51 protein-coding genes and 1 pseudogene are annotated in these 52,517 nt (G+C 53.9%); 30 read left to right on the forward strand and 22 right to left on the reverse strand.

What is annotated here, in order from left to right; translation table 11 throughout:
* Positions 1-9: 9 nt before the first annotated feature.
* Positions 10-2,346: a Tex family protein gene (locus FDW95_RS15990; RefSeq protein ID WP_137363546.1), complete on the reverse strand. Its 2,337-nt coding sequence runs from the start codon at positions 2,344-2,346 to the stop codon at positions 10-12.
* A 96-nt stretch (positions 2,347-2,442) separates the two neighbouring features.
* Entirely contained in the window at positions 2,443-2,916 is a 474-nt protein-coding gene (greB, locus tag FDW95_RS15995) for a transcription elongation factor GreB (RefSeq protein ID WP_115257298.1), read from the reverse strand.
* A 226-nt stretch (positions 2,917-3,142) separates the two neighbouring features.
* On the opposite strand from greB, the gene ompR reads away from it, so the two are divergent.
* Entirely contained in the window at positions 3,143-3,862 is a 720-nt protein-coding gene (gene ompR / locus FDW95_RS16000) for a two-component system response regulator OmpR (RefSeq protein WP_001157751.1), read from the forward strand.
* Entirely contained in the window at positions 3,859-5,211 is a 1,353-nt protein-coding gene (gene envZ / locus FDW95_RS16005; RefSeq protein WP_096759268.1) for a two-component system sensor histidine kinase EnvZ, read from the forward strand. The genes ompR and envZ overlap by 4 nt, the downstream gene beginning before the upstream one ends.
* Before the next feature lie 55 nt (positions 5,212-5,266).
* Here envZ and nadS read toward each other — a convergent pair whose 3' ends face one another.
* The 3 genes from nadS to pckA all read right to left on the reverse strand — a co-directional run bounded on the left by nadS (position 5,267) and on the right by pckA (position 7,679).
* On the reverse strand, positions 5,267-5,563 hold the full coding sequence (gene nadS, locus FDW95_RS16010) for a NadS family protein (protein ID WP_003837894.1): 297 nt from the start codon (positions 5,561-5,563) through the stop codon (positions 5,267-5,269).
* 52 nt (positions 5,564-5,615) lie between these two features.
* Complete coding sequence (locus FDW95_RS16015) at positions 5,616-5,933, reverse strand: type II toxin-antitoxin system RelE/ParE family toxin (protein ID WP_115257299.1); 318 nt, start codon at positions 5,931-5,933, stop codon at positions 5,616-5,618.
* A gap of 123 nt (positions 5,934-6,056) precedes the next feature.
* Entirely contained in the window at positions 6,057-7,679 is a 1,623-nt protein-coding gene (gene pckA / locus FDW95_RS16020; protein WP_115257300.1) for a phosphoenolpyruvate carboxykinase (ATP), read from the reverse strand.
* Between the two features lie 378 nt (positions 7,680-8,057).
* Between pckA and FDW95_RS16025 the strand changes: the two genes are divergently transcribed.
* The gene (locus FDW95_RS16025; RefSeq protein ID WP_115257301.1) at positions 8,058-9,776 is read left to right on the forward strand and encodes a DUF4153 domain-containing protein; all 1,719 of its coding nucleotides are present in this window, start codon (positions 8,058-8,060) and stop codon (positions 9,774-9,776) included.
* A 50-nt stretch (positions 9,777-9,826) separates the two neighbouring features.
* On the opposite strand, the gene hslO is transcribed toward FDW95_RS16025, so the two are convergent.
* The 4 genes from hslO to igaA are packed head-to-tail and all read right to left on the reverse strand — an operon-like array spanning position 9,827 to position 14,006.
* Positions 9,827-10,705, reverse strand: coding sequence for an Hsp33 family molecular chaperone HslO (hslO, locus tag FDW95_RS16030; protein ID WP_096759272.1), 879 nt, complete (start codon positions 10,703-10,705; stop codon positions 9,827-9,829).
* 24 nt (positions 10,706-10,729) lie between these two features.
* Entirely contained in the window at positions 10,730-11,131 is a 402-nt protein-coding gene (gene hslR / locus FDW95_RS16035; protein WP_115257302.1) for a ribosome-associated heat shock protein Hsp15, read from the reverse strand.
* A 10-nt stretch (positions 11,132-11,141) separates the two neighbouring features.
* Entirely contained in the window at positions 11,142-11,810 is a 669-nt protein-coding gene (yrfG, locus tag FDW95_RS16040; protein WP_096759274.1) for a GMP/IMP nucleotidase, read from the reverse strand.
* Between the two features lie 60 nt (positions 11,811-11,870).
* Positions 11,871-14,006 (reverse strand): intracellular growth attenuator protein IgaA, encoded by a 2,136-nt coding sequence (gene igaA / locus FDW95_RS16045; RefSeq protein ID WP_137363547.1) that lies wholly within the window; start codon positions 14,004-14,006, stop codon positions 11,871-11,873.
* 323 nt (positions 14,007-14,329) lie between these two features.
* Between igaA and nudE the strand changes: the two genes are divergently transcribed.
* The gene (gene nudE / locus FDW95_RS16050) at positions 14,330-14,890 is read left to right on the forward strand and encodes an ADP compounds hydrolase NudE (RefSeq protein WP_168246936.1); all 561 of its coding nucleotides are present in this window, start codon (positions 14,330-14,332) and stop codon (positions 14,888-14,890) included.
* A gap of 95 nt (positions 14,891-14,985) precedes the next feature.
* Here nudE and mrcA read toward each other — a convergent pair whose 3' ends face one another.
* Complete coding sequence (gene mrcA, locus FDW95_RS16055; RefSeq protein ID WP_161959014.1) at positions 14,986-17,538, reverse strand: peptidoglycan glycosyltransferase/peptidoglycan DD-transpeptidase MrcA; 2,553 nt, start codon at positions 17,536-17,538, stop codon at positions 14,986-14,988.
* Between the two features lie 120 nt (positions 17,539-17,658).
* Here mrcA and FDW95_RS16060 point away from each other — a divergent pair, with 120 nt between their 5' ends.
* The 13 genes from FDW95_RS16060 to trpS all read left to right on the forward strand — a co-directional run bounded on the left by FDW95_RS16060 (position 17,659) and on the right by trpS (position 27,848).
* Entirely contained in the window at positions 17,659-18,438 is a 780-nt protein-coding gene (locus FDW95_RS16060) for a DNA utilization protein HofM (RefSeq protein ID WP_115257306.1), read from the forward strand.
* Positions 18,438-18,641 (forward strand): hypothetical protein, encoded by a 204-nt coding sequence (locus FDW95_RS23955; protein WP_249359163.1) that lies wholly within the window; start codon positions 18,438-18,440, stop codon positions 18,639-18,641. The genes FDW95_RS16060 and FDW95_RS23955 overlap by 1 nt, the downstream gene beginning before the upstream one ends.
* 87 nt (positions 18,642-18,728) lie before the next feature.
* Positions 18,729-18,977, forward strand: coding sequence for a PilN domain-containing protein (locus tag FDW95_RS23960; RefSeq protein ID WP_249359167.1), 249 nt, complete (start codon positions 18,729-18,731; stop codon positions 18,975-18,977).
* Positions 18,961-19,431: a hypothetical protein gene (locus tag FDW95_RS16070; RefSeq protein WP_115257307.1), complete on the forward strand. Its 471-nt coding sequence runs from the start codon at positions 18,961-18,963 to the stop codon at positions 19,429-19,431. Before FDW95_RS23960 ends, FDW95_RS16070 begins: the two co-directional genes overlap by 17 nt.
* Complete coding sequence (locus tag FDW95_RS16075; RefSeq protein WP_115257308.1) at positions 19,421-19,825, forward strand: HofP DNA utilization family protein; 405 nt, start codon at positions 19,421-19,423, stop codon at positions 19,823-19,825. Before FDW95_RS16070 ends, FDW95_RS16075 begins: the two co-directional genes overlap by 11 nt.
* The gene (hofQ, locus tag FDW95_RS16080; protein WP_115257309.1) at positions 19,737-20,975 is read left to right on the forward strand and encodes a DNA uptake porin HofQ; all 1,239 of its coding nucleotides are present in this window, start codon (positions 19,737-19,739) and stop codon (positions 20,973-20,975) included. Before FDW95_RS16075 ends, hofQ begins: the two co-directional genes overlap by 89 nt.
* A gap of 403 nt (positions 20,976-21,378) precedes the next feature.
* Entirely contained in the window at positions 21,379-21,900 is a 522-nt protein-coding gene (gene aroK, locus FDW95_RS16085; RefSeq protein WP_003023552.1) for a shikimate kinase AroK, read from the forward strand.
* 55 nt (positions 21,901-21,955) lie between these two features.
* Positions 21,956-23,044, forward strand: coding sequence for a 3-dehydroquinate synthase (gene aroB, locus FDW95_RS16090; RefSeq protein WP_115257310.1), 1,089 nt, complete (start codon positions 21,956-21,958; stop codon positions 23,042-23,044).
* 96 nt (positions 23,045-23,140) lie between these two features.
* Positions 23,141-24,451: a cell division protein DamX gene (gene damX / locus FDW95_RS16095; protein WP_115257311.1), complete on the forward strand. Its 1,311-nt coding sequence runs from the start codon at positions 23,141-23,143 to the stop codon at positions 24,449-24,451.
* A gap of 117 nt (positions 24,452-24,568) precedes the next feature.
* Positions 24,569-25,405 (forward strand): adenine-specific DNA-methyltransferase, encoded by an 837-nt coding sequence (dam, locus tag FDW95_RS16100; RefSeq protein WP_115257312.1) that lies wholly within the window; start codon positions 24,569-24,571, stop codon positions 25,403-25,405.
* 17 nt (positions 25,406-25,422) lie between these two features.
* Positions 25,423-26,100, forward strand: coding sequence for a ribulose-phosphate 3-epimerase (gene rpe / locus FDW95_RS16105; protein WP_096759286.1), 678 nt, complete (start codon positions 25,423-25,425; stop codon positions 26,098-26,100).
* A complete protein-coding gene (gph, locus tag FDW95_RS16110) occupies positions 26,093-26,851 on the forward strand; it encodes a phosphoglycolate phosphatase (RefSeq protein ID WP_096759287.1) in 759 nt (252 codons plus the stop codon). The genes rpe and gph overlap by 8 nt, the downstream gene beginning before the upstream one ends.
* Positions 26,844-27,848, forward strand: a complete 1,005-nt coding sequence (gene trpS / locus FDW95_RS16115) for a tryptophan--tRNA ligase (protein ID WP_096759288.1) — start codon at positions 26,844-26,846, stop codon at positions 27,846-27,848. The genes gph and trpS overlap by 8 nt, the downstream gene beginning before the upstream one ends.
* 106 nt (positions 27,849-27,954) lie before the next feature.
* Here trpS and FDW95_RS16120 read toward each other — a convergent pair whose 3' ends face one another.
* From FDW95_RS16120 to tsgA, 6 genes are all read right to left on the reverse strand, one after another.
* Complete coding sequence (locus FDW95_RS16120) at positions 27,955-28,122, reverse strand: DUF4223 family protein (protein WP_096759289.1); 168 nt, start codon at positions 28,120-28,122, stop codon at positions 27,955-27,957.
* Between the two features lie 240 nt (positions 28,123-28,362).
* Positions 28,363-29,736 carry a siroheme synthase CysG gene (gene cysG / locus FDW95_RS16125; RefSeq protein WP_096759290.1) on the reverse strand — a complete coding sequence of 458 codons (1,374 nt, stop codon included), beginning with the start codon at positions 29,734-29,736 and terminating at the stop codon, positions 28,363-28,365.
* An 11-nt stretch (positions 29,737-29,747) separates the two neighbouring features.
* Positions 29,748-30,557 carry a nitrite transporter NirC gene (gene nirC, locus FDW95_RS16130; protein WP_115257313.1) on the reverse strand — a complete coding sequence of 270 codons (810 nt, stop codon included), beginning with the start codon at positions 30,555-30,557 and terminating at the stop codon, positions 29,748-29,750.
* 173 nt (positions 30,558-30,730) lie between these two features.
* Entirely contained in the window at positions 30,731-31,057 is a 327-nt protein-coding gene (nirD, locus tag FDW95_RS16135; protein WP_115257314.1) for a nitrite reductase small subunit NirD, read from the reverse strand.
* Positions 31,054-33,597, reverse strand: a complete 2,544-nt coding sequence (gene nirB, locus FDW95_RS16140; RefSeq protein ID WP_115257315.1) for an NADPH-nitrite reductase large subunit — start codon at positions 33,595-33,597, stop codon at positions 31,054-31,056. Before nirB ends, nirD begins: the two co-directional genes overlap by 4 nt.
* A 271-nt stretch (positions 33,598-33,868) precedes the next feature.
* Positions 33,869-35,050: an MFS transporter TsgA gene (gene tsgA, locus FDW95_RS16145; RefSeq protein WP_115257316.1), complete on the reverse strand. Its 1,182-nt coding sequence runs from the start codon at positions 35,048-35,050 to the stop codon at positions 33,869-33,871.
* 264 nt (positions 35,051-35,314) lie between these two features.
* Between tsgA and ppiA the strand changes: the two genes are divergently transcribed.
* The 5 genes and pseudogenes from ppiA (at position 35,315) to FDW95_RS16170 (ending at position 38,652) form a co-directional block, all read left to right on the forward strand.
* Positions 35,315-35,887 carry a peptidylprolyl isomerase A gene (gene ppiA, locus FDW95_RS16150; protein ID WP_096759295.1) on the forward strand — a complete coding sequence of 191 codons (573 nt, stop codon included), beginning with the start codon at positions 35,315-35,317 and terminating at the stop codon, positions 35,885-35,887.
* Positions 35,888-35,994: 107 nt separating this feature from the next.
* Positions 35,995-36,162 (forward strand): YhfG family protein, encoded by a 168-nt coding sequence (locus tag FDW95_RS16155; RefSeq protein WP_115257317.1) that lies wholly within the window; start codon positions 35,995-35,997, stop codon positions 36,160-36,162.
* Positions 36,152-36,754, forward strand: a pseudogene (locus tag FDW95_RS16160) (putative adenosine monophosphate-protein transferase Fic). Before FDW95_RS16155 ends, FDW95_RS16160 begins: the two are co-directional and overlap by 11 nt.
* A gap of 31 nt (positions 36,755-36,785) precedes the next feature.
* Positions 36,786-37,349 carry an aminodeoxychorismate synthase component 2 gene (gene pabA, locus FDW95_RS16165; RefSeq protein ID WP_115257318.1) on the forward strand — a complete coding sequence of 188 codons (564 nt, stop codon included), beginning with the start codon at positions 36,786-36,788 and terminating at the stop codon, positions 37,347-37,349.
* 85 nt (positions 37,350-37,434) lie between these two features.
* A complete protein-coding gene (locus FDW95_RS16170; RefSeq protein WP_115257319.1) occupies positions 37,435-38,652 on the forward strand; it encodes an aspartate aminotransferase family protein in 1,218 nt (405 codons plus the stop codon).
* 95 nt (positions 38,653-38,747) lie between these two features.
* Here FDW95_RS16170 and FDW95_RS16175 read toward each other — a convergent pair whose 3' ends face one another.
* Positions 38,748-40,835: a YccS/YhfK family putative transporter gene (locus tag FDW95_RS16175; protein WP_115257320.1), complete on the reverse strand. Its 2,088-nt coding sequence runs from the start codon at positions 40,833-40,835 to the stop codon at positions 38,748-38,750.
* A 51-nt stretch (positions 40,836-40,886) separates the two neighbouring features.
* Complete coding sequence (gene crp / locus FDW95_RS16180; protein ID WP_000242758.1) at positions 40,887-41,519, reverse strand: cAMP-activated global transcriptional regulator CRP; 633 nt, start codon at positions 41,517-41,519, stop codon at positions 40,887-40,889.
* Between the two features lie 309 nt (positions 41,520-41,828).
* On the opposite strand from crp, the gene FDW95_RS16185 reads away from it, so the two are divergent.
* Positions 41,829-42,233 (forward strand): OsmC family protein, encoded by a 405-nt coding sequence (locus FDW95_RS16185; protein ID WP_096759301.1) that lies wholly within the window; start codon positions 41,829-41,831, stop codon positions 42,231-42,233.
* A gap of 72 nt (positions 42,234-42,305) precedes the next feature.
* Here the strand turns inward: FDW95_RS16185 and FDW95_RS16190 are convergent, their stop codons facing one another.
* The 4 genes from FDW95_RS16190 to FDW95_RS16205 all read right to left on the reverse strand — a co-directional run bounded on the left by FDW95_RS16190 (position 42,306) and on the right by FDW95_RS16205 (position 45,266).
* A complete protein-coding gene (locus tag FDW95_RS16190; RefSeq protein WP_096759302.1) occupies positions 42,306-43,175 on the reverse strand; it encodes a phosphoribulokinase in 870 nt (289 codons plus the stop codon).
* A gap of 52 nt (positions 43,176-43,227) precedes the next feature.
* Positions 43,228-43,446 carry a YheU family protein gene (locus tag FDW95_RS16195; protein WP_096759303.1) on the reverse strand — a complete coding sequence of 73 codons (219 nt, stop codon included), beginning with the start codon at positions 43,444-43,446 and terminating at the stop codon, positions 43,228-43,230.
* A 2-nt stretch (positions 43,447-43,448) separates the two neighbouring features.
* Positions 43,449-44,465 carry a hydrolase gene (locus FDW95_RS16200; protein WP_115257321.1) on the reverse strand — a complete coding sequence of 339 codons (1,017 nt, stop codon included), beginning with the start codon at positions 44,463-44,465 and terminating at the stop codon, positions 43,449-43,451.
* 81 nt (positions 44,466-44,546) lie between these two features.
* Positions 44,547-45,266, reverse strand: coding sequence for an NUDIX domain-containing protein (locus tag FDW95_RS16205; protein WP_115257322.1), 720 nt, complete (start codon positions 45,264-45,266; stop codon positions 44,547-44,549).
* 192 nt (positions 45,267-45,458) lie between these two features.
* Here FDW95_RS16205 and prs point away from each other — a divergent pair, with 192 nt between their 5' ends.
* The 7 genes from prs to mdcE all read left to right on the forward strand — a co-directional run bounded on the left by prs (position 45,459) and on the right by mdcE (position 52,468).
* On the forward strand, positions 45,459-46,319 hold the full coding sequence (gene prs, locus FDW95_RS16210; RefSeq protein WP_115257323.1) for a ribose-phosphate diphosphokinase: 861 nt from the start codon (positions 45,459-45,461) through the stop codon (positions 46,317-46,319).
* Positions 46,320-46,333: 14 nt separating this feature from the next.
* Positions 46,334-47,824, forward strand: a complete 1,491-nt coding sequence (locus FDW95_RS16215) for a nicotinate phosphoribosyltransferase (protein ID WP_115257324.1) — start codon at positions 46,334-46,336, stop codon at positions 47,822-47,824.
* Positions 47,825-48,018: 194 nt separating this feature from the next.
* Positions 48,019-49,674 (forward strand): malonate decarboxylase subunit alpha, encoded by a 1,656-nt coding sequence (gene mdcA, locus FDW95_RS16220; RefSeq protein WP_062775702.1) that lies wholly within the window; start codon positions 48,019-48,021, stop codon positions 49,672-49,674.
* Positions 49,674-50,561, forward strand: a complete 888-nt coding sequence (locus FDW95_RS16225) for a triphosphoribosyl-dephospho-CoA synthase (RefSeq protein ID WP_115257325.1) — start codon at positions 49,674-49,676, stop codon at positions 50,559-50,561. Before mdcA ends, FDW95_RS16225 begins: the two co-directional genes overlap by 1 nt.
* On the forward strand, positions 50,543-50,842 hold the full coding sequence (gene mdcC / locus FDW95_RS16230) for a malonate decarboxylase acyl carrier protein (RefSeq protein ID WP_062775705.1): 300 nt from the start codon (positions 50,543-50,545) through the stop codon (positions 50,840-50,842). The genes FDW95_RS16225 and mdcC overlap by 19 nt, the downstream gene beginning before the upstream one ends.
* The gene (locus FDW95_RS16235) at positions 50,835-51,668 is read left to right on the forward strand and encodes a biotin-independent malonate decarboxylase subunit beta (protein WP_115257326.1); all 834 of its coding nucleotides are present in this window, start codon (positions 50,835-50,837) and stop codon (positions 51,666-51,668) included. Before mdcC ends, FDW95_RS16235 begins: the two co-directional genes overlap by 8 nt.
* The gene (gene mdcE, locus FDW95_RS16240) at positions 51,668-52,468 is read left to right on the forward strand and encodes a biotin-independent malonate decarboxylase subunit gamma (RefSeq protein ID WP_115257327.1); all 801 of its coding nucleotides are present in this window, start codon (positions 51,668-51,670) and stop codon (positions 52,466-52,468) included. Before FDW95_RS16235 ends, mdcE begins: the two co-directional genes overlap by 1 nt.
* Positions 52,469-52,517: the final 49 nt, after the last annotated feature.

Genomic DNA, 52,517 nt, shown 5'->3' on the forward strand with positions numbered 1-52,517 from the left:
CGCGTCACACTAGCGCTTTTTACCCATTGCCGCCGCCAGTGCATCCATCATCGCACTGTTACCGGCTGACTGCGCTTCACGACCACGGGGTTTTGCGGCTTTAGGCGCTGGGCGGTTACCCTGTGTGCGCTCGTTGTTGCCACCGCCGCCGCGACGGGCATTGGTTTCACCCGGCTGTTCGTCCAGACGCATGGTCAGGGCGATACGCTTACGCGGTAGATCAACCTCCAGCACTTTCACCTTCACAATGTCGCCGGCTTTTACCACGGTGTGCGGGTCTTCAACGAATTTGTTCGATAACGAGGAGATATGCACCAGACCGTCCTGATGAACGCCGATATCGACAAACGCACCAAAGTTGGTGACGTTGGTGACTGCGCCTTCCAGAATCATGCCCGGCAGCAGATCGTTCATGGTTTCTACGCCGTCAGCAAACTGTGCGGTTTTGAACTCAGGACGCGGGTCACGACCCGGTTTTTCCAGCTCTTTGATGATGTCGGTTACGGTCGGCACCCCGAAGCGCTCGTCGGTAAAGTCGGCTGCTTTCAGGTTACGCAATTCGGTGCTGTTGCCCATCAGGTCGCGCAGCGACTGCTCGGTGGCGGCCAGAATGCGTTCCACTATCGGATAGGCTTCCGGGTGAACGGTTGAGGCATCCAGCGGGTTATCGCCGTGGTTAATGCGCAGGAAGCCCGCGCACTGCTCAAAGGCTTTAGGCCCCAGACGGCTGACTTTTAGCAACTGTTGACGGTTCTGGAACTGACCGTTCTCATCACGCCAGGCAACAATGTTCTGCGCCATCATGCGGGTTAAACCGGCTACGCGAGTCAACAGCGGAACGGAGGCGGTATTCAGATCAACGCCGACGGCGTTTACGCAGTCCTCGACTACCGCATCCAATTTACGGGCAAGCTGGGTCTGGCTAACGTCGTGCTGGTACTGGCCGACACCGATCGATTTCGGGTCGATTTTCACCAGCTCGGCCAGCGGATCCTGCAGACGGCGGGCAATAGACACCGCACCGCGCAGGGAAACGTCGAGATCCGGGAACTCCAGTGCCGCCAGTTCAGAAGCAGAGTACACCGAGGCCCCGGCTTCGCTGACTATCACTTTTTGCGCGGTCACTTTCGGGAACTGTTTCTGCACGTCGAGGAAGAAGCGTTCGGTCTCACGCGATGCGGTACCGTTGCCAATCGCCACCAGCTCAACGTTGTATTTTTCGCACAGCGCGGCCACCGCAACGGCGGCTTTGGCTGCCTGTCCGGTATGCGGATAAATGGTGTCGGTCGCCACCAGCTTGCCGGTCCCGTCAACAACCGCGACCTTCACGCCGGTACGCAGACCAGGATCGAGACCCATAGTGGCACGCAACCCGGCCGGAGCGGCCATCAGCAGGTCGTGCAGGTTGCGGGCAAAGACGTTAATGGCCTCATCTTCCGCACGTTCGCGCACGGTGCCCATCAGTTCGGTTTCGAGGTGCATCAGCACTTTGATGCGCCATGTCCAGCTGACAACGCCTTTACGCCAGCTGTCCGCCGGCGCGTTGTTCAGGCGCAGACCCAGATGATCGCGGATAATCTGCTCGCCGTGGCTCTCTTTTGGCGGCTCATCGAACTGCGGGTCAGCATTCAGAGAAAGCTGCAGCACGCCTTCGTTACGCCCGCGGAACATCGCCAGTGCTCGGTGAGAAGGAACGGTGGAAATAGGTTCGTGGTGATCGAAGTAGTCGCGGAATTTGGCACCTTCCTCTTCTTTCCCGCTCACTACGATGGAAACCAGATGGGCGTTCTTCCACAGGTAATCACGGACTTTTGCCAGCAGCGCGGCGTCTTCGGCAAAACGCTCCATCAGAATGTAGCGCGCGCCGTCGAGAGCCGCTTTGGTATCCGCCACGCCGTTTTCGGCATTGATGTATTTGGCTGCTTCGGTTTCTGGGTCGTGAGAGGGATCGTTCCACAGCAGGTCGGCCAGCGGCTCAAGACCCGCTTCAATGGCGATTTGCCCACGGGTGCGGCGTTTAGGTTTGTATGGCAGGTAGAGGTCTTCGAGTTCGGTCTTACTTAACGTGCCGTTGATCGCTTTGGCCAGATCGTCGGTCAGTTTGCCTTGCTCGTCGATAGATTTGAGGATCGCCTGACGGCGGTCTTCCAGTTCCCGCAGATATCCCAGACGGGTCTCCAGATTACGCAGCTGCGTGTCATCCAGACCGCCGGTGATTTCCTTACGATAACGTGCGATAAACGGCACGGTGTTCCCTTCATCAAGCAGGCGAACGGCAGCTTCTACCTGTTCAGCACGAGCCTGAATTTCACTTGCGATAATGCGGCAGAAAGAATCATTCATCATGGATAGCTTCGTCTTTAGGATAAAAATCAGGGGATAGTTATACGGATTGACTGGCAAAAATGCCAGCCATCAGCAGGGGCTTCGGATTGTTCCGTCTTATTTAACGTACTCAATCTCATTCACGTACCAGCTTGCTTCTCCGCCAGGGGTGTTCACTACCGCGAGATCGCCGACCTCTTTTTTGAGAAGAGCGCGCGCCATCGGTGAGTCGATAGAGATGTAATCCTTACGGCCAAAGATTTCATCGTAGCCGACAATGCGAAATTTGCGGATGTCGCCGTCATCATTTTCAATCTCAACCCATGCGCCAAAGAACACTTTTCCTTCCTGCTGAGGGGAGTAATCGACAATTTTTAGATTCTCCATGCACTTGGTCAAATAACGGACGCGTCTGTCGATCTCGCGCAGGCGCTTTTTATTATACTGGTAGTCAGCGTTTTCGCTGCGGTCACCCAGACTGGCGGCCCAGGTCACTTTCTTGGTGACTTCCGGGCGCTCTTCACGCCAGGGGTAATTCAGCTCTTGTTTGAGTTTTTCATACCCTTCACGGGTTATCAGGGGCGTTTTCATCTTATTGTTTTACCTTGATTCTGTGATGATGCGCACAATTGGTATTACGTGAGCATATCAACAGAATAAATAATGTATTACGAGAAACATTGTATACTTAAGCTGCTGTTTAATATGCTTTGTAACAATTTAGCCTGGAATTCATACCAGAATTTGCTGGTTACTCAGGTGAGCTTTCTTAAGAATACACACTTACAATTGTTGCGAACCTTTGGGAGTAATAACAATGCAAGAGAACTATAAGATTCTGGTGGTCGATGACGACATGCGCCTGCGCGCGCTACTGGAACGTTATCTGACCGAGCAGGGCTTCCAGGTTCGAAGCGTCGCAAACGCTGAGCAGATGGATCGTCTGCTGACCCGTGAATCCTTCCACCTTATGGTACTGGATTTGATGCTGCCAGGTGAAGATGGTCTGTCGATTTGCCGCCGCCTGCGTAGCCAGAGCAACCCAATGCCGATCATCATGGTGACGGCGAAGGGGGAAGAGGTTGACCGTATCGTTGGGCTGGAAATCGGCGCTGACGACTATATCCCGAAACCGTTTAACCCGCGCGAACTGTTGGCGCGTATTCGTGCCGTACTGCGTCGTCAGGCAAATGAACTGCCGGGCGCGCCGTCTCAGGAAGAAGCGGTTATCGCTTTTGGTAAGTTCAAACTGAACCTCGGCACCCGTGAGATGTTCCGTGAAGATGAACCTATGCCGCTGACCAGCGGTGAATTTGCCGTGCTGAAAGCGTTGGTCAGTCACCCGCGTGAGCCGTTGTCCCGCGATAAGCTGATGAACCTGGCCCGTGGTCGCGAGTACTCCGCGATGGAACGTTCTATTGACGTGCAGATTTCCCGTCTGCGTCGTATGGTGGAAGAAGATCCGGCACATCCACGTTATATTCAGACCGTATGGGGTCTGGGCTACGTCTTTGTCCCGGACGGTTCTAAAGCATGAGGCGAATGCGCTTCTCGCCACGAAGTTCGTTTGCTCGCACGTTATTGCTCATCGTCACCTTGCTGTTCGCCAGCCTGGTGACGACTTATCTGGTGGTGCTGAACTTCGCGATCCTGCCGAGCCTCCAGCAGTTTAATAAGGTCCTGGCTTACGAAGTCCGTATGCTGATGACCGATAAACTGCAGCTGGAGGACGGCACGCAACTGGTCGTGCCTCCCGCATTCCGCCGGGAAATTTACCGTGAGCTGGGGATTTCCCTCTATTCCAACGAAGCCGCTGAAGAAGCGGGGTTGCGTTGGGCGCAGCACTATGAATTCTTAAGTCATCAGATGGCGCAGCAGCTGGGCGGCCCGACGGAAGTTCGCGTTGAGGTCAACAAAAGCTCGCCGGTCGTGTGGCTGAAAACCTGGCTGTCTCCGAATATCTGGGTTCGCGTTCCTCTCACTGAAATTCATCAGGGCGATTTCTCGCCGCTGTTCCGCTATACGCTGGCGATCATGCTGCTGGCAATCGGTGGTGCATGGCTGTTTATTCGTATCCAGAACCGGCCGTTGGTGGATCTGGAACATGCGGCGTTACAGGTGGGTAAAGGCATTATTCCGCCGCCACTGCGCGAATATGGTGCCTCTGAGGTGCGCTCGGTGACCCGAGCCTTCAACCATATGGCGGCGGGCGTGAAGCAGCTGGCCGATGACCGAACGTTGCTGATGGCCGGGGTGAGCCATGATTTACGTACGCCGCTGACGCGTATCCGCCTGGCGACCGAGATGATGGGGGAAGAAGACGGCTACCTTGCGGAGTCCATCAATAAGGACATCGAAGAGTGTAACGCCATTATCGAACAGTTTATCGACTATCTGCGCACCGGGCAGGAGATGCCGATGGAGATGGCGGATCTGAACGCGGTGTTAGGAGAAGTCGTTGCGGCAGAAAGCGGTTATGAACGTGAGATTGATACCGCGCTGCAGCCTGGCCTCATTCAGGTGAAGATGCATCCGCTGTCGATCAAACGCGCGGTCGCCAATATGGTGGTCAATGCTGCCCGCTATGGTAATGGCTGGATTAAGGTTAGCAGTGGCACAGAGCCACATCGCGCCTGGTTCCAGGTCGAGGATGATGGTCCGGGCATCAAGCCGGAGCAGCGTAAGCATCTGTTCCAGCCGTTTGTACGCGGCGACAGTGCCCGCAGTACCAGCGGTACCGGTCTGGGCCTGGCGATCGTGCAGCGCATCATCGATAACCATAACGGCATGCTGGAAATCGGCACCAGCGAACGCGGTGGGCTGTCGATTCGCGCCTGGCTTCCTGTTCCTGTCTCCCGTGTGCCGGGAACAACCAAAGACGCGTAAAAAAGGGAGGCGAAAGCCTCCCTCTGTTTATGGGGTAAACAGTAAAACCTCTGGCTTAAATTGCTTTTAATTGATTAATTATAAATGGGTTTTTTTGAATTAATAAAAGCAGTTTTCTTGGTGCTCCAGTGGGTTGGCGTCGTTTCGTTTCCCAGCTTTTAACCAGGTCATAACTCACACCAACCGCTATGGCAAAATCCTGTTGGCGTAACCCTGTTGCTTCGCGGATGGCTTTAACATCAATTTCGCTAAAAGTATGCACATGTTCAGGTTTAGGTGTTTCTTCACCTTTCTCTATACGTACCATTTCTTCTGCACTGGCCAGCAAATCGGCAAATAATTCGTCTTTCATTTTGGCCTCACCACACCGGATCGCGGTGTCCTGATGATTAAAATTCTCATAATTAAATCAGCATATCGGATAAGTGCATTAAAACTCTTTTTTGCTCTTTGGTTAAATCATCCTGTTCATTCTTAGGATAGAGCAAAGCCAGATAGATTCGACCTTTACGCGTCACGTTGTAATAGATAACCCGAATACCGCTGCGCTTACCCATACCAGAGCGACTCCAGCGAATTTTTCTGAATCCCCCCGTACCAGCGATAGTATCCCCTGCCTCAGGGTTTTCAATAAGCGCCTCTTGAAAGGCACGAAACTCATCGTCAGGTAAAAGTAACGGACGGCGTTTACTAAATCCCTGTAGCTCAATAAATGTGAACATGGCGCTTCCTGCGCATGGGGCTAATAGTACAAATTATAGGTGTACAGAGTACATGTTAAAAGAGTAAATACAATAAAAAGCCCCTTATCCTCTCAGATAAGGGGCTATATAACGAATCAAAAATTACAGCTTCGGACCGGCGCTGACTAACGCGGCACCCGCTGGGGTATCGGTATACTTCTCGAAGTTTTCGATAAACAGTTTCGCCAGCGCATTGGCTTTTTCCTGCCACTGTTCTGGTGACGCGTAGGTATTACGCGGATCGAGAATACGTGTGTCTACGCCCGGCAGTTCGGTTGGGATCGCCAGGTCAAACATCGGCAGACGGAACGTTTCTGCGTCATCCAGAGAACCGTTCAGGATGGCATCGATAATGGCGCGGGTATCTTTAATCGAGATACGTTTGCCAGTACCGTTCCAGCCGGTGTTAACCAGATAGGCCTGTGCGCCAGCAGCCTGCATGCGTTTCACCAGCACTTCTGCGTACTGCGTCGGGTGCAGTGACAGGAAGGCCGCACCGAAACAGGCAGAGAATGTTGGGGTCGGTTCAGTCACGCCGCGCTCGGTTCCAGCCAGTTTGGCGGTGAAGCCAGACAGGAAGTGGTACTGGGTTTGATCTGCGGTCAGGCGGGATACCGGTGGCAGAACGCCAAACGCATCGGCGGTCAGGAAGATAACCTTGGTGGCATGGCCCGCTTTTGACACTGGTTTAACGATATTATCGATGTGATAAATCGGGTAGGAAACGCGGGTATTCTCGGTTTTAGAACCGTCATCGAAGTCGATAGAGCCATCTTCACGTACGGTGACGTTTTCCAGCAGCGCATCGCGGCGAATCGCATTGTAGATTTCTGGTTCTGCATCTTTAGACAGCTTGATGGTCTTCGCGTAGCAGCCGCCCTCGAAGTTGAACACACCGTCGTCGTCCCAGCCGTGCTCATCATCGCCAATCAGGCGACGTTTCGGGTCGGTAGACAGCGTGGTTTTACCGGTACCGGACAGGCCAAAGAACACCGCCACATCACCTTTTTCACCGACGTTTGCCGAGCAGTGCATGGAGGCAATGCCTTTCAGCGGCAGCAGGTAATTCATCACGGAGAACATGCCTTTTTTCATCTCTCCGCCGTACCAGGTCCCGCCAATTAACTGAATACGTTCAGTCAGGTTGAAAGCCACGAAGTTCTCAGAGTTGAGCCCCTGTTCTTTCCACTGCGGGTTGGTGCATTTCGCACCGTTCATCACGATAAAATCAGGTTTGAAATCAAGCAGTTCTTCATCGCTTGGGCGGATAAACATGTTTTTAACGAAATGTGCCTGCCAGGCGACTTCGGTAATAAAGCGCACTGAAAGGCGGGTATCGGCGTTCGCGCCGCAGAATGCATCAACGATAAACAGGCGTTTGCCTGAGAGTTGCTGGGTGACTAATCCTTTCAGGTGCTGCCAGGTTTCCTGGGAAAGCGGTTTGTTGTCGTTCTTACCTTTACCCTTGTCGGACCACCAGAGCGTATCTCGCGTGGTGTCGTCACGGACAATGTACTTATCCTTTGGTGAACGCCCGGTAAAGATACCGGTATCAACAGCAACGGCGCCCAGATTAGTTAACACTCCGCGCTCGTAGCCTTCCAGATTTGGATCAAGCTCTTCCTGGTACAGCAGGTCGTAGCTGGGATTGTAAACGATATCCTGAACGTCATTGATACCATAAGCCTCGAGATCTTGCGGGGTTAAACTGTTGTTCACACGCATTTCACTGCTCCTTAGCCAATATGTATTACCTGGAATAGTAAGGTTTTTTAGGGATTGTTAACCGCGACAAGGCTCATAGATTTACGCATCCGGCAAAATCACAGATAACTGAATACGCTGCGACTCCTGTCGCAAATAGGCGGATATTATGGCAGGAAACCCTTTTTTGTTGTGGAAAATGTTCCTAAAACGTTAATGGAGAGTATATTTGGCGGGGATCTTGTGAGTGTAATCGCATTCATGTAGGAAAATAACGTAACTCAAACATATGAAATATCGATTCACGTCGCGTTGTGAGGGGCTGAAAGACACCGGTAAGTGCCAATAATTGTGATGTTGATGCGATAATGATCTTTTCCCTTCATTCTGGATTACGACATGGACAGTGTTGAGCTTTCACGTACGACCCGCTGGGGCATGATGTTTATTGGTCTGCTGCAAGGCGTAGTGTGTTACCTGCTGATGACTTACCTCATCCCCCATAACAGTAGCTGGCTGTTCTATGGAATGCCTGTAACGATAGCGCTGACGTCGGCGATTCTGCTTTCTGTGGTCTCGTTTAAACAGCGCGCGCTGTGGTGCTGGATGGCGGTGATCTTCTGCGTCGTACTGGCGATGAGCATCTGGTTGAAGGGGCACGTTGCAGGAGGGAACCGGTGGAATGAGAATGAGATTTTCTTTGTCTACGGTTGGCGCCTCTTTCTCATGGCTATGCTGGCGTTACCCTGGATCCAGTACCAACTCCATACGCGTACCGACCAGGCGCGCTATCCGCAGTTTTACAGCCAGATATGGCTGAATGTTCTGACATTGCTGATCGTCTTTGTCGCCAACGGCCTGTTCTGGATGGTCCTCTTGCTGTGGAGCGAGATGTTTAAGCTGGTCGGTATTCCCTTTTTTAACACGCTATTCTTTGAGACCGACTGGTTTGGTTATGTAACGTTTGGCCTTATTACCGCGCTGGCGGTGATTCTGGCACGTACGCAGTCACGCCTGGTGACGGCGGTACAAAAGCTTCTGACGTTGATCGCCACGGGTCTGCTGCCTCTGGTCGCGTTGTTAGCGCTGATGTTTATGCTGACATTACCCTTTACCGGTCTGGAGGCGATTTCGCAACGGGTGTCTGCGGCGGGGCTGATGTCGACGCTGACGTTGCTGCTCCTGCTATTGATGGTCGTTGTGCGCGAGCCGCAAAAACGCGACTTACCCTATCCAGGGGCATTACGTTATCTGATTAACACCTCACTTCTCGTCGCCCCAGTTTATATGTTGATAGCCAGCTGGGCGCTCTGGGTCCGCGTCAATCAGTATGGCTGGACGCCTGAGCGTCTGCATGGTGCGCTGATCATCGCAGTGCTGCTGGTTTGGTCATTCGGCTACATGGCGAGCATTATGCGCCGTGGACACAATCCACTGGAAATTCAGAGCAAAGTCATCCTCGGTGTTTCGTTACTGTCTCTGGGACTGTTGATTCTGCTGACGTCGCCGGTCATTGATGTCTGGCGTATTAGCGTCAACAGCCATATGGCCCGTTATCATAGTGGCCAAATTTCACCGGATCAGGTCAGCCTGTACATGTTGCGTAATAGCGGAAAACCGGGGCGTGCTGCGTTGGAGGCGTTACAAAAAGATGACGCTTTCACTAAGGACAGTAAGCGCAGACGTGATTTAAACGCCATTCTACGCGGGAACCTCGATCCCATGCGGGAACTGACCACAACGCAACTGGCACCGATGGTGATGATTGCGCCGGGTAGCAAAAAACCCGATGACGCATTCTGGCGGTTTGTAAAACAGCAAAGCTACCGTATTAGCTCCTGTGTTGAGCAGGATGCATGCGTGTTAGTGAATCAGGATCTTAACGCAGATGGTCAGCCGGAGCAGGTGCTTTATGCTTTTGGCGAGGGAGAAAGTCTGATCTTTGGCATGAAGGAAAAGCAATGGTCTTTGCTCGGTGCAGCCCAGTTACCTGAAGGATTCACGAAAGCGACGCTTTTGCAGGCGGTGGAAAATCACAGGCTGACTACAGCCCCCAGAATCTGGCGGGATATCACTCTCGATGGGAAACGGTTAGAGATTAACTACTACGCTGAGTAAACGCTGGAACAAGTAGCCCGGCAGAATGGACTGTCTGCCGGGCTATGAACTTAATGCACTTGTGGGTCAGCAGGGGATGCGTTGTTGCGGATCTCAGCAATATCCATCGCGTTAAACAGATAGTGGCTCGCGCAGTAATCGCAATTCATATCGATCTCGCCTTCTTCAGCCAGAATGCTGTCCACTTCTTCGTCCGGCAGGGTTCTTAGCGCATCTGCACAACGCTCACGTGAACAGGTGCATTTGAACACCACGTCCTGCGGATCGTACAGAGTCACCTCTTCTTCGTGATACAAACGCCACAGCACATCATTCGCTGGCAGCGTCAGCAGCTCTTCGGCTTTAATGGTTTCCGTCAGCGTGGCGAGGTGGGTAAAATCATCGGCCTGCGCGTCTTGTGCTGGCATCACCTGCAACAGCATACCGCCTGCTGCTGGCTTGCCATCGACGTCGCCAGTGCGGATAAACAGACGCGTTGGCAGCTGTTCTGAACGCAGGAAGTAATCTTCCAGACAGGCGGCCAGCGTGTCACCTTCCAGACCCACCACGCCCTGATAGCGTTCACCTTCTTCCGGTGTAATGGTGATCACCAGATAGCCGTTACCGACCAGCGTTTTCAGATCTGCATCTTCAGGGATATCGCCCTGAATGCGCGCGACACCGCGCATCTGCTGCTTGTTGTTACCGTTAATCACCGCCAGGCTCAGCGGGCCATCGCCCTGGAGCTGTACGGTGATATCACCGGCAAACTTTAGCGTAGCGGTCAGCAGGCTGGTGGCGACCAGCAGCTCGGCCAGCACGGTTTTAACCGGCTGTGGGTAAGTATGGTTTTCGAGGATCTGTTGCAGGGTTTGTGAAACGGTTACCAGCTCGCCGCGCACGGCAAAGTTTTCAAACAGATAACGATGTAATTGGTCATGTTGCGGCATAATCATCTCTCTTGCGGGTGACAGTCATTCACTGTCGCCGTGTTTAAATCGTAACAGGTCGCGGCGCTCTTTTTTGTCCGGTCGCCTGTCCGGGTGCGGCATGGTCAACGCGTTAAGTTTACGCGCCAGCGCTATTTTTTCGCGCTTTTCCACGCTTTGCGCGGTTTCTTCGTACAGCGTAACGGCTTCCGTTGCCGGGCGACGCTGTTCGGTAATGGCCTTAATAATCACCGTCCGCTCGTCATTTCCCTGGCGCAAGGTGAGGGTGGCATTCAGCTCGACAATCTTGCTCGGCTTACTGCGCTGCCCGTTGTAATGCACCTTACCGCCTTCAACCATTTCGCGAGCTATCGCACGCGTTTTATAAAAACGCGCAGCCCACAGCCATTTATCCAGCCTGACGTCAACAGGGGGCTTCTCTTTCATGGCATCTCCTTCACATCAGTGAGGGGATCAGTCGGCGGTAGTCATTCAGTGACGGATGGCGTGCATACTGTTTTTCCGCAATACCTGAATCGGGATTGGTCACGCCGAGGCAGTAACGAATGCCGAATTGAGCAGCGGCGTCGAGAATGGCTTCGCTGTCGTCAATAAACAGCGTTTTCTCAGCACGCATTCCCGTTTCTTCAGCTACAGCGTGCCATAACCGCTGATCCTCTTTGGGATAACCAAATGTATGGGTGGAAAGTAATAAATCAAGGTGTGAGGCCAGACCGGTATGCTCCAGCTTCACCGCCAGGTTATGTGGATGCGCGTTGGTCAGCAAAATACGGCGCTTGCCGCAGGCCTTTAAGGCATCAAGAAAGGGGACAGTATCTTCGCGCAGCACGGCGCGTGGCCCTTGGGCTGTCGTCATGGCACAAATATCCAGACCCAGGCGTTCGCTCCAGTAATCCAGGCAGTACCAGTTTAGCGTATGTTGCACGGCGTGATATTGCTGGCGAATATAGTTCTGGGCTTCCTCGGGAGAGATCCCCTGCTGCGCGCCATACGTTTCCGGCACCAGTTTTTGCCAGAAATAGTTATCGAACGCCAGATCGAGCAGTGTGCCGTCCATATCCAGCAACACGGTGTCGACGTCCTGCCAGGCGATATCAATATGCATAGGAACTCCCAAAGGAAAACAGATGCGCGACAGGGTAGCATATCCTGTCGCGCGGGCGTGTTATCGAATGAGGCTTTCCGGATCGTCAATCAGCGTGGGATTCAGGCAACTTTCGTAGTATCCCTGAATTTCTGCGATGCGTGAGCGGTGGCGCTGGTAGCGTCTGAACGCCTGAATGCCGTTATAGAGCGCACAACCCAGCATGGAAAACATCAGCAAGGTGGTGCCGAGGTAACGCCACAGGCCTGAACGATCCGGGATACGGTGCAGCCCGATGTGCTGGGTTCCATTGGCATCGGTCGTGACATTGGTGACGATCCCTTCCGCGCGGAATGGTGTCTGCATGAGCATCTGCGCCAGACGCTGGAAGGCGTTCCACTGCTCCTGAGGCGGATAGTCATACAACGATGTGGCAGGCCAGGGCTGATCGACCAGATCGCTGCCTTCGTCACTGATAATCAGGAAGCCGCCAGGCGCAGGGCTGTTCAGTGCCTGAGCGGCGCGGGCGGTCTCACGTGCAATAAACGGCGCAGTGGAGGTATTGACCAGGTTATCCAGCGACTCGGCGCTGACCGGGCGCAGCAACACGTTTACACCATCCAGCTTACCTGCGTTGGCCCGCTTCACCAGCGCGGTCCAGTCTTTACTGTTACCCAGATTGACCAGCGCATTTTTCAGGCGCACACATTCATCTTCGGCGGCGCACAGGTCGGCAGTCTTCAGGACAATCTCACCAAAGTCATCCAGTAATACCATACCGGATTTCTGAATGGCCGATCGTAACGATGCGCTGACACGGGAATCATCATCGGGTTTGGGGTGTAGTTGGCGGCTGACGGCCTGCGTGAGTGCCGTCGCTTTATTCACCAAATCGGACTCGGGCAGCGGCAGCGCGCGTGCATCATTCCAGATAATCTGTGAGCAATCGAAAGGTAGAAAAGGCGTGGTGGGCTGTGCGTTCCAGCTTCCGGATGTGTGAATGTTGCACATTCCCGTACCGCTCAGATGCAGGGTATCGCCGACGCGAACCCCGGCGTTTTCGAGCTGCTTAACGCTGGTGGCCTCGATAGTTTGCGCGCCTTTCATCCAGGACAGCGTGAATTTTATCGGCATATCCAGCGGGATCCAGAACAGCAGCATCAGCAGGACCAGCAACGATCCTCCTGCGATAACAGCGCTGCGTAGCCAGTGCTGCAAGGGGAAGTTTTTCACTTCGTCATGCAAGGATAAAAAACGCCCCTGGCGGACAACATGGCGATCGAGATAAATATCGATATCCGTTTGTTGCCCGAGATCTTGCGCAATGTAGGGCTGCCAGTGAGGCGGATAAATCAGATCGATAATACCCAGTGAGATATTATTAATATGTTCCTGGTCGTTTTCGCCAAACAGCCCCCAACGACGCGGGGTTCCGCGCAGGCAATGGATCTCCCGCAGGGCAGTTTTAGACGGCGGGGCGAACAGTCCCCACAGGCCCGCAGCCAGCAGCAATACGGCACCACCGGCCAGCCACGGTACAAAGCCATCCGGCACGATTAGGCAAAAGAAGAACAACAGGAAAGATGCGGCAATCAGCAACGCCTCGCGGAGTCCTGCCGGGCGGCTCAGCGCATACTCTTCATGTGTTTCCTGGCGAATATTTAGCAGCTCAATTTGCTCGCTTTCTTCACCACGAATAGAGGCCTGCGTCGATGCAGTATGCTGTAGCGCATAGCCACGCGCTTCCTGCATGTACTCTTGCAGCGTATGACCGTTTAACGAGATCACCAGCGGTAGCGTATTTGTGTGGATCAGCTCAACGCTATTTTCGTCATTGATGTATTGTTCCCAGAAGGGAGGCAAATGCACTTCGACGGAATCCAGATAATAACGCCACTTATTGGGATCGTCCGTGGTGATACCGTAGCGCGTAATCGAATGGGTCAGCACGATGACGCTATTACTTTGGGCATTCAGTGTGAGCGATACAGGGGCGGCGCTGGCGCCTGTTGGGCCAGGTATCTGCTGATTTTGACTCAGGTTTTCCAGGTAGTTTTCGACTGCGCTGCGCTCTTCGGGCGTCAGTTTACGCTTATTGGCGTCTGAGAAAACGTTACTCCAGGGCAGTTTTTGCCGCCTGGATTTTGATCTGAGTCGCCACCCTGCAAGTAACGAGCAGGCCAGCAAAGTAGCTAAAAAAATCAGAATGGTGCTCATGCTTTCCCCATCTTACTTAGTCTGTCAGGCGTGGTCAGTCGCACCCTGGAAAATAATCGTGATTCTGTCGTTGGCTATCGGCAAGCGTGGAGTTGAACTTGAGCATCTTTAAAGTACAGCCCAGTAAATGCGAATCATAGCAAAATCACCAAAAACGGCATATCAGCAAATTCCTGGAGTTATTTCAACCTATTGACTTTTAATTTGAAATGGGAATTAACTTTTAGTACGTTACATAAATGTAAATAAACGGCAATTCACATTGCCGAAACCGTGCGGTATATCGCACAATGACCCCAGATTTCACGGCAAAGACTCTCACGATGAGCAAATCATTACAAAAACCCACGATTCTGAAAGTGGAAACCGTCGCACAATCCCGGCTGTTTAAAGTCGAAAGTGTTGACCTTGAGTTCAGCAACGGCGTACGCCGCGTCTACGAACGTATGCGTCCGTCCACGCGCGAAGCGGTAATGATTGTGCCGATTGTTGATGACCATCTGATTCTCATCCGCGAATACGCGGTCGGGACCGAATCTTATGAGCTTGGTTTTTCCAAAGGGTTAATCGATCCCGGTGAAAGCGTGTTTGAAGCGGCGAATCGGGAGCTGAAAGAAGAGGTCGGGTATGGGGCAAATGACCTGACGTTTTTGAAAAAACTCAGCATGGCACCGTCCTATTTCTCCAGCAAGATGAACATCGTCGTGGCCGAGGACCTGTATCCTGAATCGCTGGAAGGTGATGAACCCGAGCCGTTGCCGCAGGTGCGCTGGCCGCTGGCACATTTGATGGATTTGTTAGAAGACCCGGACTTTCACGAAGCGCGTAATGTAAGCGCGCTGTTTCTGGTGCGTGAATGGCTGAAAGGGCAGGGACGACTGTAGCGTATAGCGCCGGAAGGTGACGCCAGAGGCGTCTTATCCGGCCTACCATGTTGCGTTAAGTAGGCCGGATAAGCGAAGCGCCATCCGGCAATAGATCAGAACAGTTCGTGAGCCTCACCATTATCAATAATGGTGGTCCCCACTTCATGTACCGCCTGCTGTGTGGGCTGAGTCCCTTCAATAAAATACTCTTCGCGACTGTTGCCGCCGCTCGCCAGTTGACCGGTGCTGCGATCGATATTGACCGTTACGATACCTGGCGGTGGCGTCAGCGGCTGCTCTGGTACGCCCTCTAACACACTCTTCATATAGGCATCCCACGCTGGCTGGGCACTCTTCGCCCCCCCTTCATAGCCGGAGATCTGATCTTTGATCGCACCCGAGGCCGTAGAGTGTCCAAGGTTACGGCGATGGTCATCAAAACCAATCCATACCGAGGTCACGACCCCTGGGCCGTAGCCGGAGAACCAGGCATCTTTCGAGCTGTTGGTGGTCCCGGTTTTACCGCCGATATCTCGACGCTGTAAATCACGACCTGCACGCCAGCCGGTACCCATCCAGCCTGGCTCACCAAAGATATTGGTGTTCAGCGCGCTTTTAATCAGGAACGCCAGCGGCGTGTTGATCACATGCGGGGCGTATTCCTGGGTCCCGCTTTGCGCGACCAGCGCCTGATTCGCCTGCTCAAGTTGCGGCATTGGCACCGCGGCATTCTGCTGTTCCTGAGAAATGGCAACGTCTTCAACGTTACTGTTTTCCAGCACGTTAGATTTCTGGGTGTCGCCATAAATCACCGGAATATCACACTCCGGACAGGCAATTTTGGGCTTCGCTTCGAAGATAACACCGCCCTGATCGGTTTCAATCTTGCTGATGAAGTACGGATCAACCAGGAAACCACCGTTGGCCATCACCGCGTAGCCGCGGGCAACCTGCAGCGGGGTGAACGAGGCGGAACCCAGCGCCAGCGACTCGGTATGAACAATATTTTGCGCCGGGAAGCCAAAACGTTGCAGATACTCTGCTGCGTAATCTACGCCCATCGCGCGCATGGCGCGGACCATCACCACGTTCTTCGACTGACCCAGCCCCTGACGTAAGCGGATAGGGCCGGCATATTGCGGCGGTGAGTTTTTCGGCTGCCAGTCAGAACCTGCGCCCGCATCCCAGCGGGAAATCGGGACGTCATTCAGCATACTGGCCAGCGTCAGGCCTTTATCCATTGCCGCGGTGTAGAGGAACGGTTTGATATTCGAACCGACCTGACGTAACGCCTGGGTAGCACGGTTAAACTTGCTCTGGTTGAAATCAAAGCCACCAACCAGCGCCATTACCGCGCCGTTTTGCGGATTGATGGAGACCAACGCGGAGTTGACGTCAGGAACCTGTGCCAGCCACCAGGCGTCACCGACCTGGCGGACCCAGATTTGCTGACCCGTCTGGACAACATCGGTCACTTTTCGCGGCGTCGGGCCCTGTTGGGTATCGGAGCGGTAAGGACGCGCCCAGCGCATGCCTTCCATACGCAGCGCCACCGATGTGCCGTCCGCCAGCGTGGCGGTCGCTTCCTGTGGATTTGCGTTGGTGACCACCGCCGGCAGCAGCGGTCCGTAGGTCGGCAGCGCTTTTAGTGAGTCGGTGATTTTCTTGGTGTCCCAGGCGCTTTCGCCCACTTTCCATAGCACGTTTGACGGGCCACGGTAGCCGTGGCGCATGTCGTAATCCATGACGTTATTACGGACCGCCTGCTGAGCCGCCTGTTGGACTTTACGCGTAATGGTGGTGGTGATGCGATACCCGTCTTCATAGGCTTTTTCACCATAACGGCTATACATTTCCTGGCGCACCATTTCAGACAGATACGGCGCAGAGAAGGCAATTTCCGGCGCGTGATAGTTGGCGTCAATAGCTTCGCTGCGTGCCTGATCGTACTGGGCCTGCGTGATGTAGTTTTCGCTCAACATACGCGACAGCACTACGTTACGTCGCGCGGTAGCCCGGTCCATTGAATAGAGCGGGTTGAAGGTTGACGGTGCTTTTGGCAGACCGGCGATGACTGCCATCTCGCTTAAGCTGAGCTGGTCGACCGTCTTACCGAAATAGACTTGTGCTGCGGCACCAACGCCATAGGCGCGATACCCCAGGTAGATCTTATTCAGATAAAGCTCGAGGATCTCATCTTTACTCAGCAGTTGCTCGATGCGGATCGCGAGGAAGACCTCTTTGATCTTACGCATCAGCGTGCGTTCCGGGCTGAGGAAGAAGTTTCTCGCCAACTGTTGGGTGATGGTACTCGCCCCTTGCGACGCGTGCCCGGAGAACAGCGCAACGCTGGCCGCACGGAAGATCCCCACCGGGTCAACGCCGTGGTGCTCATAAAAGCGGCTGTCTTCGGTGGCGATAAAGGCTTTGACCATTTCCGGCGGCATCTGATCCAGCGTGACCGGAATACGACGTTTCTCGCCATATTGCGCGATCAGTTCGCCGTCAGCGCTGTAAACCTGCATCGGGATCTGCAAACGCACATCTTTTAACGTCGCGACGTCAGGTAATTGCGGCTCAATATAGCGATAGAGGCCATAAATCGAGCCTGCTCCCAGCAGGATGCAACATACTGCAAGGATTAATAAATACTTTACGAACTTCACTGGAGATTTCCCATTTAGTGGCATTTGGGCAGTTTATAAACAAACGCGCGGTAGTATAAAGGCAAGCCAGACGCATTGATATACCCGTTAGAGCAACGGGTGATAAGGAGATCATCAGCAATGGCTTTCAATATCTGGCAAATTGGTCTGCATATTCAGCAACATGAAGTGCTGGCTGTGGCCGTCGTTCGCGACGCCTCCGGTTGGTTTCTACAGCGCTGGTGGCGGTTGCCGCTGGCGAACCAGACGATTGTCGACGGGCACATTCGCGCACCTGAACAGCTCAGCAAGGTGTTATTGCCGTGGAGTCGTGAACTTCCTCGCAGACACCACATTCATCTGTCCTTTCCCGCCCACAGGACGTTACAAAAAAAGATCCCCCGCCCAGTCATGACGCTGCGTGAGCCAGAACAAACGGCATGGTTGTCTGGCTCGATGGCGCGTGAGCTGGATATGGACCCAGATGCGCTGCAATTCGATTATAGCGAAGACACCTTAAGTCCGGCCTTTAACGTGACCGCCGCGCAAAGCAAAGAGGTGTCGACCCTCCTGACGCTGATGCAAACGCTGAAAGTACAGATAACCGCCATTACGCCGGATGCCAGCGCGTTACAGCGCTTTATACCGTACTTATCGGCGCATCAGCAGTGTCTGGCCTGGCGCGATGACGCGCAGTGGTTGTGGGCGACTCGTTATGCGTGGGGGCGTAAACCGGTGGGCGACAGTCACGCTATCGACGATCTTGCTGCAACATTATCGCTTTCCCCGGAAGAGATTGCGTTGTGCGGGCCAGGCCGTTTTGACCCCTTAAGCGTGGTGTCTGTTCGTCAGCCGCCCATTCCGCCTGAAAGTCATATCTTTACTATTGCGCTTGGGCTGGCAATGGGGGGAACAGACTGATGATAGCGACCATCAACCTTCTCCCCTGGCGTCAGTCACAGCGGCGCGCCTGCCTGCGGTTTTGGGCTGTTTTATTTAGCGGATCGCTGCTGTTGATCGTTGGCTGTGCACTGAGCTATTACGCTATCGTCATCGAAGACAACCGGGCAAAAACGGTGAAGATAGCTGCGGAGAAAATGCGGGGCGAGACGCTTGTGGCCTAAAAACCGCATTTACTCCTGCGCCAGCAACAATGGCAACAGCGACAGCTGCGTAAAACGCAGCGAGATCAGACGCGAAGCTGGCAACCGATGCTCGAAGGACTGGCAAATTTACTGCCCGAACAGGTGTGGCTGACAACCCTGACCTGGCAACATGAAGTGCTGGAACTGAGCGGAATGGCGCAGAACTTTAGCGCCCTCAATACGCTGGAAACGCAATTACGCAAACAGTCCTTTTTTCGCTTAGGCGACCCCGGCGAAACTCAGAAGGATGCGTTGGGACGTTGGCAATTTCACTATCGTCTGACGCGGAGCGTAATGCATGAACGTACTCTGTGATCGTTGGCTGGCCTTGTCGCCGCGTTGTCGAATCGTCTGCTGGGGCGGCTGGAGTGTCACCATGGCGCTGATGGTCATGTTGTGCCTGCTTTATCCGCTACGGCAAGAATGGAACGTACAACGGGAGGAACTGCGGCAGCAACATGCGGCGAACCAGGCGCAATGGCGGAATCTGTACCAACTGGTTACACCGGCTGACCCCACACTTTGGGCTAATGACGAGAATACGATGCCTTTTTCCGCTCTGGATTTTCAGACTCCGCTTTCACGCCTGACTCACTGGCAGCCTTCTGCACAGGGCGGGGAGATGACGCTGAAGCCCGCCTGGGATGCTGTTCCAGCATTGTTTGTCCGGCTGGCGGAACGGGGGATGCAGGTCAACGGTTTTTCTCTTCACCTGGAGAATGCCGAGCTGATGCTTACACTGCAGCTGGAGCGCCTGAATGACGGTTAAGCGTGGACTGTTGGTAGGGATTAGCCTGCTGATACTGACCGGGATGCGCGATCCTTTCCTGCCGCCGGAGGATCGTTGCCATACCACTGAGCTGTCGACGTGGCGTTATCAAGGTGCGGTAAGCCGGGGAGCGCGCCTGATTGGCCTGGTTCAGGATGGTAAAAATACATGGCGGCGGATCGAACTGCATGAGGCGCTGAAGGGGGGATGGACGGTTTCTCATATCTCGGCACAAAGCATAACTATTGAGATGGGTAAAGACTGTGAGCCGTCACGCTGGCAGTGGCAACGACAAGGAGAAGGGCATGAAGCGATGGATAGCCGTGGTGCTGATGGTCGTCATCCCCAGCGTGCTGGCGGGAAAAGCGCCAAACGTGACGCTGGTGGTGGATGATGTTCCCGTGGTTCAGGTATTACAGGCGATGGCTGAGCAGGAAGGAAAAAATCTGGTGATTTCGCCCGATGTCAGCGGCGTGATGTCGTTGCATCTGACGGATGTCCCGTGGAAGCAGGCATTCCAGACGGTGGTGAAAAGCGCCGGACTGGTGTTGCGCCAGGAGGGGAGCATCCTGCATGTGCATTCGGTAGGCTGGCAGAATGAAAATGTGGCACGCCTGGAGAGCGAGCAGGCGCGGCGGCAGGCCAGTCTCCCGCTGGAACATCGCAGCATTGTTTTGCAGTACGCTGACGCCGCCGATCTGGCAAAAGCGGGTGAGAAACTGCTGAGCGCCAAAGGCAGTATGACGGTAGATAAACGCACGAACCGACTGCTGCTTCGTGATAACAAACCTGCGCTGATGGCGCTGGAAACGTGGGTGGCACAGATGGACTTGCCGGTTGAACAGGTCGAACTGGCGGCACACATTGTGACGATTAACGAAAAAAGCCTACACGAGTTGGGCGTGAAATGGTCGCTCGCCGATGCCACGCAAGCGGGGACGGTGGGCGGCGTCACTACAATGACCAGCGATCTCTCTGTGCCCGCAGCGACGTCGCGTGTGGGGTTTAACATTGGTCGTATCAATGGTCGTCTACTGGAACTGGAGCTGTCTGCACTGGAGCAAAAACAGCAGCTTGATATCATCGCCAGCCCACGATTACTGGCTTCTCACCTGCAACCTGCCAGTATTAAGCAGGGCAGCGAGATCCCTTATCAGGTCTCCAGCGGGGAAAGCGGAGCCACGTCCGTTGAGTTCAAAGAAGCCGTACTGGGAATGGAGGTGACGCCAACCGTGCTGCAAAAAGGGCGAATTAGACTAAAGTTGCATATCAGCCAGAATGTCCCCGGGCAGGTGTTACAGCAGGCGGATGGCGAAGTACTGGCTATCGATAAGCAGGAAATTGAAACGCAGGTCGAGGTAAAAAGCGGAGAGACAATCGCGCTGGGTGGGATTTTTTCGCATAAAAATAAATCTGCGGCGGACAGCGTGCCGTTGTTAGGCGATATCCCCTGGCTTGGATATTTATTTCGCCATGACGGTAAAGAGGATGAGCGGCGCGAGTTGGTGGTTTTTATCACGCCCAGACTGGTCTCGAGCGATTAATTTATGCATGAAAAGCCGTTGTTTTTGCACTGGACATGTTTCAGAAATTTGACGTGCGGGTGTATTTAGCATACAAGGAGTACCGATTTGAGCGTCGGTCGTTTTCTTTACTTGTGCACCGGTAATACGCTTTGCCTTTCTGGTGGTGTGTCATGGGTTGATTTGGCGTCATTTGGCCGTGCGATTCGTTGCCAGGCCTGATGTTTGCAGGGCAATACGCCTGCCACGACCAGAAATGCGAAAGGTTTGGTGATTTATTCAGTTGCCAAACCCGCTTGAGTATTGAGATAATTTTCAGTCTGACTCTCGCAATATCTTATGAGGTTTCAGTTCATGTCCTGCTGCGCTGAGTGTCTGCGAAGCGGGTTTACCATTAACGAATAGTCTTAGTAGTACCGAAAAAATGGCAGAGAAACGCAATATCTTTCTGGTTGGGCCTATGGGTGCCGGAAAAAGCACTATTGGGCGCCAGTTAGCTCAACAACTCAATATGGAATTTTACGATTCTGATCAAGAGATTGAGAAACGAACCGGAGCTGATGTGGGCTGGGTCTTCGATGTAGAAGGTGAAGACGGCTTCCGCGATCGCGAAGAAAAAGTCATCAACGAGTTGACGGAAAAACAGGGTATTGTGCTGGCAACTGGCGGTGGCTCTGTTAAATCACGTGAAACACGTAACCGTCTTTCCGCGCGTGGCGTCGTGGTCTATCTTGAAACGACAATTGAAAAACAACTTGCGCGAACTCAACGCGACAAGAAACGCCCACTGCTGCAGGTAGAATCACCGCCTCGCGAAGTTCTGGAAGCGTTGGCTGACGAACGCAATCCTCTGTATGAAGAGATTGCTGACGTGACCATTCGCACCGATGATCAGAGCGCTAAAGTCGTGGCAAACCAGATTATTCATATGTTGGAAAGCAACTGATTCTGGCTTAATACACTCGTCTGCGGGTACAAGTAACTAAGGTGGATGTCGCGTCATGGAGAGGATTACAGTCACTCTCGGGGAACGTAGTTACCCTATCACCATCGCGGCTGGTTTGTTTAATGAGCCGGCTTCATTCTTACCGCTGAAATCGGGCGATCAGGTTATGTTGGTGACCAACGAAACCCTGGCTCCCCTTTATCTCGATAAGATTCGCGGCGTACTTGAACAGGCGGGTGTTAATGTTGATAGCGTCATCCTTCCCGACGGCGAGCAGTATAAAAGCCTGACGGTGCTGGATACGGTATTCACAGCATTACTGCAAAAACCGCACGGTCGCGATACCACGCTGGTTGCTCTTGGCGGCGGCGTGATTGGCGATCTTACCGGTTTTGCAGCCGCCAGCTATCAGCGCGGCGTACGTTTTATTCAAGTTCCGACAACGCTGTTGTCGCAGGTTGATTCCTCCGTTGGCGGCAAAACCGCCGTAAACCATCCCCTCGGCAAGAACATGATTGGTGCTTTTTACCAACCCGCTTCCGTGGTGGTGGATCTCGACTGTCTGAAAACGCTTCCTGCGCGTGAACTGGCGTCGGGTCTGGCGGAAGTGATCAAATACGGCATCATCCTTGACGGTGAATTTTTCAGCTGGCTGGAAGACAATCTGGACGCATTACTGCATCTGGACGGTCCGGCAATGGCGTACTGTATCCGCCGTTGTTGTGAGCTGAAGGCAGAAGTTGTCGCAGCAGACGAGCGCGAAATGGGCTTACGTGCTTTACTGAATCTGGGACATACGTTTGGCCATGCAATCGAAGCTGAAATGGGTTATGGCAATTGGTTACATGGTGAAGCGGTGGCCGCAGGTATGGTAATGGCTGCTCGTACGTCAGAACGTCTTGGTCAGTTTTGCTCCGCGGACACGCAGCGCATCATTACGCTGCTGAAGCGGGCAGGCTTACCGGTTGATGGACCACGTGAGATGTCCACTCAGGCCTATTTACCGCACATGCTGCGAGATAAAAAAGTGTTGGCGGGGGAGATGCGTTTAGTTCTTCCGTTGGCAATAGGGAAGAGTGAAGTGCGCGGCGGAGTGTCGCACGAGGTGGTTCTTAACGCTATTGCTGATTGCCAGCAGGCGTAACAACAAGAAAGGTCCGGCTTGCGTTGTAAGGCGTAAGTCTTTTAGCTTCAGGTTATGTGCAACGTCGTAAGCATTAACCTTTGAGTGGGGTGTTAAATGGATGAATTCAAACCAGAAGACGAGCTGAAACCCGATCCCAGCGATCGTCGTACTGGTCGTTCTCGTCAATCGTCTGAACGCGATAATGAGCCGCAAATCAATTTTGATGATGTTGATCTGGATACTGACGATCGTCGTCCAGCGCGCGCGCGTAAAGAACGTGACGAAGAGCAAGACATTGAAGAAGACTATGAATCTGATGACGATACCGTGGATGAAGAGCGTGTAGAACGCCGTCCGCGTAAGCGTAAGAAGGCCGCCAGCAAACCTGCCTCTCGTCAATATATGATGATGGGTGTGGGGGTTCTGGTGCTGCTGCTGTTGATAGTCGGCATCGGTTCAGCGTTGAAAGCCCCCTCATCTCCCTCTTCCAGCGATCAGACGGCGTCTGGCGAGAAGAGTATCGATCTTTCTGGCAATAGCGCGACCGATCAGGCGAGCACCACTCAGCCTGCAACGACTGCTGAGCAACCGGCTGGCAATGCGCAGCAGGATGTTTCTCTGCCGCCAATTTCTTCTACGCCAACTCAGGGGCAAGCACCTGTTGCCGCTGAAGGTCAACAGCGTGTTGAAGTTCAGGGCGATCTGAATAATGCCCTGACGCAACCGCAAGGTCAGGAACAGGTGAACAACGTGGTTGTGAACTCCACGCTGCCAACCGAACCTGCTACCGTTGCACCTGTTCGTAATGGTACTACGGCGCGTCCTGCAACAACGGAGCCTGCTGAGCGTCACGCGACTGCGCGTCCGGAACGCAAACAGGCCGTTATTGAGCCGAAGAGCAAACCGCAGACGACCGTGAAAGCAACGCCGACAGAGCCAAAACCTGTTGCCCAGGCGAAGCGCACTGAACCGACTGCGCCAGTGACTGCACCGGTTACTACGACCAAAGCACCTGCGGCAACGACTGCGCCAAAAGCGACAGCTGAGCCTAAAGCAACCGTCAGTACCACCACACCTGCGCAGACTGCTACTCCTGCGCCAACTACGGCAACGCCTGTAGCGGGCGGAGCAAAAACGGCGGGTAATGTTGGGGCGTTAAAATCAGCGCCGTCCAGTCATTACACTCTGCAGCTCAGCAGTTCTTCTAACTACGACAACCTGAACGGTTGGGCGAAGAAAGAGAACCTGAAGAACTACGTGGTGTATCAGACGACGCGTAACGGTCAACCGTGGTATGTTCTGGTGACGGGTGTATATGCATCTAAAGACGATGCAAAACGTGCGGTGTCTACGTTGCCAGCCGACATTCAGGCGAAAAACCCGTGGGCGAAACCGCTGCATCAGGTTCAGGCCGATCTGAAGTAAGATAGGATATGTTCTGCAATGGTTTGATGTTTCGCCCAATTGCGGGACAAAGACTAAAGCGCAGGATGCTGTCGGAGCTTTCTCCACAGCCGGAGAAGGTGTAATTAGTTAGTCAGCATGAAAAAAAATCGCGCTTTTCTGAAGTGGGCAGGGGGAAAATACCCCCTGCTTGATGATATCAAACGGCATTTGCCTCAGGGCGAATGTCTTGTCGAACCCTTCGTGGGTGCAGGGTCGGTGTTCCTCAACACCGACTTTTCTCGTTATATTCTTGCCGATATCAACAGCGACCTCATCAGTCTCTATAACATCGTGAAGTCGCGTACCGATGAGTATGTGCAGGCTTCGCGCGAGCTGTTTGTCCCTGAGACCAATCAGTCTGAGGTGTACTATCAGTTCCGGACAGAATTTAACGCCAGCCAGGATCCGTTCCGACGTGCGGTACTGTTCTTATACCTCAACCGTTTTGGTTACAACGGCCTGTGTCGGTACAACCTGCGTGGCGAATTTAACGTGCCGTTTGGCCGTTATAAAAAACCCTACTTTCCGGAAGCTGAGTTGTATCATTTTGCCGAAAAAGCGCAGAATGCAGAGTTTCATTGCCTCTCCTATGAAGAGTGCATGGAGCGTGCTGATATCAACTCTGTGGTTTATTGCGACCCGCCTTATGCGCCGCTGTCGGCGACGGCGAATTTCACCGCGTATCACACTAATAGCTTTAGCCCGAAAGAGCAGGCGCATCTGGCCGAAATGGCAGAAAAGCTGGTCAGTAAGCAGATCCCGGTGTTAATTTCGAACCATGACACGCCCGATACGCGCGAGTGGTACCGAGCGGCGAAGCATTTTCAGGTAAAAGTGCGGCGCAGTATAAGCAGCAACGGCGGCACACGTAAAAAGGTGAATGAACTGCTGGCTCTGTACAAACCAGGAGTCGTAACGCCTGCGAAAAAATAATTCTCAAGGAGAAGCGGATGAAACAGTATTTGATTGCCCCCTCAATTCTGTCGGCTGATTTTGCCCGCCTGGGTGAGGACACCGCGAGCGTTCTGGCCGCTGGTGCCGATGTCGTGCACTTCGACGTCATGGACAACCATTATGTACCTAACCTGACTATCGGGCCGATGGTACTGAAATCGCTACGCAAATATGGGATTACCGCCCCTATTGATGTGCATCTGATGGTGAAGCCGGTTGACCGTATTATCCCGGACTTCGCTGCCGCTGGCGCCAGCATCATTACTTTTCACCCGGAAGCCTCCGAACACGTCGATCGCACCTTACAGCTGATCAAAGAGAATGGCTGTAAAGCGGGCCTGGTGTTCAACCCGGCCACGCCGCTGAGCTACCTGGACTACGTTATGGATAAGCTGGATGTGATCCTGCTGATGTCCGTTAACCCCGGTTTTGGCGGCCAATCTTTCATTCCGCAAACGCTGGAAAAACTGCGTGAAGTCCGCCGTCGTATTGATGAGTCTGGCTATGACATTCGCCTGGAAGTTGATGGCGGCGTGAAGGTGAACAATATCGGCGAAATCGCCGCAGCGGGTGCGGATATGTTTGTCGCAGGTTCCGCGATTTTCGACCAACCTGACTACAAAAAAGTCATTGATGAAATGCGCCATGAACTGGCGAAGGTAAGTCATGGATAAATTTCAGGATATTCGGGGCGTAGCTTTTGACCTCGACGGTACGCTGGTTGATAGCGCGCCGGGATTAGCCGCCGCAGTGGATATGGCGCTGTACGCGCTGGAATTACCCACTGCAGGCGAAGAACGTGTGATTACCTGGATTGGTAATGGCGCAGATGTATTGATGGAGCGTGCACTCACCTGGGCTCGCCTTGAACGCGCTACGCTGCGTAAAACGACGGGCAAACCGCCTATCGATGACGACATTCCTGCCGTTGAGCAGGTGCGTATTTTACGTAAGCTGTTTGACCGCTATTACGGTGATGTTGCCGAAGAAGGGACGTTCTTATTTCCCCACGTTGCCGATACGCTGGGCGCGCTGCATGCGAAAGGCCTGCCGTTAGGTCTGGTGACCAACAAGCCGACACCGTTTGTGGCACCGCTGCTTAACGCACTGGATATCGCCAAGTATTTTAGTGTGGTCATCGGCGGTGACGACGTGAAAAATAAAAAACCGCATCCTGATCCGCTGCTGCTAGTGGCCTCACGTATGGGGATTGCGCCTGAAAAATTGCTCTTTGTGGGTGATTCGCGCAATGATATTCAGGCGGCAAAAGCCGCTGGCTGTCCTTCGGTTGGTCTTACGTATGGGTATAACTACGGTGAAGGGATCGACCTCAGCCAGCCGGATGTAATATATGACAGCATTAATGACCTTCTGCCCGCACTCGGGCTTCCGCATAGCGAAAATCAGGAATTGAAAAATGACTAAGCCCATCGTTTTTAGTGGCGCACAGCCCTCAGGTGAATTGACCATTGGCAACTATATGGGTGCGCTGCGTCAATGGGTAAACATGCAGGATGATTACCACTGCATCTACTGTATCGTGGACCAGCATGCTATCACCGTCCGCCAGGACGCGCAGAAGCTGCGAAATGCTACGCTGAATACGCTGGCGTTGTATCTGGCGTGTGGTATCGATCCTGAGAAAAGCACCATTTTCGTTCAGTCCCACGTGCCGGAACATGCACAGTTAGGCTGGGCGCTGAACTGCTACACCTATTTTGGTGAACTGAGCCGCATGACCCAGTTCAAAGATAAATCTTCCCGTTACGCTGAAAACATCAATGCCGGTCTGTTCGACTACCCGGTACTGATGGCAGCCGATATTCTGCTGTACCAGACCAATCTGGTACCGGTAGGGGAAGATCAGAAACAGCACCTGGAACTGAGCCGTGACGTCGCCCAGCGTTTTAACGCACTGTATGGTGACATCTTCAAAGTGCCTGAGCCGTTTATTCCGAAATCCGGTGCGCGCGTGATGTCCCTGCTGGAGCCGACGAAGAAAATGTCTAAGTCGGATGACAACCGCAACAACGTGATCGGCCTGTTGGAAGATCCGAAATCTGTGGTGAAGAAAATCAAACGCGCCATGACGGATTCCGATGAGCCGCCAGTTGTTCGTTACGATGTGCAGAATAAAGCGGGTGTTGCCAACTTGCTGGATATTCTCTCTGCCGTAACGGGTAAGAGCATCCCAGAACTGGAGCAGCACTTTGAAGGCAAGATGTATGGCCACCTGAAGGGTGAAGTTGCCGATGCCGTTTCCGGTATGTTGACTGAGCTTCAGGAACGTTACCACCGTTTCCGTAACGATGAAGCCTTCTTGCAGCAAGTGATGAAAGATGGTGCAGAAAAAGCCAGTGCGCGCGCAGCAGAAACACTGAAAGCGGTGTATGAAGCAATTGGATTTGTTGCGAAGCCGTAATGTAACGTACGGCTAAAATAAAAGCCGGATTATCTCCCATACTGTTTAATATTATAACGGCATGGGAGATAACCCGGCTTTATATATTTATACGGAATATAAATAATTACAGCGCAGTGTCACCGCAGCCGCCAATGATTTTAGAAATAGAAATGGCTGGGTGCAGAAAATAATCGTAATCACAGGTCTTGTTTTTGTTCTGAACGCTACCGGTGCAGGCAGTCAATGTGGAGAGAGCCAGCAGTACTGCAGCAGCTTTAAGCATGTTTTTCATTTAATAATCCCTATCAATCAATAAAATATCAGTATGCCAATTCCATATGCTTCGAAAAACACGTAGTGAATTAAGCTTGCTATATATAACGTGACCAGGAAGTTATTACTTGTTCTTTTAACTTAATAGTAGATTTAAGAATTTTTAAAAAATAATAATTGATGATGATTAAAGATGAAGGATAATGACTGGAAGGGTAATCAAAAGACGGCGCTATGCAGAAAACATAGCGCCTGAATATTAATGGTTTGAGAACCAGTTCAGCTTATCGCGCAGGCCAACCACGCGACCAACAATGATCAGCGCCGGGCTTTCCACCTGTTGCGCCAGTTCACCGAGTTGCGTCAGTACACCATTGACAACGCGCTGTTTCACGGAGGTCCCGTTTTCGACCAGCGCAACCGGCATGTCTGCTGGCATCCCAAATGCGATCAATTTTTCCTGGATAGTGGCCGCCTGATTCAGCCCCATATAGAACACCAGCGTCTGTTTTTCTGCTGCCAGGTTTTCCCAGTCCAGCTCGCCGCCGGTCTTCAGGTGTCCGGTGACCAGGCGTACGCTCTGGGCGTAATCACGATGCGTCAGCGGAATGCCGGAATAGGCAGAACAGCCGGACGCCGCGGTAATACCGGGAACAACAGAGAACGGGATACCTTCGTGGCACAGGGTTTCCAGCTCTTCGCCACCGCGACCAAAGATGAACGGGTCGCCGCCTTTCAGGCGCACTACGCGTTTGCCCTGTTTCGCCTGGTTCAGCAGGATCTGGTTGATCTCTTCCTGCGGTACGCAGTGATAACCCGCACGCTTGCCGACGAAAATACGATCGGCATCGCGACGAACAAGGTTCATGATGTCATCGGAAACCAGGCGGTCATACACCACGACATCAGCCTGCTGGATCTGTTGTAGCCCTTTCAGCGTTAGCAGTCCGGCATCGCCTGGACCGGCACCAACCAGCACTACTTCGCCACGATGGTCCAGCGGTTCGCTGAGCATCTGCTCAGTCGTTTCTTCTATTGCCTGCCGATCGTCGTTTGCCAGAGACTGCGCCAGCCTGTCGTTAACAAACAGCTTTTCCCAGAAGCGGCGACGTTCACCCATACTGGCGAACTGCTTTTTCACCCGGGAACGCAGCTGTCCTGCATACTGCGCGACCTGGCCCAGATGCTGTGGCAACACGGATTCGAGCCTTTCACGCAGCAGTCGTGCCAGAACAGGAGAGGTGCCGCCAGAGGAGACCGCCACCATCAGTGGTGAACGGTCAATAATGGAGGGCATGATGAAACTGGCCGCTTTTGGGGCGTCGACCACGTTACAGAAGATGCGACGTGATTCAGCGGCGTTGCTGACGCGAAGGTTGACGGCATCGTCATCGGTGGCGGCGATCGCCAGCCAGCAGGAGTCGAGCAGGGCTTCGTCAAACGGCCCCTCAACCAGCGTCAGCATGCCTTCATTTGCCCATACGGTGAACTGTGGAATAAACGCTAGCGCATTAACCGTTAAACGGGCGCCTGCTTCCAGCAGTAACCGCGCTTTGCGTTCTGCGACATCACCACCGCCGACGATCAAGCAGTCGCGGTCACGTAGTTGACAAAATATAGGCAAATGATCCACGACATTACCCCTTAATTATTGGCAGCAGCCTCAGTTTGGTTGATTTTTGCCGGAACGGGACGCTCCGATTTTGGCGTAGCATACCAATAACCCAACCCCATGAATACGACACCGGACAAAGTATTACCGAGTGTCACCCACAGCAGGTTATGGCCAATTCCGGACAAGGTATAGGCATCGCTGTGATGACCGAACCAGGAGAGCGCAAATAGCGTCATGTTGGCAACGGAGTGTTCATAGCCAGAAGCGATAAACGCCAGCAGGCACCACCAGATGGCGAGGAACTTCGCCGCACCTTCAGTACGGATCGCCATCCAGATTGCCAGGCAAACCAACCAGTTACACAACGCACCTTTAAAGAACAGTACGCTGGCAGGGGCTGTGGTTTTCGCCAGGGCAACGCTATGTACGATGCTGGTATCGACTGGCAGCAGGCTACCGCCACCCCAGCTGTACAGCAGGGCGACGAACACGGAACCGAGCAGATTTCCCAGCCAGGTTTGCGGCAGAATGGCCCACATCTGACCGTGGCTGATGGTGCCCGCTTTGACGCCAAGCGTCAGGAACATGGTGTGCCCGGTAAACAGCTCTGAACCGGCAATAATCACCAGCGTTAAGGCAATACCAAAGGTTGCACCCATCACCAGAGGGCGTACGGATGGATCTAGCAGATTGCCGAGAGTGAAAATAAGAATGATGCCGAGACCGACATAAGCGCCCGCCATGGCGGAACTGACCCAGAAACCGATTGGGTTGTTGGCCGACAGGCGTGCAATGCGCGCAGCGTTAGCCGCACACTTATTGATAGTGTCTGTAAACATGTGTTTGATTATCCTTGAAGAACAAAAAGTAAAATAAAATCGTAACCGTAGGCCGGATAAGGCAGTTATGCCGCCATCCGGCAATGTGCCTGATGGCGCTACGCTTATCAGGCCTACTAAAAAGGCCTACCAATACGTCTAAAAAGGGAGGCATTGCGCCTCCCAATAATTTACTAACCGCGCAACTGCACCATGCCGTCTTTCACCCGGGCTTCGTAGTGCGCCACGGAATGACTTTCGTCCTCCATGCACAGACCGTCGCTGAGGCGGAAGCGCTGTTTTTTCAGCGGGCTGGCAACCCATAGCTCGCCCTGGTGCTCAGCAATAATCCCGCGTGAAAGTACGCTGGACTGGAAGAACGGGTCGATGTTGCTGATCGCAAACACCTGGTCGCTGTGATAAGGACGGAAAATCGCGACTTGCTCTTTACCTAACAGGGCGCAGACGCCTGTTGCAGGCAGAATGTCATCGATTTTGCAGATGTTTTTCCACTGGCTCATGCGTTTTCCTCCACCAGAGTGACCGGGATACGCTCATACGGCGTGGCCGGGCGATGTTGTTCACGTTCAGGCACAACCTGGACATTCGGATCGCGTTTATCGCTGTTAATAAAGTGCTTGAAGCGAACCTGCGCGGACGGCGTGTTGACGGTTTCTGTCCACTCGCATACGACGGCTTCACGCAGACGCGCCATCTCTTCTTCCAGATGCTCGTTCAGGCCCAGTTTGTCGTCGATGATGACAGACTTCAGATACTCGATGCCGCCTTCCAGGTTATCTAACCACGGTGCGGTACGGGTCAGTTTGTCCGCAGTACGGATGTAGAACATCATAAAGCGGTCAAGGTATTTCATCAGCGTTTCACGGTCGAGATCCGCTGCCAGTAGATCCGCATGGCGTGGTTTCATCCCGCCGTTACCACAGACGTACAGGTTCCAGCCTTTTTCAGTAGCGATGATACCCACGTCTTTACCTTGGGCTTCTGCGCACTCACGGGTACAGCCAGAGACGCCAAACTTCATTTTGTGCGGGGTACGAATGCCCTTGTAGCGGTTTTCAAGCTCAACGCCGAAGCCTACGCTATCGCCGACACCATAACGGCACCAGGTGCTACCCACGCAGGTTTTCGCCATACGCAGCGCTTTAGCATACGCATGACCGGTTTCGAAGCCCGCTTCAATCAACTGACGCCAGATTTCCGGCAGGTCATCTTTTTGCGCGCCGAACAGACCAATACGCTGAGAACCGGTGATCTTGGTGTACAGATTGAACTCACGAGCGATACGGCCCACGGCAACCAGACCTTCCGGGGTAATTTCGCCACCGGCAGAGCGTGGGATAACGGAGTAGGTACCGTCTTTCTGGATGTTGGCCAGGAAGTTGTCGTTGGTATCCTGCAGCGGCGTGTGCTGCGGCTTGAGGATGTATTCATTCCAGCAGGAGGCCAGCAGGGAACCGACGGTTGGTTTACATACTTCGCAGCCGTAACCTTTACCGTGTTTCGCCAGCAATTCCTCGAAGGTTTTAATGCCTTCCACGCGGATGAGATGGAACAGTTCCTGACGTGAGTACGGGAAGTGATCGCACAGGTTGTTGTTGACTTCGATGCTCTGTTTCGCCAGTTCGGCATTCAGCACCTGGGTAACCAGCGGAATACAACCACCGCAGCCAGTACCGGCTTTAGTTTCGGCTTTCAGCGCTGCAACGGTGTGGCAGCCTTTGTTAATGGCGGCAACCAGCATGCCTTTGGTGACGTCGAAGCAGGAACAAATCTGCGCGCTGTCCGGCAGTTTATCCACGCCGATGGACGGCTTACCGCTGCCTGAGTGTGCTGGCAGGATCAGTGAGTCCGGGTTTTCCGGCAGTTCGATGGCGTTCAGCACCAGCTGCAGCAGGTTGCCGTAATCGCTGGTGTCACCCACCAGAACCGCGCCCAGCAGCGTTTTGTTATCTTCGCTGACGATCAGGCGTTTGTAGACTTCTTTACTTTCGTCGAGGTAAACGTAGCTACGGGCGCCCGGTGTACGCGCATGTGCGTCGCCGATACCGCCGACATCTACGCCCAGCAGTTTCAGCTTGGCGCTCAGGTCTGCGCCTTCGAACGCGTTTTTGCTACCGAGAATATGGTCAACGGCGACCTGCGCCATTTTGTACCCCGGTGCGACCAGGCCATAAACGCGGTCATTCCAGCTGGCGCATTCGCCGATAGCGTAGATATCCGGGTCAGAGGTCTGGCAGGCGTCGTTGATCACGATACCGCCACGCTGTGCCACATCAAGGCCGCACTGGGTTGCCAGTTTGTCGCGCGGGCGAATACCGGTGGAGAAGACAATGAAGTCGACTTCCAGTTCGCTGCCGTCGGCAAAGCGCATAGTTTTACGCGCTTCAGTGCCTTGCTGGACGATCTCTTTAGTATTTTTGCTGGTGTGCACACGCACGCCCATGCTTTCAATTTTGCGACGTAACTGCTCGCCACCCATCTGATCCAGCTGTTCAGCCATCAGCATCGGGGCGAATTCAATCACGTGGGTTTCAACGCCTAAGCTTTTCAGGGCACCTGCGGCTTCCAGACCCAGCAGGCCACCACCGACAACGGCGCCGCGTTTACTGCGACGAGCGCAAGACTCAATGGCGTTGAGGTCTTCAATGGTACGGTAAACGAAACAGTCCTGCGTTTCCGAACCTTTAATCGGCGGGATCCATGGGTAGGAGCCGGTTGCCATGATCAGTTTATCGTAATAAACCGTACGACCGGCGCTGGAGTGGATCACCTTCTCCTGGCGGTTGATGGTAATCGCGCGTTCGCCGACTAATACCTTAACGCCGTGCTTCTCGTAGAAGCCTTCACGCACCAGAGACAGCTCTTCAGCAGTGTGGTGAGAGAAGTAAGAAGACAGGTGTACGCGGTCGTATGCTTTGCGGGGTTCTTCACAGAAGACGGTAATATCAAACTTGTCCGCATCGGATTTATCAAGAAGATCCTCAATAAAGCGATGGCCGACCATACCATTACCGATAATAGCGAGTCTGACTTTGCTCATTTTTGCCTCGATTTCTTTTCTATTACTGCCTACCTTAACGATTCAGCAACCCCGCTTATTGATACAAATCAATTTCGCCCTTATATACTCCTTAAGAGGTATATAACTGATTTGTCAGCGTTTTTATAAGTCACGGAATTGACAGGCTTTTCATGTTTGTATGATTAGCGTACAAATTAAGGGGTTTTAGTGTGAATAGGTCAGGATCCTAAGGGTTAGAAAGGGGAGTGATAAATGCCGGATAATCAGTGTCGCTATCCGGCATTCAGGTTTACTGCACTGCCGGTGCGTTATGCTGGCGATGACGCGTGACAAACCCAAGGATAAAGCACATCACGAATACCACGGCATACAGGCCATTCGCGGTTTGTAGTGCGGCCAGAGGACCGCTGTGGGCAACGATCGGACCCGTCACCACGAAGGTTAACATGGTCCCAATGGTGCCGCAGGTCAGGACGAAGTTAACCAGCTTCGGTGAGGCCACTTTAGTCTGCTGGGAGCCGAGGGTGATAATGGTGGTATAAATGGCGCTGGAGAAGAAGCCCAGCGTCAGGATGAACCACGGCATGTGCTCTGGCGTACCGGTGATGAAGAGATACATCAATACGGTTGCCAGTCCTGCCAGCACGGTCAGGATACGCTGCAAATCAAAGAAGCGCAGGATAAAGCTAAACGCCCACATACCCACCATGTAGGACATCCAGAAATCGCTGACCAGCTTACCTGCATCGTTCAGGCTCATGCCGAGGCTTTTGGCGTATTCCGGCACCCAGGAGATAAAACCCAACTGACCGAGGATGTAGCACAGCGCGGCGATGGACAAAAACAGCACACCGATGCCCCACTTCTCTTTCGCCACCGGTGTTTCCGGTTGCTGCGCGTGTTTACCCAGCGCCGGGAACTCACAGCCAAAGGTCAGCAGGAAAATGGCGACGTACACCAGGCCGATACAGGCGTAGACCCAGTACCATTCGATGCTACGCGCCAGCAGGTACGCGGCAACCATCGGGAAAATCATGCCCGCCATGCTGAAGAAGGAATCTGTAAACAGCAGGCGAGATCCACGCTGGCGACCTTCATACATCTGGGTGACCAGGAAAGTACCAATCGACATGGTGATCCCGCTGACGACCCCCAGCACAAACATGGCGGCGGAGAACAGCGCCAGGCTATGCGTGAGCATCAGTCCGGCGACAGCCAGCAGCATCAGAATAAAGCCAAAACGTAGTTGCGTTTTCAACGGGACAATTTCCATCAGCCACGCATTCAGAAAAATAGAGATCAGAATACCGGCATTCAGAAAGGTGAAGGTGTTACTCATACTGGAAACGGGCAAATGGAAATAGTCTGCGATGTTTCCCATCACCATCCCGGTGACAATAACCAACGCGCCTGTCAGGGCGTAGGAGAGAAAGCTGATCCATGTGAGCTTGATACGATTGCTGTTAGTCATGACTGGCCTGTATAGAAGTGTAAGGCGCATTGAAGGCGCCGTGAGCGGGCGGATTTTAGGCGTTTTGTTGATGTATTTAAATATTTTTTAGCAACTGCTGTTTCTATTACATATTTCAATGTGATCATGATCACATTGATGCGCGTTGCAAAGCATTTACATTTGTTTCAGGTTCGTAAAATTAAGTAAAGGGATGGCCTTGTCATGGAAGGCTCTTTAGAATCAATTCACTTGCTTCATTTCTGCTCTTGTAAAGGAATTCTCATGCTCAAATCGACTCTGGCGGCTGTTGCAGCTGTTCTCGCTCTTTCTGCCCTCTCTCCCGCAGCACTGGCAGCGAAAGGTGACCCACGTGTACTGCTGACGACCTCTGCTGGTAACATTGAGCTGGAGCTGAACAGCCAAAAGGCCCCGGTTTCAGTGCAAAACTTTGTCGATTATGTAAATAGTGGTTTCTATAACAACACCACGTTTCACCGTGTGATCCCTGGGTTTATGGTACAGGGCGGCGGTTTTACCGAGCAGATGCAGCAGAAGAAACCTAACCCGCCTATCAAAAATGAAGCCGATAACGGGCTGCGCAATACCCGTGGCACCATTGCCATGGCGCGGACCGCAGACAAAGACAGCGCGACCAGCCAGTTCTTTATCAACATTGCGGACAACGCTTTCCTCGATCACGGCCAGCGTGACTTCGGCTATGCCGTTTTTGGTAAAGTGGTGAAGGGGATGGATGTCGCGGATAAGATAGCTCAAGTGCCGACTCACGACGTCGGCCCTTACCAGAACGTTCCGTCCAAACCGATTGTTATCCTGTCTGCGAAAGTTCTGCCGTAATCGTATTTTTGCGCGGGCGGTTCCTGCCCGCGTTCTCTCCCTTCTCTGCGTAACCCGAAATTGCTGCTTATACTTGTGGCAAGTGCTGGCTCATTCAGGGAGGTCACGTGAAAAAACTCACCGATAAACAAAAGTCCTGTCTTTGGGAGCAACTGCGAAACGGCAATTTCCAGGCTAGCCGACGTCTGGAAGGCGTGGAGATTCCACGGGTTACGCTGAGCGCTGAAGATGCCCTGGCGCGCCTTGAAGAATTGAGGAGGCACTATGAGCGATAAATTCGGTGATGGGCGCGATCCCTATTTGTATCCGGGCTTGAACGTGATGCGTAATCGTCTCGGGGTCCATCAGGCCCAGCGTCTGGCGCAGGCGGCCTACGAATTGACGGCGCTGCGGGCGGCGACGATTGGGCTGGGCCCGCTAAAACGCGGTCTGCCGCATCTGTGCTCTATTCATCGCCAGCTCTATCAGGATATTTTTGACTGGGCGGGCCATCTGCGCGAGGTCGATATTTACCAGGGCGATACCCGCTTCTGCCACTTTGCTTACATCGAGAAAGAGGGTAACGCGCTGATGTAGGACCTGGAAGACGAGTCCTGGCTGGTGGGGCTGTCGGCGGATAAGTTTATCGACCGACTTGCGCATTATTATTGCGAAATTAATGTGCTACACCCATTTCGTATTGGCAGCGGTCTGGCCCAACGTATTTTCTTCGAACAGTTAGCGGTTCATGCCGGGTATATGCTCAGTTGGGAGGGTATCCCGGTCGAAGAGTGGAATCAGGCCAACCAGAGTGGTGCGATGGGCGACCTGTCGGCGCTGCGGGCGATATTTCGTAAAGTGGTAAGCGAAGCCCGAGAAACTGGGTAGAATAGCGCGGTTTTTCTGTACCGGAGCCGCCATGATCCTGCTTATCGATAACTACGATTCTTTTACCTGGAACCTGTATCAATATTTCTGCGAACTGGGCGCAGAGGTCCTTGTCAGGCGCAACGACGAGCTGACGCTGGCGCAAATTGATGCGTTAAGTCCGCAAAAAATCGTTATTTCCCCCGGTCCCTGCACGCCGGATGATGCCGGGATTTCGCTGGATGTCATCCGTCACTATGCGGGAATAACCCCGATGCTGGGCGTCTGTCTGGGCCACCAGGCGATGGCGCAGGCGTTTGGTGCCAGCGTCGTGCGGGCGGCGAAAGTCATGCACGGTAAGACCTCCCCGATTACGCATACCGGGCAGGGCGTTTTTCGGGGGCTGGCGAACCCGCTAACGGTGACGCGCTACCACTCTCTGGTGGTTGCACCTGAGACGCTGCCGGCCTGCTTTGAGGTAACGGCCTGGAGTGAAACGCAGGAGATTATGGGCATTCGCCACAGCGAGTGGGATTTGGAAGGCGTGCAGTTCCACCCGGAGAGTATCCTCAGTGAGCAGGGGCATCAACTGCTGGCTAATTTCCTCAATCGGTGATTTGTAGTTGCTATTCAGTGACTTTTTATTCATATTTTGTGATTATAATTTCACTAGCATTTCTGCTTAACTGGGTGGTAATGACATGGCAACTGAACAAACTGCAATTACGCGCGCGACATTCGATGAAGTGATTCTGCCGATTTATGCACCGGCAGAGTTTATTCCGGTCAAAGGGAAAGGAAGTCGAGTCTGGGATCAACAGGGTAAAGAGTATGTTGATTTCGCGGGTGGTATTGCAGTTACCGCGTTAGGGCATTGCCATCCGGCCCTGGTCGAAACGTTAAAAACGCAGGGCGAAACCCTGTGGCACACCAGTAACGTTTTCACCAATGAGCCTGCACTGCGCTTAGGCCGCAAAATCATTGATGCGACCTTTGCTGAACGCGTGCTGTTCATGAACTCTGGCACCGAAGCCAATGAAACCGCCTTTAAGCTGGCGCGCCACTATGCCTGCGTCCGCCATAGTCCGTTCAAAACCAAAATTATCGCCTTCCATAATGCGTTTCATGGCCGCTCGCTGTTTACCGTTTCCGTCGGTGGGCAGCCAAAATATTCTGACGGCTTTGGGCCAAAACCGGCGGACATTATCCATGTACCGTTTAACGACCTGCATGCGGTAAACGCGGTGATGGACGATCACACCTGCGCGGTGGTGGTCGAGCCGATTCAGGGCGAAGGGGGGGTTATGGCCGCTACGCCGGAATTCCTGCAGGGCCTGCGCGAACTGTGCGATCAGCATCAGGCATTGCTGGTGTTTGATGAAGTGCAGTGTGGTATGGGGCGTACCGGCGACCTGTTTGCCTATATGCACTACGGCGTGACGCCGGATATCCTGACCAGCGCCAAAGCCCTCGGCGGCGGTTTCCCGGTGAGCGCGATGTTGACCACTCAGGAAATCGCTTCTGCGTTCCATGTCGGTTCGCACGGTTCAACCTACGGCGGTAACCCGCTGGCCTGTGCGGTTGCAGAGACGGCGTTCGATATTATCAACACGCCGGACGTGCTGGACGGTGTGCAGGTCAAACGTCAGGCATTTGTTGCGCATTTACAGAAAATAGATGCTCAGTATGACATTTTTAGCGATATTCGCGGTATGGGGCTGCTGATTGGCGCGGAGCTGAAGCCGCAGTTCAAAGGTCGGGCGCGTGATTTCCTCTACGCCGCTGCTCATGAAGGCGTTATGGTGCTGAACGCGGGGCCGGATGTGATGCGTTTTGCGCCATCGCTGGTGGTGGAAGAGGCGGATATCGATGAAGGGATGCAGCGCTTTGCGCAGGCGGTAGCGAAGGTTATTGGTTGATGGATTACCGGATAGCGCTACGCTTATCCGGCCTACGAATCACACCTTACTCCGTAGGCCGGATAAGGCGTTTACGCCGCCATCCGGCAAATCTCTTAACCTTTCATATCCCGCAACCGGCGGCTCAGCCAGATACCGTGGTGCGGGCGTTGACGCCATGCCACCGACGAAATGGTGTGCATGGTATTCAGATGCCCCAGTATACGTTGCAGATGCTGCTCCAGGGTACTTAATGGACCGTGGGACAGCATCTCCGACGACTCGAGAATATTCACATCACCGGAGCTCCCCGGCCCGTCATATTCCAGCCGCTGCTGACAACGCTGAATCGCAATTTCGCAGGACTGCAGATACCGCTGCGCCAAATCCGGCGTCAACATGGTGTGTTCCCGGGCCAGCGTGGTCATCGCATTAATATGTTCGACGATGAACTGGCTGTGCGTGACCCACAGTTTCATATCGGCCAGATAGTGCGAGTTGAATCCCGGCTCCTGCATTGCCTGGTTCAGTGAGTTAAACAGCGTGTTATGCGCCTGGTTGACCCGCATACGCTGATACGCCAGCGGTGTAGCCTGTGGATCGTTGCTGAGGATCAGGCGAATAGCTTCCTGGTCAGCTTCCAGAGCATCGTGGGCGTTTTTGCGCAGCAGGCCGCTTTGCCACTGTGGCCACAGCCAGAGCGTGCCGCCAAAGGCAATCAAACAGCCCAGCACCGTATCGACAAAGCGCGGCACAATAAACTGTTCTCCGTTCAGCGTCAGCAACTGCAGGGTATACACTGCCGTAACCGTAAACCCGACGGTGGCCCAGCCGTAGTTTTTGCGCATGATCAGATAGCTGACGAGGGTGATGACCAGCATGGCCGCCAGCGTAAACCCTTCCGGAATATGAAAGTGCAGCGTGACGCCGGCAATCACCAGCCCGACAAGCGTACCCAGCGAACGATGCAGAATGCGTACCCGCGTGGCACCGTAGCCATTTTGCGTGACGAACAGGACCGTCATCAGGATCCAATAAGGTTTGGGCAGGTGTAAGGCGCTGCCCATCAGGCTGGCGATGCTCAGCATGACGCTGATACGCCCGGCATTACGCAACGCGGGAGATTTCAGCGACAGATAGTTTTTCAGGGCCGGGAGTAACGGCAGGCGGCGCTGTTTGTCGGCCATTAAATCTCGGGCATACAGCGGACGCTGGGTGCGCAGCACGCGGGCAATGCGGCTAAAGTGCCAGTAGCAAAACTGCCCGACCGGGTTTTCCGGGTGCTGGTTGGCAATTTTCTCCAGCGTGCCAATCTGTTTTTCCATCGAAAAGCGTGTCGGCAAGCGGTGATACAGAATGTCATCTGCCAGCACGCGTAACCGGTCGGCGACGGTGCGCGCATTCCAGCGAATCACCTGTTCTGCATGACTGCGTTCGACCAGCTTCTGCACCTCTTCTGGTTGATGCAGGCTGACGGAAATATGCTCCTGCAAATCCAGCGCCTCCTGAAAGGCCCGTAGCAGGCGTTTGTACTCGTTGTTGTGATGCGCCGACAGCATATGCATTTGCTGATAGCACTGGGTGATCAGATCCACCGCTTTTTGCTGGCGAACCAGCAGCGGGGGCAGCGCTTTTTCGGGATCGACGTGCTGGGTTAGCAGGCTGTATTTCGCTTCACAGTAATCGGCCAGTTCGCGATATAACAGGCTGAGCGATTCGCGCAGCGGCTGCTCACGCCACAGCCAGAACCAGAACCAGTTGAACGCGCCGTACCACAAAGTTCCCAGCGCATAGATCAGCAGCGGTTCCCAGACCGGCATGTTGCCAGCCAGGCTTAGCGTGAAAATTGCCGCAATCAGCGAGGCGGGCAGCAGTCGTGCATGCAGCGGGCTTAACTCGGCGGTCACGCCGAGAATCAGCGTCAGGCCGGTAAGGATCAGCGGGAGCGCAATGCTTTCTGCCAGCAATAGCTGCATGATCAGGCTACATCCGGCAAACAGTGACGCGCCAATAACTAAGCGTTTAAAAAATCGCTTATGCGGGGTATCAAGACCGGCAATGTTGCAGCAGGCGGGGACGAGGGAGAACAGCAGCCCCAGATGAAGCTGACCGATGATAAGACCGACAGCCACGGGTAAACACAGCACCAGCGTTTGTCGTAGTGCGTAGTTGATCTCTGGGTGATAAATCAGTCTTCGCCACATCGGTGCAAACAAAAATGGCGCATTACCAGGTAACGCGCCATTTCGATGAGGTTAACGCGTGCCGTAGACGACGATGGTCTTACCGTGTGCGGAGATCAGGTTCTGATCTTCCAGCATTTTCAGGATACGACCAACGGTTTCACGGGAGCAGCCAACGATCTGGCCAATTTCCTGACGGGTGATTTTGATCTGCATGCCGTCCGGGTGGGTCATCGCGTCAGGTTGTTTCGCCAGGTTCAACAGGGTCTGGGCGATACGACCGGTGACATCCAGGAAGGCCAGGTTGCCCACTTTTTCGGACGTTACCTGCAGGCGACGAGCCATCTGAGAAGACAGGCGCATCAGAATATCCGGGTTAACCTGGATTAATTGACGAAATTTTTTGTATGAAATTTCAGCAACTTCACATGCGGTTTTGGCACGTACCCAGGCGCTACGTTCCTGGCCTTCTTCAAACAGGCCTAATTCACCAATGAAATCGCCCTGATTCAGATAAGAGAGGATCATTTCTTTCCCTTCTTCATCTTTGATCAGCACTGCCACTGAGCCTTTAACGATGTAATACAACGTTTCCGCTTTTTCACCCTGGTGAATCAGCGTGCTCTTCGATGGGTACTTATGAATATGGCAATGAGACAAGAACCATTCGAGAGTCGGGTCTGTTTGCGGTTTGCCAAGCACCATGCGCGGTTATCCTCTGTTATAAGCTGTCTCCAGAGTCAGAACACGACGCTGCCTCTGGGGTTGCAAAAATATGCTTCCCGCTACCTGGGAAAGGGGCTGCTAAAAAGTGAACTGCAGCCTGTAATGTGATGTCCTCTGCATACATGCAGTACGTCAATGTATTACTGTAGCATCCTGACTGTTTTAGCATAGCTTTCGCCGTGTGTCTCCTGGTGTCTCGCTTCAGCATGACTCAGGTCGCCTTCCGTTGCGAGAATTGTTATGTACGCGTAATCTGTCAGGAAAATTGAAACATTGGAGTTACGAAATATGCAAGCGCGTGTAAAGTGGGTTGAGGGGTTAACCTTCCTCGGTGAGTCCGCCTCAGGCCACCAAATCTTGATGGACGGTAACTCCGGTGATAAAGCGCCGAGCCCGATGGAAATGGTACTCATGGCTGCGGGTGGCTGTAGCGCCATTGATGTGGTGTCGATCCTGCAAAAGGGTCGTCAGGATGTGACCAACTGCGAAGTGAAGCTCACTTCCGAGCGTCGTGAAGAAGCGCCGCGTCTGTTTACACATATTAATCTGCATTTCATCGTTACCGGCAACGATCTGAAAGACGCTTCGGTGTCTCGCGCCGTCGATCTCTCCGCGGAAAAATACTGCTCCGTGGCGCTGATGCTGGAAAAAGCGGTGAATATTACCCATTCCTATGAAGTGATTGCCGCGTAATCCCTGATGCCGGATGGATGATGTTGATTTGTAGGCCCGATAAGCGTAACGCCATCGGGCACTTCCCACGCTTTACTCGATTTTTTTGCCTTCCATCAGTCGCTGGACCAGCGGCAGCATAATCAATTCCATCGCCAGCCCCATCTTGCCGCCCGGCACCACTAATGTATTGATATGGGAAATGAATGAGCCCTGCAGCATCGCCAGCAGCCACGGGAAGTCGATGCCTTCCAGATTACGAAAATGAATCACTACAAAGCTTTCATCCAGTGACGGAATGCTTTTGGCGGCAAAAGGATTGGAGGTGTCGACGGTCGGTACACGCTGGAAGTTAATATGCGTACGGGAAAACTGCGGGGTGATGTAATTAATGTAGTCGTCCATTGAACGTACCACCGAATCCATTACCGCCTCGCGGGAGTGACCGCGCTCGCTGGTGTCGCGGGTCAGCTTCTGGATCCACTCCAGATTGACGATCGGTACCACGCCGACCAGCAGATCAACATGCCGCGCCACGTTTTGCTGCGGCGTCACCACGCCACCGTGCAGGCCTTCATAGAATAAGACGTCTGTGGGTTCAGGCAGCGGCTGCCACGGGGTAAACGTTCCCGGAACCTGATTCCACGGTACGGCCTCATCGTAGGTGTGCAGATATTTTCGTGACTGGCCTTTGCCGGTCTGGCCGTACTCGCTGAAGGTTTGTTCCAGCAGGCCGAAGTCGTTGGCTTCGGGGCCGAAGTAACTGATGTGTCGCCCGGCGTCGCGCGCTTTGCGGATCGCCATGTCCATCTCCGGACGGGTATAGCGGTGAAAACTGTCGCCTTCCACCTCGGCGGCGCGCAGATTTAACTGGGCGAAAATTTTACGAAACGCGAGGCTGGTGGTGGTGGTCCCCGCGCCGCTGGATCCTGTTACCGCAATCACCGGATGTTTGGCAGACATAATAACTCCATGGATAGGTTAGTTTTTATTATAGTCAGCCGCCGGCTGCGGGTTATTCGCGAAACTGTTTTCGCGGCATAATGTTGACCGTTTCATGCAGTTCTGACCATACCAGTACAGCTTCGCCAGATTGTAACTGGCGTCGGACGTCGGCGACTTTTTGTTCGAGCGAACGTTCATGTTCACCATAATCGGTGCCTTCGCGCAAGACAAAGCTTTCAATCAGATTGTCCAGCGCTTCAGGGGATAAGTCCTGCCAGGGGATCTGCATGATTATGCCTCCAGATACGTTGTCAGCCAGTCGGGGATACGGGATTCCAGCCACATCTCAGGATGGCGCAGCGTGCCGCTAATAAACCCGACGTGTCCACCGTGCTCGGTTAACTGATATTCCACCTGTGAGGGCAGATTTTCCGTTTTGGGGATCACGTGGTGATCCATAAAAGGATCGTCCTTGGCGTGAATAATCAGCGTCGGTTTGGCGATCAGGTTGAGTAGTGGCATGGCGCTACACTGACGATAATAGTCTATCGCATCGGCAAAACCGTGGATTTTGGCGGTGATCAGATCGTCAAAGTCACGAATGCGGCGCAGGGACTTCAGCTGTGCCAGGCTTACCGGCAGCGAGCCAGGATAAGCTTCGAGCTTACGCGAGGCATTGGCTTTTAACAGATTAAGCAGATAGCGCTGGTAAACGCGGGAGAACCCTTTTTCCATATGATAGCTACAGGCCTCCAGCACGAAGGGGGCGGAGACAATAACCGCGGCATCAATCGGGATAGCGTTCCCTTCTTTGGCCAACAGGCAGGCCAGCATGTTGCCACCGAGCGAGTAGCCGACCGCTGCGGTTGGCACGCGGCCGAACTCGCGCTCCAGCCAGCGTAAAAACCAGGTACCGTCCTCGGTCTCGCCGGAGTGATAAATGCGGTTCAGGCGATTCGGCTCGCCGCTGCAGCCGCGAAAATGCATCACCACGCCTAACCAACCGCGCTTTTGCGCCGCCTCAATCAGACCGTGGGCGTACGGGCTGTTCAGGCTACCTTCCAGACCGTGAAAAACCACCAGACGCGGTTTGTGCTTCGCCTGATGCGGATCTTCACTCCATGCCAGATCGACAAAGTCGCCGTCGGGTAATTCCAGACGCTGCCAGTGGGCGTCGAACTTCACCTTACGGCGAATTAAACGCGGCAGCATGGTCTGCAGATGGCGATTACTGATCCCGCGCATCGGGCGGAATTCTCGCGAATCATCGGCAGGGAGATTCATTTCTGTTGGAGTGATTTCAACCATAACACCAGAGCAATTAATCATCGAAAACAGCAACTATACCGCGCACAGAGCCTGCGGGTTAGCCAATATGTGATTTTGTACTTATTCAGCCAGCAGGTTACGTGAGAAAAGATGAAAATCCACACCCGGTTTACGTCGCCACAGGCGGGCTTTCCGCGTGCCGGTGGCCATGCTTTCACCGGTATCTTCAAACATATCTGAGGCCTCAAAGCGGCGGATCAGGCTTTTGCGCTGAATCGGCTGGCCGAGGATAACCTCTGTGGCTTCCTGTAGCTGACCATGGGTAAAGGTATCCGGCAAACAATAAACGGGCAGTAAAGAATATTTCGTTTTTTGCCGCAGCCGGTTCAGGGCGGCATCAATGATCGCCTGGTGGTCAAAGGCCAGCGGATAGTCGGCAAGCTTATCAACTGGGACCCAGCGGGCATCGCTGACGCTGGCAATATGCGGTTCGCAGTCCACCCAGGCTATCAGCGCAAACCAGGTGACCGTCAGGCTCCAGCCACGCGGGTCACGATCTGGCCCGGAAAATGTGTCCAGCTGTTCCAGCCACGAAGGCGAAACGCCAGTTTTTTCAGTGAGTTTACGCAGCGCTGTGGCGCGAGTGGAATCATCGTGTGCCATATCAATAAAGCCGCCGGGTAATCCCCAACGTCCTTTCTGCGGCTGGTTTGCCCGTTCGACCAGCAGCACGCACAGCTCCTGTTGATGCACGGTAAACAACACGCTATCCACCGTTACCAGCGGGGAGGGAAAGCGGCGGGCATCGTACTGATTCAGGTAGTCGGCTTCGGTGGTCATAAGGTACTCACGATGATGTGCAACGCTGCCAAGTGTACCAGCCCGGTATCGGTGGGCAAGGTGCGTTTTTTTTCCATTGATTATCAGTTGATTAGCGCACGTTCAAAAATACTTTATTTTATGCTTGCTTAATAATTGTCTTAGGGACATTATTAATTGTGTCGAAGGGACACAATTTAAAGGGGAAGCGACATGAGCGTAAAATTAACCTTAACGCTGGATGACCAGGCTTACGCTATTGCCAGCGGTATTTTTCCTGATGGGGCCGTCTGGTTGAAAGTCACCGACGCGTTGCCATCCTTCGCTCACCAGATGCGCATTCGTGCCACGGCGATGCGCGATATGAACGACTTTATGCTATTGGCGCAGTTGGTCGACGCGGTGCGCCATCAGACCGATGTACGGGTCAGCCATCTTGAACTTCCCTGGCTGCCGTGGGCGCGCCAGGACCGACATATGGTTGCGGGCGACAGCTTTGCGCTGAAGGTTTTTGCCCGTCAGCTCAATACGTTGCAGTTCGACAAGGTGAAGGTACTTGATCCACACAGCGACGCGGCGGCAGCGGCTATCGATAATTTCATCACGCTTCCCCAGGAAGTCTGTCTGCTGCAAAGCGTGACCTTGCAGCGCCAGTTCCAGCAAAATGCGCTGATGCTGGTGGCTCCTGATGCCGGAGCATTAAAGAAAATTGATGCTGTCGCCAGAGCCTCAGGGGTTGCTGAATACGCCATTTTGAGCAAAAAACGCGATGTCGCCAGCGGCAACCTGACGGGTTTCGCGTTGGTTGCCGGGGATGTTAAAGACCGGGATGTGCTGATTGTCGACGACCTGTGCGACGCTGGCGGCACTTTCATTGGCTCTGCCCAGGTTTTACGCGATGCCGGCGCGCGCAGCGTCAGCCTGTACGTCACCCACGGGATCTTTTCTAAGGGCGTTGAGCACCTGTTTGCCAACGGCATTGACGCCGTTTACACCACCACATCGTTAGCGTCCTCTACGCTGGCCCATCCGCAGCTTGAACTTATCGACATTGACGCGATTTACCGCGCCTGAGGGAGACACCTGTTATGAAAATGAATCCAATCTTGGCTATTGATGGCTACAAAGTGTCTCACCGCGTGCAGTATCCGCAGGGCACCAGCCGGGTCTATTCCAACTTTACCCCGCGCAGCGATCGCTTTTTCTCGTCGCCGTTGCCGGATGGCAAGCTGGTGTTCTTCGGTCTGCAGGGCTTTTTGCAGTGGTTTTTGGTTGATTTGTTTAACGAGGCGTTCTTTGCCCGACCGCAGGAAGAGGTGGTCAGTGAATACAAGCAGGTGATGGACGGGTATCTGGGAAAAGATGCCGTGGCGGTTGATCACATTCGTGCGCTGCACCAGCTGGGCTATCTGCCGTTGCACATTAAAGCACTGGATGAAGGCAGCAAAGTCCCGATGGCGGTGCCGGTATTAACCATCATCAATACTCAACCTGAGTTTTTCTGGCTGGTGAATTACCTCGAGACGGTACTGTCGGCTGAGCTGTGGAAAGCGTCAACCAATGCCACCATCGCGCATCACTACCGCAAAATCTGTGCGCATTGGGCAGAAAAAACCTGTAGCGATATGACGTACCTTGACTTCCAGTGCCATGACTTTTCGTTTCGCGGTATGTCAGGATTGCAGGACACCATGCAGGCGGGCGGCGGGCATCTGCTGAGCTTTAAAGGCACCGACAGTATTCCGTCGCTGCTGTACGCCCGTGATTACTACACCGACGGCGAGGCGTATTTCATCGGCGCCAGCATTCCAGCCACCGAGCACAGCGTGATGTGCATGGGCGAGCGTGAACACGAGATCGAAACCTTCCGTCGTCTGATTGCCGATCTGTACCCGCAGGGATTTGTGTCGATAGTCTCCGATACCTGGGACTACTGGCAGGTGCTGACGGAGTATACCCGGGAACTGAAGCACATCATTCTGGCGCGTGAGGGGCGGGTGGTGTTCCGCCCGGACAGCGGTAACCCGGTCGATATTCTGTGTGGCACTGGGCTAGATGACGATAACCGTGCCGAACGTACGCCAGAGGAAAAAGGTTCCGTGGAGGTGCTGTGGGAGATTTTTGGCGGTACGGTAAACGCCAAAGGGTATAAGGTGCTCGACCCGCATGTAGGGCTGATTTATGGCGACTCCATTACGCTGGAGCGGGCGAATGAAATCTTGCGTCGCCTCGAGGCTAAAGGCTTTGCCAGCTCAAACGTGGTGTTCGGGGTGGGATCGTTTACCTATCAGTACAACACGCGAGATACCTTTGGCTTTGCGATGAAAGCGACCTGGGGAGAAGTGAACGGTAAAGGCCGGACCATCTTTAAGGAGCCGAAAACCGACAATGGTCTGAAACGCTCTGCCCGCGGGCTGCTGCGCGTTGCACGTGATGAGCAGGGCGAGTTACGACTGCATGATGAACAACGTTGGCAACAGGAGCAGGAAGGCGAGCTGAAAACCCGCTTCCTCGACGGTAAGCTTTATCACCGTCAACATTTCGACGATATCCGCCAGCGCCTGGCGGCGCAAAAATAATTTCCTGCAAGCGGGTAGCGATACCCGCTTTACTTACCCCGCTTAAATTGATCCTCATCACAAATCGTTACTTCAATTATTACTCTCAAGCTAATGATTCACGCCTACGCTTAATTGATGACTTTCTCACCAGAGCGCACACTCTTTCCAGTGTTAAGCAATCAAAAATGATTCGCTGAATCAGGAGGTTAATAATGTTATCTGGGCAAACGCCAGCTCGAGTCTGGAACACCCGCCGCACAGAAAAACAGCGGCGTCTGGCTTCCGTTCCGGTGCAGGGCAAGGTTCTGCCGACCGCAGACCTGACCGCGATGCTGGAATTACTTATCGCGCCGGGTGACCGCGTGGTATTAGAAGGGAATAACCAAAAGCAGGCAGATTTCTTATCTCGCATGCTGGCTGAAGTTAACCCGCAAAAAGTGCACGACCTGCACATGATTATGCCCAGCGTCGGACGCAGCGAGCATCTGGATATCTTCGAAAAAGGTATCGCTCGCAAGCTGGACTTCTCTTTCTCCGGTACCCAAAGCCTGCGTATTTCGCAGCTACTGGAAGATGGTCAGCTGGAAATTGGCGCCATCCACACCTACATCGAACTTTACTCCCGTCTGTATGTTGACCTGTCGCCAAACGTGGCGCTGATTGCCGGTTTCAAAGCCGACCGCAAAGGTAACCTCTACACCGGGGCGAGTACCGAAGATACCCCGGCGCTGGTTGAAGCCGCCGCATTCCATGACGGTATCGTCATCGCGCAGGTTAACGAACTGGTCGACGATGAATGCGACCTGCCGCGCGTTGATATTCCGGGCTCATGGATTGATTACGTGGTCGTCGCCGATAAGCCGTTCTTCATTGAACCGCTGTTCACCCGTGACCCGCGCCTGATCAAACAAGAACATATCCTGATGGCGATGATGGCCATTAAAGGTATCTACGCAGAACACCAGGTCCAGTCCCTCAACCACGGTATCGGCTTTAACACTGCGGCAATCGAACTGCTGTTGCCGACCTACGGTGAACAGCTGGGTCTGAAAGGCAAAATCTGTAAACACTGGACGCTGAACCCACATCCAACGCTGATTCCTGCTATCGAAAGCGGCTGGGTTGAAAGCGTGCACTGCTTCGGTGGTGAATTAGGGATGGAAGAGTACATCCGTGCCCGCCCAGACGTGTTCTTCACCGGTGCCGATGGTTCAATGCGTTCTAACCGTGCTTTCTGTCAGCTGGCGGGTCAGTACGCGGTCGATATGTTTATCGGTTCCACTTTGCAGGTTGATGGCTATGCCAACTCCTCAACGGTGACCCGTGGACGCCTGTCCGGTTTCGGCGGCGCACCAAACATGGGCCATGACCCGCACGGCCGTCGTCATGCAACTCCTGCCTGGCTGAACATGATTACCGAACCTGACCCAATGCAGCGCGGTAAAAAACTGGTTGTTCAGATGGTTGAAACCTTCCAGGCCGGCGTGAAACCGACCTTCGTCGAGAAACTTGATGCGGTTGAAGTCGCCAAAACCTCCGGGATGCCGCTGGCACCGGTGATGATTTATGGCGATGACGTCACCCACGTCCTGACCGAAGAAGGGATCGCTTACCTCTACCGGGCAAAAGATCTTGAAGAGCGCCGGGCGATGGTGGCTGCGGTTGCCGGGATCACCGACATCGGTCTGGGCGTTGATGCGAAACGCGTCGCTGAACTGCGTCAGAGTGGCAAGGTGGTGTATCCAGAAGATATGGGCATTCGTCGTACCGACGCGACCCGTTCTCTGCTGGCCGCCGGTAGCGTGTCCGATCTCGTTGAATGGTCTGGCGGTCTTTACAACCCACCTGCGAAATTCCGGAGCTGGTAATGAAACTTCTGTCCCCGATTCAGGTTGAAGGCGGTGCCGAATGGCTGGCGCGAACCGCCACGCAGTGTCTGATTGACGAAGCGCGACTCAGCCCGAAACCCGGTCTGGTGGACAGTCGGGGGAATGGCGCGCATCACGACTTGTCGCTTGCGTTAATGGAGCGCTCTGCGCACAGCCTGACCTCTACATTTCAGTCGTTAGCGCAACAAAGCTGGCAGCGTCCAGCGGATATTGCGCTCAGACAAACCATAGGGCGACTCGGTCGCGAAGGCGAGCAACAGATGATGGCGGCCACGGACGGTGTGAACACCCACCGTGGCGCGATTTGGGCACTCGGATTGTTGGTGAGCGCGGTGGCAATGCACGGTGGTACCGCGAGTGCACAGCAGGTCGCGGCGACTGCCGCCGAGCTGGCAAAACTGCCGGATGCCGCCGCACCCAAAGTGTTCAGCAAAGGGCTGCGTGCGACGCACCGTTATCAGGTGCCGGGTGCACGTGAAGAGGCACAGCAGGCTTTTCCGCATGTGATGCAGCGTGCGCTGCCGCAACTGCGTTTAAGCCGGTTTAACGGCAGCAGTGAAACGCACGCCAGACTCGACGCGCTGATGGCGATCATGACCTCGCTGACTGATACCTGCGTGCTGTCTCGCGCAGGTATGGAAGGGCTGGATGCCATGCAGGACGGTGCCCGCGCGGTGCTGAATGCTGGCGGCAGCGCTCATCCAGCAGGTCAGGCGGCATTGGCCGCACTCGATAGCCATATGCTGGCGCTGAACGCCTCGCCGGGCGGGGCAGCAGATTTACTCGCCGCCACCTTGTTCATCGACCGCATCGATTCGCCCTATACACGAAGCATTAAGAGGATGTTATGGAACACATTACGTTAACCGTGCCAGCGAGCCGCACCTTAAGCGGTAAAGCGCTGGCAGGCGTTGTGGGCTCCGGGGATATGGAGGTGTTATTCACCGCCGACCAGAGCCAGACGTTAACCATTGATATCACCACTTCTGTCGATAACAGCCGCAGTCGCTGGGAAGCGTTGTTGAACCGTCTGCAAACGGTCAGCAGCCTGCCTGCAGGAAAACTGACGATCCACGACTTTGGTGCAACCCCAGGTGTTGCACGTATTCGTATCGAACAGGTATTTGAAGAGGTGAGCCATGCGTGATGACAGCAGTTTTATCGAATTAAAAGCACGCCAGCGTGCCCACGCGCTGCTTGATGAAGGCAGCTACCGCGAACTGCTCGACCCGTTTGACGGCGTGATGTCGCCTTGGCTTGGCGCGCAGGGCATCGTTCCGCAGTCGGATGACGGCATGGTCGTTGCTAAAGGCACCATTAACGGCAAACCGGCCGTGGTGGTGGCGATTGAAGGCGCATTCCAGGGTGGCAGCATGGGCGAAGTGTCCGGTGCCAAAATGGCAGCGGCGCTGGAGTTGGCGGCGGAAGATAACCGCAACGGCATCCCAACTCAGGCTGTCCTGAGCCTGGAAACCGGCGGCGTGCGTTTGCAGGAGGCCAACCTTGGCCTGGCGGCGATTGCCGATATTCATGCGGCGATTGTTGACCTGCGTCGTTACACCCCGGTAGTCGGCATTGTCGCCGGTACCGTGGGCTGCTTTGGCGGGATGTCTATCGCTGCGGCACTGTGTAGCTACCTGATTGTGACCCGTGAAGCGCGTCTGGGGCTAAATGGCCCGCAGGTTATCGAGCAGGAAGCGGGGATTGAAGAGTATGACTCCCGTGACCGTCCGTTTATCTGGAGCATGACCGGTGGTGAAATTCGCTACCAAAGCGGGCTGGTGGAAGCGCTGGTCGGCGATGGCGTGAACGCCGTGAAAGCGGCAATGAACGACGCGCTGGCAAAAGGCGTACCGGCAAAACACCGCACCGATAACTACGACTGGTATCTCGACCGTTTAACGAATTTCGACACCCGTAAACAGGCCGATACCGAACAGATTCATGCGCTTTTCGCCCGGGAGGTGAAATGATGAGTAACTCAATAAGCCGTGGCGAATTATGGCTGGAAACCCTCGTACCGAACGCTAAACGTATTGCCGGGCTGTGCCCGTCCGTACAGGCCGCTGATGGTGAACTGAACGGTGAAACGGTGCGCTTTATTGCCGTTGTCCCGGATGCCAATAACCATTACCCACGCGCCGCTGGCGGTGAAGTCGGTCTGCTGGAAGGCTGGACACTGGCGAAAGTGGTGAGCGAAACCATCGCAGCCGACGCCAATAACGCGGTAAAACGTCCGATTGTGGCGGTGATTGATGTGCCAAGCCAGGCATACGGTCGTCGTGAAGAAGGCTTCGGTATTCACCAGGCGCTGGCCGGTGCGGCGGCGGCGTATGCCAATGCGCGTCTGGCGGGCCACCCGGTCATTGGCCTGATTGTCGGTAAAGCCATGTCCGGTGCCTTCCTGGCACACGGTTACCAGGCAAACCGTCTGATTGCGTTCAACGACAACGCTGTACTGATTCACGCAATGGGCAAAGAATCTGCCGCGCGTATCACGCTGCGTTCCGTTGAGGCGCTGGAAAAACTGGCGGCAACCATTCCGCCAATGGCGTACGACATCAGCAACTACGCCACGCTGGGGCTGCTGGAAAATCTGCTGGATATCAGCAACCCAGATGCGCCATCTGCAAACGATCTGACGCAGGTTAAAAACACCCTGCAGCAGGCCATCAATGACGCTCGTCAGGATCCAACGCTGAAAAGCCGTCTGGGCGCTGACAATCGCCGCAGCTCTGCCCTCGTACGCGAACGTATGCGAGCAAGCTGGTAAGTAAAAAGAGACCTGCCAGATGTAAGACTCCGCGGGCGCAGACGTTGCG

The organism is Citrobacter sp. wls718, from assembly GCF_005280945.1.
Taxonomy (GTDB): domain Bacteria; phylum Pseudomonadota; class Gammaproteobacteria; order Enterobacterales; family Enterobacteriaceae; genus Citrobacter; species Citrobacter gillenii.

Coding starts and splice junctions, on each gene's coding strand:
- nudE (WP_168246936.1), top strand. CDS start 14,330: ATGAGCAAATCATTACAAAAACCCACGATTCTGAAAGTGGAAACCGTC.
- FDW95_RS23960 (WP_249359167.1), top strand. CDS start 18,729: ATGCTCGAAGGACTGGCAAATTTACTGCCCGAACAGGTGTGGCTGACA.
- nadS (WP_003837894.1), bottom strand. CDS start 5,563: ATGAAAGACGAATTATTTGCCGATTTGCTGGCCAGTGCAGAAGAAATG.
- tsgA (WP_115257316.1), bottom strand. CDS start 35,050: ATGACTAACAGCAATCGTATCAAGCTCACATGGATCAGCTTTCTCTCC.
- pckA (WP_115257300.1), bottom strand. CDS start 7,679: ATGCGTGTGAACAACAGTTTAACCCCGCAAGATCTCGAGGCTTATGGT.
- prs (WP_115257323.1), top strand. CDS start 45,459: ATGAGCGTAAAATTAACCTTAACGCTGGATGACCAGGCTTACGCTATT.
- FDW95_RS16185 (WP_096759301.1), top strand. CDS start 41,829: ATGCAAGCGCGTGTAAAGTGGGTTGAGGGGTTAACCTTCCTCGGTGAG.
- FDW95_RS16075 (WP_115257308.1), top strand. CDS start 19,421: ATGACGGTTAAGCGTGGACTGTTGGTAGGGATTAGCCTGCTGATACTG.
- FDW95_RS16205 (WP_115257322.1), bottom strand. CDS start 45,266: ATGACCACCGAAGCCGACTACCTGAATCAGTACGATGCCCGCCGCTTT.
- FDW95_RS16175 (WP_115257320.1), bottom strand. CDS start 40,835: ATGTGGCGAAGACTGATTTATCACCCAGAGATCAACTACGCACTACGA.
- envZ (WP_096759268.1), top strand. CDS start 3,859: ATGAGGCGAATGCGCTTCTCGCCACGAAGTTCGTTTGCTCGCACGTTA.
- nirC (WP_115257313.1), bottom strand. CDS start 30,557: ATGTTTACAGACACTATCAATAAGTGTGCGGCTAACGCTGCGCGCATT.
- FDW95_RS16235 (WP_115257326.1), top strand. CDS start 50,835: ATGCGTGATGACAGCAGTTTTATCGAATTAAAAGCACGCCAGCGTGCC.
- aroK (WP_003023552.1), top strand. CDS start 21,379: ATGGCAGAGAAACGCAATATCTTTCTGGTTGGGCCTATGGGTGCCGGA.
- mdcE (WP_115257327.1), top strand. CDS start 51,668: ATGAGTAACTCAATAAGCCGTGGCGAATTATGGCTGGAAACCCTCGTA.
- FDW95_RS16120 (WP_096759289.1), bottom strand. CDS start 28,122: ATGAAAAACATGCTTAAAGCTGCTGCAGTACTGCTGGCTCTCTCCACA.
- rpe (WP_096759286.1), top strand. CDS start 25,423: ATGAAACAGTATTTGATTGCCCCCTCAATTCTGTCGGCTGATTTTGCC.
- crp (WP_000242758.1), bottom strand. CDS start 41,519: ATGGTGCTTGGCAAACCGCAAACAGACCCGACTCTCGAATGGTTCTTG.
- pabA (WP_115257318.1), top strand. CDS start 36,786: ATGATCCTGCTTATCGATAACTACGATTCTTTTACCTGGAACCTGTAT.
- FDW95_RS16225 (WP_115257325.1), top strand. CDS start 49,674: ATGAAACTTCTGTCCCCGATTCAGGTTGAAGGCGGTGCCGAATGGCTG.
- FDW95_RS16170 (WP_115257319.1), top strand. CDS start 37,435: ATGGCAACTGAACAAACTGCAATTACGCGCGCGACATTCGATGAAGTG.
- mdcC (WP_062775705.1), top strand. CDS start 50,543: ATGGAACACATTACGTTAACCGTGCCAGCGAGCCGCACCTTAAGCGGT.
- hslO (WP_096759272.1), bottom strand. CDS start 10,705: ATGCCGCAACATGACCAATTACATCGTTATCTGTTTGAAAACTTTGCC.
- FDW95_RS16015 (WP_115257299.1), bottom strand. CDS start 5,933: ATGTTCACATTTATTGAGCTACAGGGATTTAGTAAACGCCGTCCGTTA.
- FDW95_RS16070 (WP_115257307.1), top strand. CDS start 18,961: ATGAACGTACTCTGTGATCGTTGGCTGGCCTTGTCGCCGCGTTGTCGA.
- gph (WP_096759287.1), top strand. CDS start 26,093: ATGGATAAATTTCAGGATATTCGGGGCGTAGCTTTTGACCTCGACGGT.
- FDW95_RS23955 (WP_249359163.1), top strand. CDS start 18,438: ATGATAGCGACCATCAACCTTCTCCCCTGGCGTCAGTCACAGCGGCGC.
- greB (WP_115257298.1), bottom strand. CDS start 2,916: ATGAAAACGCCCCTGATAACCCGTGAAGGGTATGAAAAACTCAAACAA.
- FDW95_RS16025 (WP_115257301.1), top strand. CDS start 8,058: ATGGACAGTGTTGAGCTTTCACGTACGACCCGCTGGGGCATGATGTTT.
- FDW95_RS16215 (WP_115257324.1), top strand. CDS start 46,334: ATGAAAATGAATCCAATCTTGGCTATTGATGGCTACAAAGTGTCTCAC.
- nirB (WP_115257315.1), bottom strand. CDS start 33,597: ATGAGCAAAGTCAGACTCGCTATTATCGGTAATGGTATGGTCGGCCAT.
- ompR (WP_001157751.1), top strand. CDS start 3,143: ATGCAAGAGAACTATAAGATTCTGGTGGTCGATGACGACATGCGCCTG.
- mdcA (WP_062775702.1), top strand. CDS start 48,019: ATGTTATCTGGGCAAACGCCAGCTCGAGTCTGGAACACCCGCCGCACA.
- hofQ (WP_115257309.1), top strand. CDS start 19,737: ATGAAGCGATGGATAGCCGTGGTGCTGATGGTCGTCATCCCCAGCGTG.
- nirD (WP_115257314.1), bottom strand. CDS start 31,057: ATGAGCCAGTGGAAAAACATCTGCAAAATCGATGACATTCTGCCTGCA.
- trpS (WP_096759288.1), top strand. CDS start 26,844: ATGACTAAGCCCATCGTTTTTAGTGGCGCACAGCCCTCAGGTGAATTG.
- igaA (WP_137363547.1), bottom strand. CDS start 14,006: ATGAGCACCATTCTGATTTTTTTAGCTACTTTGCTGGCCTGCTCGTTA.
- hslR (WP_115257302.1), bottom strand. CDS start 11,131: ATGAAAGAGAAGCCCCCTGTTGACGTCAGGCTGGATAAATGGCTGTGG.
- yrfG (WP_096759274.1), bottom strand. CDS start 11,810: ATGCATATTGATATCGCCTGGCAGGACGTCGACACCGTGTTGCTGGAT.
- aroB (WP_115257310.1), top strand. CDS start 21,956: ATGGAGAGGATTACAGTCACTCTCGGGGAACGTAGTTACCCTATCACC.
- damX (WP_115257311.1), top strand. CDS start 23,141: ATGGATGAATTCAAACCAGAAGACGAGCTGAAACCCGATCCCAGCGAT.
- FDW95_RS16060 (WP_115257306.1), top strand. CDS start 17,659: ATGGCTTTCAATATCTGGCAAATTGGTCTGCATATTCAGCAACATGAA.
- ppiA (WP_096759295.1), top strand. CDS start 35,315: ATGCTCAAATCGACTCTGGCGGCTGTTGCAGCTGTTCTCGCTCTTTCT.
- FDW95_RS15990 (WP_137363546.1), bottom strand. CDS start 2,346: ATGATGAATGATTCTTTCTGCCGCATTATCGCAAGTGAAATTCAGGCT.
- FDW95_RS16190 (WP_096759302.1), bottom strand. CDS start 43,175: ATGTCTGCCAAACATCCGGTGATTGCGGTAACAGGATCCAGCGGCGCG.
- dam (WP_115257312.1), top strand. CDS start 24,569: ATGAAAAAAAATCGCGCTTTTCTGAAGTGGGCAGGGGGAAAATACCCC.
- FDW95_RS16195 (WP_096759303.1), bottom strand. CDS start 43,446: ATGCAGATCCCCTGGCAGGACTTATCCCCTGAAGCGCTGGACAATCTG.
- FDW95_RS16200 (WP_115257321.1), bottom strand. CDS start 44,465: ATGGTTGAAATCACTCCAACAGAAATGAATCTCCCTGCCGATGATTCG.